Genomic DNA, 56220 nt, shown 5'->3' on the forward strand with positions numbered 1-56220 from the left:
GGGACGCCTGCGCTGCCTTGCCATCGCCCTTGTTGCCGCCTGTCCTGCCCGCCTGCCCGGCCTGGCCGCGGGGCGATGCCGCCGCTGCACCCTTGCTCATTGCCTGGCCCTTCATGGTGCTACCGCCCGCACCGTGGTCACGGCATCATCGCCACTGGGGCCCACGCCCAACTCCGTCCACCCTTGCGGGCCCAGCGCTTCCAGCACCTCCATGTTTTTCTCGAAGATGCTTTCCGCGTCGGGAAAGGCTTCGACGGCACGGTCGATGCTTTCCTCGCGCAGCAGGTGCAGCGTGGGATAGGGAGAGCGGTTCGTGCAATTGGTCACGTCGTCAGCATCGGTGCCGGCAAACTGGAATTGCGGGTGAAAGCTGGCGATCTGCAGTGTGCCGTCCAGCTCCATATCCTCGAGCAATGCTTCCGCGTGGCCGAGGAAGTCATTGAAATCGAGAAAATCCTGCAGGCAGTGCGGCAGGATGATCAAAGTGGTGTCGCGCTTTTGCGCAGGGGTCTCCACCAGTGCAGTGAGCTCATCGCGCAGCAGCTCCAGCACCTCCCCGAGATCGGCGGACAACGCCAAGGCATAGTGGATCTGGCCCTTGACATGGACGCCTTTGGCGAACGGGCAGAGGTTCAAGCCGATGACAGCCTGCTCAAGCCAGCGCACGGTGTCGCTGATGAACGCAGTGGCGGCAGCAGAATCCAGGGATCGCGCCGAACCGGCGGAAGAGGGAAGCGTCATGAAGAGAAAAGGCGCGCGGCACAAGGAGGGACGCTGATTTTACCGGGGTGCACTTTTCAGGCGCTTCGCCAGGCTGGCGAACACCCGTGGCGTGCTCCGAGAGCACCTTCACCGATGGCGCCGGACGGCGCGGGGCAAACGCGTCATCCGCGTGGCGCAGGGGCGTGGTGCCAGCGGCCAAGCGATTTGGCCAGCAGTCCCGGCCTAGCCCAGCAGCCTTTTCGATGGCGCGCTGTCTTGCCACGCCAGCGTTGCGCCCCTAGCCGGCCAACAGGCGCAGGCCCGTCAGTCGTTCGTGCTCACGCGCAGCAAAACGGTCTGTCATGCCCGCAATGAAGTCGGCTACGGCACGCGCCCGCAGCGGCCCTTCGTCCAGGCCTGCCTGCTCTGCAAAGGCTGCCTTCATTTCACCTGGAGATGCTGTGTACGCCTCGAACAAGTCCCGCACCACCTGCTGTGCGAGGCCGGTGGTTTCCATCACCTGGGGGTGCCGGTAGAGATTCTTGAAAAGAAAGCGCTTGAGCACCTGCGAACTCTCGCGCATGGGCTCGCTGAACATCACAAGGGCCGGCGCACGGCGCACGGCATCCACGCCATCGGGCGCTACCCGCCGAATAGCCGCCTGGGTCGTGTCAATGACATCGTAGACCTGGTCGCTCAGCATGCGGCGTATGGCCTCGTACAGCAGGCGCCGCTGCTGCGAAGGCTGGGCCAGGTCCGGGTGGCTCGACAGCGCCGCCACGCGGTATCTGTCGAACAATGGCACCTCTTGCAACTGCGCCAGCGTTATCAGCCCGGACCGCACTCCATCGTCAATGTCATGGGCGTTGTAGGCGATTTCGTCTGCGAGATTGCACAACTGCGCCTCCAGGCCGGGCTGCTCGCGGCGCAGGAAACGCGCGCCGACTCCACCGGGTTCCAGAGCTTCCAGTTGCTCGGCGTGGGTGCGAGAACAATGCTTGAGCACCCCTTCCCGGGTTTCGAACGTGAGATTCAGACCGTCGTACTGCGGGTAGCGCTCCTCGAGCTTGTCGACCACACGCAGACTCTGCAGGTTGTGCTCGAAGCCTCCGTGGTCCGCCATGCAGGCATGCAGCGCATCCTGCCCGGCATGGCCGAAGGGCGTATGGCCCAGGTCGTGGGCCAGAGAGATCGCTTCCACCAGATCTTCGTTGATGCGCAGTGACCGTGCAATCGACCGGCCCAGTTGCGCCACCTCCAGCGAATGTGTGAGCCTTGTGCGGAACAGGTCGCCTTCGTGGTTCAGGAACACCTGGGTCTTGTACACCAGGCGCCGGAAGGCGGTGGAGTGCACGATGCGATCCCTGTCGCGCTGGTAATCGGTGCGCGTGGGGGCCGGAGCTTCAGCGTAGCGCCGCCCCCGGGACCGCGCTGGATCGGATGCGTAGGGTGCGAGGGACAACATCGGAAGTAAAAGACTGATCCGCGCCTTGTTTATGAAAGTGAGCGAGGGGCTGTACTCGCCCGCTCCACGACAACCATCTTCACCATCGTCGTCATGAAGCGCAGCAATCGTCAATCACGGCCCGCACCAGCGCATCAGGCGCGCAGCGCACCGCTGCACGGCCAGGGCCATCGATCACCACGAACCGGATCTCGCCACCCTCTGCCTTCTTGTCGACACGCATGAGCTCAAGGTACCGGCCGGCATTGTCTTTGGCATCCAGCAAAGCCCCCCGCACGGGAAGTCCGGCGCGGGCAATCAATGCCCTGAGCCGCCGCACAAAGGCCGCATCCACGAGGCCCAGGCGGCAAGACAGTTCCGCCGCCATCACCATGCCGGCGCCAACGCCTTCGCCATGCAGCCAGGCACCGTAGCCCATGCCCGCTTCGATCGCATGGCCGAAAGTGTGGCCAAAATTCAGGATCGCCCTCAGTCCGGACTCCCGCTCGTCCTGACCGACCACCCAGGCTTTGATCTCGCAGCTGCGGCGCACCGCGTGGGCCAAGGCTGCACGGTCTCGCGCCATCAGCGCATCGATATGGGACTCCAGCCAGTCCAGAAATGCCATGTCGGCAATCGGGCCGTACTTGATCACCTCTGCCAGCCCCGCGCTGAGCTCGCGCGGCGGCAGTGTGTCGAGTACATCAAGATCACAAACAACCAGCTGCGGCTGATAGAACGCGCCGATCATGTTCTTCCCGAGGGGATGGTTGATCGCGGTCTTTCCGCCTACGGAAGAGTCCACCTGCGCGAGCAGCGTAGTCGGGACCTGCACAAATGGCACGCCGCGCATATAGCTTGCCGCGGCGAAACCGGTCATGTCTCCCACCACACCGCCGCCCAGAGCGAACAGGACCGTCTTGCGGTCACAGCCTTGCTCCAGCAGCGTGTCGAAGATTTTTTGCAGCGTTTGCCAGTTCTTGTGCTCCTCACCATCGGGGAGCTGCACTTCATGAACCTGCGCATAGCGGGCTGCCAAAGCCGTGCGCAAGGCTGATGCATAGAGAGGCGCAACTGTTGTATTGCTGACCACTAGCGCGGTGCTGGCTTTGGGGAGACCTGCGTACGTGCTGGCGTCGCCCAAAAGCCCGCCGCCGATGACGATCTGATAGCTGCGCTCGTCCAAATCTATTGCGACTTGCTGGGGTGTGGAGGGCATGAGCTTGTATTAGTGGGTGAATGACAACAAGGATAGCAATGCTGCCTAGGGTTCATGCACCGTTCGCATGAATCTGGGGATATTTCACACAGCGGTTTCCAGAACGATCGACCACCGTTGCAACAGAAAGCATAAAGCAACACCGAATGAACATGGGACCGCAGGCCATCAGCTGGTGAGGCAAAAAAAATCCCCGGCGAGCCGGGGATTGAATTGTGAGGCGCAGCTAGCAATGTGCTAACGCGGCCACAAGCTCTTAAGGGCAATTTTGCGTGAGTGGGTCCGCGCCATCCACGACGGTGATGCCGAATCGACGAGTGACAGATGTGACACCCTTCGTTGCAGTGACCAAGAAGCTGACAGGGCCGCAATTCGTAACTGCAGGCGTGCCATTGATAACCCCTCCGGACCCCGCGGAAGAGCCGGTCAACCATGCAGGCAGTCCTGCGAACTTCCATTCCACACCGGTCGTGGACGAAACGAAGGAGTACGTAAAGTTGACTCCGACGGGTGCAGACCCGAGCAGGCACAAATCGTTGGTGTTGCAATCGCCGATGGCGAAGTCTTCTGGAATTCCACCCACGACCTTGATCTTGACAGTCGCCGTGTCGCTCAGCTTGTTCTTGTCAACCACCGTCACCTTGACCTGGTATTCACGTTCGGCCGCATCAGTTGCGACCTTGCCGCTGATGACGCCCGTGCTGGGATCAATGAACAAACCAGGTGGCAGGCCCGTTGCCGACCAGGAATAGGGCGGCAGGCCGCCAGTCACGTCCAGGTATGCCGTATACGCGACACCCTTGGTTGCATCCGCCAGCGTCACATCAGCAAGCGAAATGGGAGCGGTGACTGCTTCGAGTACGGTGATCGGCAAAATCGATGTGATCGGGTCCGCAACACCGTTGCTGACATTGTTATCGGCCCGGTCAGCTGTCAACTCGAGAAACACCGTTCCTGTTTCCGTCCCGCTCAACAGAGAGAACGTGGCAATGCCGCCGATCGCCGGCAACTGGAGCACGCTACCGCTTTGGCTGCCAGAAACCAGCCTTGCGCCCAGCCCTGCGTCGGTTCCCGAAAGAATGCGAACCTGCACATTTCCACCCGTGGAGTTGCTGGTGGGCTGATTCATGTCGTCCAGCACAAAAGCCTGGATTGCCGTCTGGTTGAGGAGGCCATTCGCATTGTTACGAGTCCCCAGGTAGCCGCCTGCTCCAGTGACTTGGGCAACCATGCGAACACTGGCTGGTTTGTCGGTCGTACCGCCAACAGTGATATTGACGCTGGCAGTTTTTTGTTGCTTGTCCAGCGGGTCCGTTACCGTGCAGGTGATTCGCGCAGTTCCCGCCTGGTCGCCCGCGTGGAAATGGAACGAATTCCCACCCGCATTCGAGTGCAAAGTGATATTGCGATAGGCATTAGGGACCTTGATTTTGCCACCGTTGCCGTCATCAACTTCGGTCTCATGCTCTTCATCACCATCCAGGTAATAGAGGGCGCCAGAGCTCAACCCGCCAGCCACATTGCAGGAAAAAATATCTTCCCCGCCAGGAATCGGGAGACTCCCCTTGCGCGCCTCGACATAAAGAGTGGTTGTGTATGGGCGATAAACACCAATTCCAACCTCCACATTCGCAATATTTACCGGCAACTGGTTTTTGTCTGCCCGAACGGTAATTGTGTAGTGCTCCTGGGTTTCACCGGAACTTCCACCTCCGCCCCCGCAGCCGGCTACGGCGGCCGCAATGGCGAGGATCATATATTTGAATTTGCTGTACATATGCATTTTCCTATCCCTAGCTAAATACTATCGAATCGCGGTGCGCTCAGAAATCACCTTGGGGGTGATAAAAATCAGCATTTCCTTTTTGTTGGAAGTTCTTGTCTTGTTTTTGAACAAATTCCCTACCGCGGGCAAATCTCCAAGCAATGGGACTTTTGCTTCCTTTTCACTTTCATCCAGTTCAAAGATGCCCCCAATCACCACGGTGCCTCCATTTTCCACAAGCACCTGCGTCTTGACATGCTTGGTATCGATCGCACGGGCACTCAGGAAGGTCTCTCCTGGGCTGTCCTTGTTCACGTCCAGATCAAGAATGATATTTCCTTCGGGCGTGATCTGAGGGGTCACCTCCAGCTTGAGAACCGCTTTCTTGAAAGCGATCACCGTCCCGCCGTTGGGAGCCGTGACCGGATACGGGATTTCCGTGCCCTGCTCGATCGTCGCCTTGGTCTGGTCCGCTGTCACGACGCGTGGGCTTGCAACGACCTTGCCCTTGCTGTCGGCCTCCATCGCAGATATCTCCAAGTTCAGAAACCTATTGGCTGCAGGACTGAAAATCGAGAATGCAAAACTTGCCGGATCAAAGCCCCCCGTTGTTGCGGCTGGCAAATTGACAAACTGGCCCAAAGTGTTGGTGGTACCACCTGCGCCGGACGATGCCACTGCGTTGTTGTAGGACGTACCGAAGGCGATAGCGCTATTGCCGGCGGTGTAACCGCCCGTCCCGCCGCGATTGGCACGCAAGTCCGTACCGCCCAAGCGCACTCCCAAAGAACGCCCGAAAGTATCGGACGCCTCGACAATTCGAGCTTCAATCATCACCTGACGGACCGCGACATCCAGGGTGGCCAGCAATTGGCGCACTTCCTCGAGTTTGCTGGGAGTATCGGTGACGAACAATTGGTTGGTTCGAGGTTCGGCAATGGCACTGCCGCGTTCCGTAAGGAATCGGTTGGAAGTTCCAGCAGCGCCGGTTGAAGCTGTAGTCAACTGAGTCACCATGTCAACTGCTTTTGCGTAGTTCATCTGGTACGCCTGAGTCTTCAGGGGCTCCAGTTTCTGAATCGCCACCGCCGCTTCATAGTCCTTGCGCGTGCGATCGTCGATTTCGTCCTTCGGAGCAATCCACAGCACCGAGCCTGACTTGCGCATCCCAAGGCCCTTGGCGTCCATGATGATCTGCAATGCCTGGTCCCAGGGAACATCCTTCAATCGCAGCGTCAAAGCACCAGTCACCGTGTCAGACGTCACGATGTTGAAGTTGGTGAAATCGGCAATCACCTGCAAAAGTGAACGGACTTCGATGTTCTGGAAGTTCAGCGACAGCTTTTCGCCGGTGTAACCTGGACCTTGGGTCAGCTTGTTCAAATCCACCTTTTTCTGACGGACTTCAACCACGAACTGGCTATCACTTTGATAAGCACTGTGCTCCCAGTCACCCACAGGTTCAATGGTCATTCGCACGCGCTCGCCATCCTGAACGGTCGTGACTGCCTGAACCGGTGTCCCAAAATCCGCCACATCCAGGCGGCGGCGCAAGCCTTCGGGCAGAGAAGATTTCAGAAAGTCGACAACCAAGCCCTTACCCTGCGCACGAATATCAACACCTACCTGGGTCGAGGGCAAAGCCACAATCACGCGCCCAGAACCGTCAGCGCCGCGCCTGAAGTCCACATCCTTCAACACTTGCGTATCGGAACTTTGCGAATCCGCAAAAGCGGGTGTTCGCGCCGCTTGGACGGCAACGCCTGTGGATGCCGTCGTTCCCAGCGAAATGATCAGCGATTTACCTTGGATATCAGCGGAATAGGAAGTCGATTGCTTCAGATTCAGAACGACCCGAGAACGATCCCCCGTCTGCACCACATTCACCGATTTCACATTACCTTGATTCACATCAAAGGAGGTTTTCCCTGTCGCGTTGGAGGCGCCAGCAAAATCCAGGGCAATTCGCGGAGGTGACTGAATGGCAAAGCCAGTGGGCAATGCTTGCAGAGGTTCCGCAAAATCGACTCGCACCATATCGATGCCGTTTTGCGTGCTTCCAACCACGGACTGAATGACCGCTTGCGCCCATGCGTCAAGCGGCACCAAAATCGCGAAGGACACCCCTACCGCAAGTCGGCAGATCTTAGCATTGTAGATTTTCGAATATTTCATTTCTTGCCCTCTTGCAATTCCAACGAAGTGACCCGCTCGATCCAGTCGCCCGTCGCGTCCTGAACAATTTCACGCAACTGAATGGAACTCTCCGTGATTCGAGTAATCTTTCCGTAATTCTGTCCAATGTAATTTCCCACCTTGACCTGGTACAGCAGCTTGTCGACCCTCAAAAGAGCCGTCGGCGTGCCCACCTTGTCTAGGCTACCCACCATGGCCATGACGTCCAGGGGATAGGCCTCCAGCGGTTCTTTCCGCCGTGCCATTTCCGGCGCAATCAGGGCTGCATTGGATGCGGATTGGTTGGACTCCCTCTTCAAAGCCTGCGTTAGCTTGACGGAATTGAACGGCTCAATACCAGCATCCATCGCATATGCCTGCGGAGTAAACTGCTTGGGCTCTGTCAAAGGTGTAACACGGGGCTTTGTAGTTGCGCGCAATTCAGTCATCCATTGGCGAAGTTCCTCGTCACCCGACGAGCCGCACCCCGACAACAAGGCAGCAGCGCTCAGGACAGCGGCAACTGAAATCGATTTTTTCGACATCATTTTTTCGCCCCTTTCACCGCCTGCTTCTGTGCCTGTATTTCTTCTGGATCCAGGTACCTGAAGGTCCGGGCTGTCGCCTCCATGGTCAGCGTGCCACTGTCCTTTTCCTTCGGTGCAATAGAAATGTTGTTCAACGTGACAATTCTGGAGAGATGCGCCACATCAGACGCAAATGCGCCCATGTCGTGATATCGACCAGTCACTCGCACCTGGATTGGCAACTCGGCATAATAATCCCGAACAACGACCTGACCAGGCCTGAACAGGTCGAACTGCAGACTACGTCCCAGCCCCGCCTGGTTGATATCAGACAGCAATGCTGCCATCTCCGCTTTGCTCGGCAGTTGCTTTTCCAATTGAATAACGTACTGCTGAATTTGCTCCCGCTGACGCTTCAACGCCTCCAAGCTCACCGCTTTAATCAATTTGGTTTGGTAATCCTGGCGCAGGCTTTGCTCTTTGAGCACCTCAGAGTTGAGTTCTTCTTCGTAGTCCTTGATTTTGGCAAACCAAAGCAGCGCGGCTACAGCACCTGCGATGAAAACGCACAAGAGCACCTTAGGCGCAATAGGCCAAAGCGATGGATCCTTGGGGTCGAGATTTCTGAATTGCCTGGAAAGACTTTCCTGAAAAGCAACGAAATCAACATTATTTTTTGATTTTTTTGCCATTTTTATTTTCCAGTGGCAGCGCTAGCAGCCTCTTTCGCCTTGTCCACTTCACCCGTGCGCATCAGCCTGAAACGCAGGTTGAACGAAGAAACTCTGCGCTGATCGCGGGGCGTGAGTGCGATATTGCTGGCAACAATTTCAACCAGCTCAGGCTTGGAGAGCCAAGGCGTGTTGTCAGTCAGGTTGCGTAACATTTCGGAGACGCGCTCATTGGATTGCGCAAAACCTTGCATCGAAATCACCTGATCCGTTTGCTTGATGCTGGAGACATACGCGCCTTCAGGTATCTGGCGCACAAGTTCATTGAGCAGGTGAACGGGAAGATTGCGATCGGACTGGAGATCTTCCACAGCCTTCTGGCGGGCGCGCAACGCAGCGATTTCATCTTCGATGTTGGCGATTTCCTTGATTTGGCCTTCCAGGACCTTGATTTCACCTTGCAGAAACGTATTTCGCTCTTGCTGATTGGTGATCATCATCTGAAACCACCAATAGATAGCGCCGGCAATGGCCAAGCCGATCAGGAACGAAGCAAACATCGTCGCCTGAAAAGCTTCCTTTCGCCGCTTGCGCGCGGCCTCCCGGTGGGGAAGTAAATTGATCAGAATCACTGCAGGAACCTCCGCATGGCCAGACCGCACGAGGTCAGATAGGACGGCGCCTCACGAACCATCTTCTTTAACCGCACCGAACTACCAATTTCCATACCATCAAAAGGATTGACCGTGCTGCAGGCAAAACCTGTCTGCTGCGTGACCGCTTCTGTAAGACCTGGCAGGGGTGCAGAACCACCGGCCAGCAACACATGGTCCACGCGGTTGTGCGGCGTGCTGGTGAAAAAGAACTGCAGCGCCCGGGAAACTTCTTGGGCCATGCTGTCAACAAAGGGTTTGAGAACAGCCGACTGATAATCTTCCGGGAGGTCTCCGCTGCGTTTCTTGCTCTCCGCCTCTTCCACCGAGAACCCGTATTGCCGAACGATCAATTGAGTCAACTGCGCACCGCCGAATGCTTGGTCGCGGTCGTACAAGACTTCTTCATTCTTGATGACCTGCATGCTCGTGGTCAGCGCACCGACCTCGAAAAGCGCCACCATGGCGTCCACGCCCTTGTTGGGCAGCGCCTCGATCAGACGGCCTGCAGCCAGACGGGACGCGTTGGATTCGATATCGACCACAACGGGCTTGAGCCCCGCAGCTTCGGCCAGCCCTTGCCGGTCCTGGACCTTTTCTCTGCGAGAAGCTGCGATGAGCACCTCCACGTCGCCGGGTGCGTTCTTGCTGGGACCGATGACGCAGAAGTCCAGACTCACTTCATCCAGTGAAAACGGTATGTACTGATTGGCTTCGGACTCGACCTGCACCTCAAGCTCCTGCTCGGTCATGCCGCCAGGCAGGGTGATCTTCTTGGTGATGACTGCAGACGCCGGAAGCGCCAGCGCCACGTTCTTGGTGCGGGTTCCACTTTTTTTGACCAGCCGACGCAAAGCTTCGGCCACCTCATCGAACTTTTCGATGTTTCCGTCTGCGATCCAGCCACGCTCGAGTGGCTCGATCGCGCAGCGCTCCAGAACCAGAGCACCCGCCTTATCGCGCCCGAGCTCCACCAGCTTCACGCTGGATGAGCTGATGTCGATTCCCAGCAGCGGCGCCGACTGGCGGCTGAACAAAGACCCCATTGAGCTCAAGATTGGTCCCCTATAACTTGCCAAAATGAGGCAACAAAACTTAACACTTCACATGAATGCTATCAGTAAGGTACTTCTCCAGCAAAGATTTTTCCCCGTGTAACGTTGTTCGAGCGTTGCCAAAAGCAGACGATTTTTTGGTGATGTGCAACACCGTTTGGCGGTGACTTCCCACCTTTCGGCGGGCAATCGGACGACATGCACGCAGGATTTCCCCGACCCAGGACACGCGTTTTTTATAATAGGCAGTCTTACCCCCTCGGAGCGATATGTCGCCCTCTCCCACGAAGCCTTCCGGCACGCCGGACTCCCCTGCCCCTCGCGCTCGCCCCACTTGGCTTCGCTGGATCTTCCTTGCCTTCGCCTGGACGGCAGGTCTCGCCCTGGCGGGAGCCTTCGGCCTCGCTCTGACCATCGCGGTGGCGCTGGCGGTTGCCTATCCCAACCTGCCAGACATCTCAGATTTGGCGGACTACCGCCCCAAGCTGCCCCTGCGGGTGTATTCCTCCGAAGGAGCACTCCTCGGGGAGTTCGGGGAAGAGCGGCGCAACCTGACGCCGATCAACGAGATCCCCAAGGTCATGAAGGACGCCGTGCTGGCCATCGAGGATGCGCGCTTCTTCCAGCACGGGGGCGTGGACTACAAGGGGGTGGTGCGCGCCGGCTTGGCCAATCTGGGCCGAGTGAAGAGCCAAGGCGCTTCGACTATCACAATGCAGGTGGCGCGAAATGTTTATCTCTCATCGGAGAAAACATTTACACGCAAAATTTACGAAATCTTACTGACTTTCAAGCTTGAGCATTTACTCACGAAGGATCAGATTCTCGAGATTTACATGAACCAGATTTATCTGGGAAATCGTGCATACGGATTTGCCGCTGCTTCCGAGGCGTATTTCGGTAAGCCCCTCAAATCCGTGTCGGTCGCGGAGGCCGCAATGCTGGCAGGCCTGCCGAAGGCTCCTTCGGCCTACAACCCCATCAGCAACCCCAAGCGCGCCCGTTCCCGGCAGCTTTACATCATCGAGCGCATGCAGGAAAACGGCTTCATCACGGCCGATGAAGCCGCGTCCGCCAAGAAGGAAGACCTCAAGATCCGCTCCGGGCCCGACAATACCCGCGTGCATGCCGAATACGTCGCCGAGATGGCGCGCCAGCTCATCTTCACCCAGTACGGAAACGAGGCGTACACGCGCGGTTTGAATGTGTACACCACCCTCAATGCGGGGGAGCAGGAGGCTGCGTACGCTTCGCTGCGCCGCGGCATCATGGACTACGAGCGCCGCCAGCACTACCGTGGACCTGAGAAGTTCGTAGCGCTACCCACAGGCGCTCAAGAAGTGGAAGATGCCATCGACGATGCCTTGGCCAACCATCCCGACAACGGCGATGTGCTGTCGGCCGTGGTCCTGGAGGCATCGGCCCGCAAGATTGTCGCTGCACGCGCCAACGGCGACGTGCTGGAGATCTCCGGAGACGGTCTCAAGCCGGTCCAGTCGGGCTTGAGCGACAAGGCGCCGCCCAACATCAAGATCCGCCGCGGAGCTGTGATCCGAGTGGTGAAGACACCCAAGAACGCCTGGGAGATCACACAGCTGCCCGAGGTGGAAGGCGCCCTGGTGGCACTGGATCCGCGCACCGGAGCGATTCGAGCCCTTGTGGGCGGTTTCGATTTCGACAAGAACAAGTTCAACCATGCTGCGCAGGCCTGGCGCCAGCCTGGGTCGAGCTTCAAACCGTTCATCTACTCGGCGGCACTGGAGAAAGGCTTCACGCCCGCTACAGTGATCAACGACGCGCCCCTGTTCTTCGATGCCGGCACCACCGGCGGCCAGCCGTGGGAGCCCAAGAACTACGACGGCAAGTACGACGGACCGATGAGCATGCGCACCGGCCTCGCGAAGTCCAAGAACATGATCTCGATCCGGATCCTGCAGGCCGTCGGCCCCAAGACGGCGCAGGAATGGGTATCACGCTTCGGATTCGATGCGGAAAAGCACCCCGCCTACCTCACGATGGCCCTGGGCGCCGGCTCGGTCACCCCCTTGCAGATGGCCACCGCCTATTCGGTGTTCGCCAATGGGGGCTACCGCGTGAACCCATGGCTGATCGCCAAGGTGACGGACCACAAGGGTCGCGTGATCTCGGAGACGACACCCCCCGTTACCAGCGAGCAGCCGCGTGCCATTGAAGCGCGCAATGCATTCGTGATGAATAGCCTGCTGCAGGAAGTCACGCGCTCCGGCACAGCCGCTCGCGCGCAGGCCACTCTCAAGCGCCCCGACCTCTACGGCAAGACCGGCACCACCAACGACTCCGTAGACGCCTGGTTCGCGGGCTATCAACCCACCGTGGCAGCCGTCACCTGGATCGGCTACGACACACCGCGCAATCTGGGCAGCCGCGAAACTGGCGGTGGCCTGAGCCTGCCGGTGTGGATCAACTTCATGGAAAAGGCCCTCAAGGGGGTGCCGGTGATGGAACCCACCGTGCCGCCAGGCGTCGTGAACGTTGGCGGCGAATGGTTCTATGAGGAATACGCGCGCAATGCAGGCGTGGCAAGCGTCGGACTGGAAGACCGCTCTTCGGCAGCGCCAGGCTCTTCCGCGACCACGCCCCACGCACCCCCACCGGCCGAGGAGCGCAATCGCATCCTCGACCTGTTCCGTAACTAGTCTTCGGGCCTCAAGAGCAGGCCTGTCAGACCACAGACTCCGGCATCTGCGGGGGATGGCCTGCAGGCCGCGTCAGGCGGAAAACCGCAGCGCCAGGCCCGCCTGCTGGGTAGCGTCACGGCTCAGGCAGGTGAAAAATTCACCGGCCCCTTTGGTATCTTGCCAAGCTTGTCCATCAAAGCGGTAGTGGTAGCCGCCCGACCGCGCGGCCATCCACACCTCGTGCAGAGGCCTTTGCAGGTTGATCACGATCTGAGTTCGATTGGGGAACGTCAGCGTCACCATGCCGCCCGACCGCTGGGCATCCACGTCGGCGTCCGTGTCATCGTTGATGCGATCACAACTGCGCTCAACGGCAAGAAGCAGTTTTTCGGCGTGGTCCATGAATTCAAGGTCGGTCATTACAGTATTCGAATGCGTTCAAGTAGGCTGGCCATGGCTGGTTTTTTCTTGGCCTCTTCGGTGGCTTCGATCATGACCAGCTCTTTCTCCAGCTCCATATAGTCCACGCCCTTTACGGTGGCCAGCGCCAGCGCTTGGGGGCGGGTGGGCACTCTAAACCCTGTTCGCCATTCGCTCACGCGAGATGACGGAACGCCTTGTTCTGCCAGGGCTTTCCGATCTTCGGCGGTAAGGTTCTCGATTAATTCAGCATACATAGTGGCGCCCCTCCATAGGGAGAATCAATTACCAATTCCGTAATTTGTGTGTTAAATTACGTTTTACGTAATGCGGATAGTGTTATCCGTTACTCGTAAGACAACTTTACCACCATGGAGCCACCCATGCCAGCCCTTCAACTCGTTCTCCCTGAGATTGCCGCACCCGAAGCGGCGAACGATTGCACTCCCCCCGAAGCTGTCAGCGATGGCAGTAGTTGTGCAGTGGCTTGCATCGCAAACGGTGGGGAGTGCGCCGGGAACGAAAAGCGCAAAGGCCGCAAGCCGACCCACGTCAGTGCAGCAGCACGCAAGGCCGCCTACCGCGCCGATAAGGCCCGCGTCGATTTCACCGACAAGCCAGAAATCATTGCCAAGCTGCGCGAGACGGCGGGCCTGCTCGATTGCAGCGTTAACGAACTGCTGCAGTCCATGGTCCGCTTCGCAGAGTGCAACCGCAATTGGAAGCAGGTTGGTCTGTACGGTGCACGCGCAAACGGGGTTCTGCAATGACCGCTCGATATGTCTGCGCCCGTTGCGGTTTGCGTTGTGGCTTTTGGTTTTTCGGCTGGAAGCATCACTCTGGTGGTGCTTCTCGTCCATCCTGTGGGCTTAAGCCAGTGCCTGTTGAGGTCGCAGCATGAGTCCCGAAACAAAGCGCGATCTGCAATACCGCTGCCGCCGGGCCATTGCGGCCCCGGTCCCGAAAAGCGTTCTCGAAGGCGGTGCCGCAAGGGCTGCTGACTACAAGCATTGCGCTGCCGTGGTCGGCGCCTACCTGCGCACCGGCCACCAAGCCGACCGCGCCCGCTTGCACGTGCTGCGAATGGAAGGCATGCAGGGGTTGCTGCCATGAGTCCCACGCTGCTCGATCTGCTTTGCGGGATGGCCGTTGGCGCTGCCTTTGGGTGCGTCTTCTTTGCTGCGGTCTTCCTCGTGCGCCGCCGCCCCCTGTCTTTGGAGACAACCGGGGGCCCGCGCAGCGCGACTAGCGCGGCCCCGCAGGGGTGCGTGGGGCAGGGTATGGGCAGCATGCCCATGTCGCCCCGCGTGCAGCCCGTGCCGCTTGAAAACGCTTCCACCGCCCGCGCCGCCGCGCAAGGGATCGTTACCCGGATGGGCCAAGACCTGCAAGGGCTTGGTGGCGCAGCCATAGAGCCCGGTCCCGCAGGGATGCGCCCTGCCTGCTCTGGCTTTGACGCTGAGTGCACAGACGCCTGCGCCACGTGCGGCCGTGCACGCTGGCGCAGCGCGGGCGCGGGCGCCGGGGCGGGGCAGGCGCCGACCATCCCCGATGGTAATCACGGGGATAACCAACAAGAGGCCACCGAATGACCCGCCCAGCAAACTCCAAGCTGAACAAGCATTCGCAAACCTGCGCCCTCGTACTCGAAGGCAATCAGGTCAAGGTCCGCCTGATTGCTGAACGCCTTGAAACCAAGGTGCCTGTACACGTCGATTGGCTGCGCTTCACCTGCCAAGTGCGCAACGCGCCGATGCCATCGGCAGACGTGCTTTTTCCGCCTCCAGCGCAAAGCACCCTGGAGCGCCCCATGTCCCCGCATGAAGAGGACCACGGCACCTACGAAGCCCAGCGCTTTGCCCGCTTCATGCGCAAGCTGCAGGAAGTGCCAGACGCCGATTTTGCGCTCAGCACACAAGCCGTAGAACTGGCAATGCGCGTCGTGGATGCGCTCGGCGAAGGCTTCACAGTCGCCCCTGAAATCCGCAAAGGGCACGACTTTTACAAAAGCCGCTGGAGCATCGAGCGCAACGGCGAAGAAGTCGGCTGGATCGGCTTCGGTGCCAGCGGTGAAAGCCCGCGCCAGCAAGCGCAAAAGCGCACGCTGCACGTCAACCTCTACGGCACGGCATGCACCTTTGCAAAGCCCTCCTGGCGCTTCGCCATGGCCGATCTGGTCGAGGACGTTAAGGGCGTACTCACGCGCTGCGACCTCGCCCTTGATTTCTTCGAAGGCATCGCAGGCGGCATGCAGCGCATCCAGACCGACTACGACAGCGGCCTCATGGACTCAGGCGGCAAGCGCTTGAAGTGCAACATGGTCGGCGACTGGATGAACGGCAAGGCCCGTAGCTTTTACGTCGGCTCCAAAGAAGTCGGCAAGCAAACCAACATCTACGAAAAGGGCCACCAGCTCTTCGGCGACAAAGACGCCTCCGGCTGGATGCGTGCAGAGCTGCGCCTGGGCAACAAGGCCCGCGTGCTCGATGTGGACATGCTCCGCCGCCCCGCTGACTTCTTTGCAGAAGCCAGCACGTGGCACGCCGCGCTGCTGCGCGAAGCGGACGAACTGCTTGAGCTCGAGCCAGCAAGCCTTGCCTGCAATGGCCGTCTGGCCGCTGAAACCATCGAAGCAGAAGTCACGCGCAACAAGCGCTGGGTGCGCGACGTCGCAGGCCCCAGCTTGGCCCTCATGTTCACCCTCATGGACGGCGAAGAGTTCGCCGCCATCGTCGAAGGCGCAAGCCTTCCCGGTCGCCTTCGCCGCTTCAAGCGCGAAGAGATCGCCCGCGTCTACGAACGCGCAACCAAACGAGTTTTCAAGGGCGCAGACGCTGGCCACGTCACCGCATAGCCCTCAATCCAAGGCCGCAACCAAAGAGAAACCATCATGAAATTTCAATCCGAAGTCATCGTCCACGGCGTCAAGGAAAGCGAAGGCGTGGTTGAAGGCCGTGCGTTCAGCAGCACCACATTCCATTGCGAAGTGGACCTTGCAGAAAACAGCGCAGGCCGCTCCATCGGTCGCGCCACCCGCCCCTTCAAGCTCGGCGACGCCAAGGAATTCGACAAGTGGGCACACCTGGGCGCATCGCTGCCAGTCAAGGCCATGGCCACGTTTGAGATGGCTGCTGCAGCGCAGGACGGCACCAAGATGGTCTTGGTGGATATCCGCCCGATTGACAAAGCGACCGCCAAGGCTGCGTGATGACCTACGTGATCCAGTCGGCAACCACGGGCGCATTCCTCGCCCCCTCGTATGAGGACGGCCAGCCCGAATGGGTCATGTTGCTGCGCGAAGCCGTGGCGCTCGAAGACCTCGAAACCGTCGCGCAGCTCATCGAAGACCACGCCGAACCCTTCCACCGGGCGCAGGTCGTGGACCTTCGCGAATTGCACCGCTCTGTGCCCCTCTGAGGGCATCAGGCGGCTACCCCTTCAATCGCGAAACATCGCAAAACGTTCCCGGGCCACAAATGGAAATCGACCTCGTACACGTCGCCCATCGTCTCGCCATCGTGGGCATCTGCAGCGGCTTCTTAGGCGCTGCCCTCTGGCAAATGCTGGTGGGCTCGATGCATGTCCTGGCCCTGCGCCTGCATGCCCGAGCTGCCCGTCGCCAGCGCATCGAAGCCGCACGCCGGGGGTGCAATGGCTAGCGCCTGGGAAGTTTGGTTTGTCGCTGCTGCTGGTGGCTTCTCTGGCGCTGGCATTTGCTATCTGTGGCTTTCGTGCGTCTTTGACCCGCGCGTGCATAGATGGCTGCGGCGGATTTGCCCTTGGGCGCGGAGGTACCTCTGATGGCCCTCTGCGTCGTCCTCGATACAGCACCGTCCGGCCTCCGCAATCTGGTGTCCACCACGGGCCGCACTGAGATTGTTTGGTCTGCCGGTGAGGCCACCGTATCAGGCGGTCAATACACCTGCCCAACAGGCTCCTACGTGCTGCTCACGGCCAGCGAAGCCGGCCAGCAAACAAACATCCCCCTCCTGCAGCTATCGCCTGCAGAGGGGTCCGCAATCGCCAGCGCCATCCTGGTGATCTGGGCGGCTGCATGGGGCATCCGTGTCCTTGTGCAGACGGTCAGAAGTTCCGATGGAAATCAACCTAGTGAGGACTGAAAAATGAACCGCTTCAACCTGCAAACCCGTCGCATCGCAGCTACCTCTGCAGCTCTGGCCCTGACCCTGGCTGGCAACGCCCACGCCGTGATCGACGTCGGCCCCGTCGTGACCGAGATCGAGGGGACCATCACTCCCATCGGCCTGATCGGTGCCGCTGTCTTGGTGGTGGTCGTGTCCATCGCGGCCTTCAAGTGGGTCCGCCGCGCCATCAGCTAATCGGCTGAGCATGCGTCCCTGACCGGCCGGCAGGGGCCTTGCAAAAGCTCACGCGGTGGGCTTCTTCAAGGTGCACACATGGGCATTCTCGTCATCGTTACCGTCCTGGGGGCCGCATGGCTGATCTTCACCGCCTAGTGCGCCTCTGGCTCCTGGCCTGCCTCTCGCTTGTGTCCTTAGGCGCTCAGGCGTTCGACCCAGTCGATAAGTGGGTCGGCAGCAAGAACGGCCAAACCTATACCAGTCCAAGCGCCTGCCTGTCGGCGCAAAAATCCAAATGGGATTCCGAGTTTCCGGGCCATGTTGGGTGCCGCACGTGGTCTGATACCGGCATCACTGTCACCGATGGCGTACGCGGTATCGCGTCCGAGCTTGGCGGCTGCGCTGGTGGGGCCGTGTGGTGTACGGCCACCGCTCAAAAAGCATGTCCTGCGAACTCGACTCAGGACAGCAACGGGAATTGCACCTGTGATTCGGGCTATCACGAGAGGACCGTTGACGGTCAAAAGGCTTGCGTCAAGCCCGATGACCGCACGCCAAAACAGCTATGCCAGGATGCAGCATCGCACTGGAACAGCACGCTCAATAGTGACCGTTCGATGCGCGTTGGCGGTCCGCTGTCCCAGTACGCGGACGGTGCGGCAACGTGCGCACAGGTCAATGGCATGCCCGATGGGCAAGGCTGCAAACACTGGTTCACTGGTGACCTTGGCTTTAAGGACGATCAGGGCAAGTCGTGGACCAATGGGTTCTCTATTGCTTTGGATGAGGGGGACCCGCGTGCCAATGGCTCACTCGTCTGCAGCTTGGCTGACGGCAGTCAGCCGCCTAAGGAAAACCCGCAGCCCGAAGACTGCAGGCAGGGCTACAAGACCACGGTTATGGGTGTCGAGCTTTGCATAGAGGATTGGACTGGTGAGACTGAGGGCAACGACCGGGACCAGACCACCGATGGCAACGGCAACAAGTCCACGACGAAGACGAACATCAAATGCGTTGGTGATCAGTGCAAGGTCACGGAAACCACCACCACCACAAAGCCAGACGGCACCACCTCCACCACCACGACCACCACGGAGGGCGTCAACCGTCAAGCCTATTGCGCTCGCAACCCTGAAAGCGCCATCTGCAGGCGGCAGGACGATAAGGACGGCGGCGACAAAGGCCCGGCCACGCGCAACCCTGGTGGCGGTAACGGCGACGGCGAGGGCGACGGCTTCTGTGAAGAAAACCCAGACTCACCCATCTGCAAAAAAAGCACCTGGGGCGGCTCCTGCGCGTGGAATTTCCAGTGTGACGGCGACGCCATTCAGTGCGCCATGGCGAAAGAACAGCACATCAGGGCGTGCAAGCTGTTTGACGATGCATCGCCAGAGTCCGCGCTGTACGAGTCCAACAAAAACAAGGAAGGCGCGCAGACAAAAGACCTGCCGGGGAGTCGCGAAGAAAGCATGGCAAACCGCGTCAGCACGGCCGATGCATTTGGCGGTGGTGGGCAGTGCATCCAAGACCTGAACATTGCTGTCATGGGACAGGCCGTATCGCTCCCCATGAGCAAGGTTTGTCCGATCGTGGGCGTCATCGGAAACATCATGATCGGCGTCGCCCTGCTGCTGGCCGTTCGCATCGTAGGTAGGGGGTAACCATGCCAGTCTTCATTGCTGCTATCGGCGGCATGCTCATCAATCTTGCCGGTGCGCTTGTCGGTCGTGTCCTGATTGCCTTGGGTATGGCGGTCGTCACGTATACCGGCGTCAATGCCAGCCTGGACGCTCTCAAGGCTCAGGCAGTCCAAAGCTTCACAGCGCTGCCCGCTGAGGTCTTCGGCATGCTGTCGATGATGAAAGTCGGTGTTGCCATCAGCATCGTCACCAGTGCCATCGCGGCGCGCATGCTGCTCGATGGCCTTACCTCCGACACCTTCAAGCGTTGGATTTTGAAGTAGGCCACCATGCTCCACATCATCAGCGGCGCCAATGGCGCAGGAAAGACCCTCAACACCCTGAAATGGGTGCGTGAACGTCAGCTCAAGGAAAGCCGCCCTGTGTGCCATAACGGGCGATTCGAGCCTGTTGAGGGCGGTGAGCTGGCGGGCTGGAAAAAGATCGACTTCAAAGACTGGCAGGATGAGCCAGACGGGACCATCTTCCTGATCGATGAGGCCCACAATGACCTGCCAAACCGGCCCGCAGGCTCCACGGTGCCCGATGCCGTCAAGATGCTTGCAGAGCATCGCAGGCGCGGCTTTGATTTCTACTTGGTGACCCAGCACCCGCAGAACCTCGATAGCTTCGTGCGCAGGCTTGTCGGCCCGCCTGGATGGCATCGTCATCTCAAGCGCTCGTTTGGTGTCGATATGGTCAGCGTGTTGGAGTGGCCCGCAGTCAATCCCAATTGCGAGAAAGACGGCAGTGGCAAGACCGGCACGGTGACCATGCAGGCGTTCCCCAAGGAGGTCTACGGCTGGTACAAGTCGGCCAGCTTGCATACCGGTAAAAAGCGCTTGCCGCGTCAGTTGTGGGTGCTGTTGCTGTGCCTCATCGCTCTGCCTCTCCTGCTGTGGGCGGCATCGTCCAAGTTGCTCGCGAAGGGCGATCCCAAGGGCGCGGCGAAGCCAGCCGCAGCGCAGACGCAAACTGTCGCCGCTGCATCTGGTGGCCCGCCGGGTCAAGGGCCTAAGACCGTGGCGGAATACCTGCAAGCGCGGCACGCAAGGCTCCCTGATTTCCCGCACAGCGCGCCTGCATACGATGAGGTCACAAAGCCCACGGTGGCCCCGTATCCAGCCGCGTGCGTGAGCATGGGCGACAAGTGCAATTGCTACACGCAACAGGCCACGGTGATGCAAGTCAGCGCGGCTACGTGCCTCCAGATCGTGAAGCGTGGTTTCTTCGTGGACTGGCAACAGCCGCAGGCCATGCAGCATGCGCTGCCGCCGCCCGCTCCAGTCGCCCGCCCTGAGCCTATGCACGAGGTGCGCACTGCGCCCGCGCCGACACCAGAGTTAAACCTCCCCGGCCACATGACTCAGGCCGACATACCGCAGGCCCTGGGCATCCGCAATCCGGCGTTCAACATGCCGCCCAGTGGTTGGGGCGGTCACTTTGGCGGTTAATCAGCTCTCATGTCTTCCGCGTTCGCTACGTCTTTGGTCAATGTCCAGCGGTAGCCGGGCGGTGCTGTTGGGTGTCCACCGCTCCGCTGCATCGGGTTCGCCTCGCGTATGCCATCGCGTACGCCTGCTTTTATCACCCAGTACGTTGCCCAAAAGAGCAGTATCAAAACGATGAGGCTAATGGACAGTTGAAAGACTGCGGCGCGGACCATTTCCGCTTCTAGTTGCTGCAAGTCAATCCCAAATTTGTGCATGTGGTTCCCTCGCGTTTTATGCGGTTTATCGGTGGATTGAAGCCCTTGTATTGCCGCTAACTTTTCTCGATTCGTTCCCGGTCCAAAACAATTCTAGGAGGTGTGATGCTTGTCGGCTATGCGCGGGTTTCAACGGCGGATCAAGATACGGCTCTGCAGCGCGATGCTCTCGCACGTGCGGGCGTTCTCAAGGTCTTTGTTGAGTCGGGGTCTGGTGTGGGGCCTCGGCCGCAGTTGCAAAGGGCGTTGGCGGCTTTGCAGCGGGGTAGTGTCCTGGTCGTCTGGAAGCTGGATCGTGTTGCTCGCAGTCTTGCCGATCTGCTTTCGATTTTGTCGAGGTTGAAGCGCGTGGGCGCGTCAATTAAGAGCCTGACAGAGCCTCTCGATACTTCGAACCCTTTTGGTGAGTTCACCTTCCAGATACTCGGGGCGGTCGCGCAGTTGGAGCGCTCGATGATTCGTGAGCGCGTGATGGCAGGGCAGGCTGCTGCGCGTGCTAGGGGCAAGCGCTGGGGGCGACGCAGGGCTTTGTGCGCTGAGGATGAGGCGCAAGTGGTATCGATGTACGTTGCAGGGGCTGCAACGATGGATGAGCTTGCTGTCTTGTGGGGCGTCGGTCTTGGCACTATCAAGTGCGCGATTTATCGTGTGATACGGCCTGACGCTCCATATCTCACGCGGGTTAGGGCTTCGGGGTCAAGGGGTGGAACCCCTTGAATTTCGCTAGCCGCGCGACTGTCGATAAGTACAATTTGCGCATGTTGAAAGCTCCCCAAATTCTAGTCAGGACGCTTGTCCTTGCTGCCAGTGCGGCGGCCATTGCCGGGTGTGGTCAGCGGGGTCCGCTGTACCTGCCGACCGACGCTACCGCCGCGCAGCGCGCCACACTTCCGGAGACTCTCGCCCCCAGGAGCGGAGCCGGGCGCGACAGCGGTGCTTCCCGCATGCCTGCAGGCCCTGCGCCAGCAGCCGCTGACGCGGCATCCGCTCCGCGCTGACAGACCACAGGGCGGCTTTGGTGGCGAAGGCGCCGGTGCCAATGGCGTCATTCTTGATTTCCATCAAGGACGCTTTGCAGTGGCAATCGTAGAGTGGGTGCTTTATTGCACTGCAGGATGGCCATGGCCCTGGAACTCTACCGCGACAAGAACCATGCTTGTCTGATGTTCACCGACCTGATCGAGGAAGACGGCCAGGCCGTGCAGGCCAATCAATTCCTGATCGTGGACGACGACACGGGCGCCATCATCGACCCGGGCGGCAACCTGGCCTTCAACGAGCTGTTCATGGGGATGACCAAGCACTTCCCCCCGCACAAGCTGTCCTACCTGATTGCATCCCACGCGGACCCGGACATCATCGCTTCGCTGGACCGCTGGATGACGAGCACCAAGGCGGACCTGGTGATATCGCGCGTGTGGGAGCGGTTTGCCCCCCACTTCACCAAGGTCGGCAAGACCGAGAACCGCGTGATCGGCGTGCCCGACAGCGGCGGCCACCTGCCGCTGGGGCGCCATGAGCTGGTGCTCTTGCCGGCGCACTTCATGCATTCCGAAGGCAATTTCCACTTCTACGACCCGGTCAGCCGCATCCTGTTCACGGGCGACCTGGGGGTGTCGATGATGTCGGGGGCCGAAGCGCGCGTGCCGGTTACCGACCTCAAGCCCCATATCCCGCGCATGGAGGGGTTCCACCGCCGCTATATGGTCTCCAACAAGATTCTGCGTCTGTGGACGCAGATGGCGCGGAAGCTGGAGATCTCCATGCTGGTGCCCCAGCACGGTGCTCCCATCATGGGCAAGAAGGCCATCAGCGACTTCTTCGACTGGATCGAGAACCTGATGTGCGGCATCGATCTCTTTGACGACCGTGCCTACCAGATCCCCACGGCCCACATCGATCCGGTGAGCCGGCAAATGCGTGCCCAGCCATTGCGTTAGCACGCAGCTGGCCTTCAAGGGTTAAAAGTCACTCTACCGCCTGATAGTCAAGCGCCGAAAGCTATTATTTCAATAGCAAATCAAACCGTTGCGCTTCTTCAGGATTTGGCGCGTGCGGCCGGCGATGCAGGCCGGCTGGCGGCCCCGCCACGGTGAGCAGCAACGCGGTCCTTGCGCAGCCGATGCCACAGCCGCCAGCCCAGCAAGGCGGCCAGGATGGCGGCGTACACCGCGACCTCGCCAAAGTTGTTCTTGCCGGCGCGCATCCAGAAGAAATGCAGGATGCCGAGCCCCGCCACGGCATAGACCGTGCGGTGCAGGGCCTGCCAGCGTTTCGCCCCCATGGCCTTGATGGCGCGGTTGAACGACGTGGCCGCCAACAAGGTGAGCAGCAGCAAGGCCAGCGAGCCCACCAGGATGAAGGGCCGCTTGGCGATGTCGCGCAGGATGTCCGGCAGATCGAACCCCATGTCGAACCAGGCGTAGCTCAACAGGTGCAGCACGGCGTAGAAGAACACGAACAAGCCCAGCATGCGCCGAAACCGCGCCAACTGCGGCGTGGCGCTGATGACGCGCACGGGCGTCACCGCCAGCACCAGACACAGCGCACGCAGCGCCCAGTCGCCGGTGGCGCGGATCAGCGCCTCGGCAGGGTTGGCGCCCAGCTGATTGGCGACCGTGGCATACACCAACCAGGCCAGCGGCAGCAGGCACAGCACGAACACCACGGGCTTGGCGGCCGGATGAAGCAAGAGTTTTCGCATGGGTCTGCCGGGCCTTGATGTCGTCGGAGTGCAGCGCGGTGGCGGGCCTTGTCAGCAGCGACGGCTCAGTAGAACTTCTTGAGGTCCATGCCGGCGTACAGTTGGCCGACCTGGGCTTCATAGCCGTTGAACATCAGCGTCTTGCGCTTTTTGGCAAACAGGCCGTCCTCGCCGATGCGACGCTCCGTGGCCTGGCTCCAGCGCGGGTGGTCGACCTCGGGGTTCACGTTGGAGTAAAAGCCGTATTCCTGCCTGGCCGCCTTGTTCCAGGCGGTGCCGGGCTCCTTCTCGACGAAGCGGATCTTCACCAGGCTCTTGGCGCTCTTGAAACCATACTTCCACGGCACCACCAGCCGCACCGGCGCGCCGTTCTGATTGGGCAGCACCTCGCCGTACATACCGAAAGCCAGAAGGGTCAGCGGGTGCATGGCCTCGTCCATGCGCAGGCCTTCCACGTAGGGCCAATCCAGCACGCGCGAGCCCACGTAGGGCATCGTGGCCTTGTCCGCCAGCGTCACGAACTCCACGTATTTGGCGCTGCCCTGGGGTTCGACCCGCTTGATCAGCTCCGCCAGCGAATAGCCGACCCAGGGCACGACCATGGACCAGCCCTCCACGCACCGCAGCCGGTAGATGCGCTCTTCCTGCGCGCTGAGCTTGAGCAGGTCTTCGATACCGTACTTGCCGGGCTTCTTGACCAGTCCCTCGACTTCCACAGTCCAGGGGGTGGTCTTCAAGGTGTGGGCGTTGCGTGCCGGGTCCGCCTTGTCGGTGCCGAATTCGTAGAAGTTGTTGTAGGTGCTCGCGTCCTTGTAGTCGGTGAGCTTTTCCATGGTGACCGCGCCAGCCACCGCCGACCGGGTGCTGGCCAGCGCCGCCAGCTTGCCGGGCTTTGGCACGGCCGCCGCCTGCGCCATGGCCTCGCGCCCCGCCCAGGCAGCCAGCGCGGCCCCTGCTGCGCCACCAGCCATGAGCCGAAGCATCTGGCGGCGGTCTTCGTACACCGCGCGCGGCGTGATCTCGCAGGAGTGCGGGTGGTTGAAGCCTGTGTTGCGGGGCGGGATCAGCATGGCGGTCTCCAGTTTTCTCGGGGGGTATCGGTTAGGACGATAGAGCAGGACTACTGCTAGTTCGTTCCCTGTACCGCCCAGGTTACACCGAAGACCCAATAGTTGCTGCCAGCCGCAGCCCCGTGCCGAGCCCCTCTTTCCCCGCGCTCAGCCTTTAACCGCTGCGGCGGCCAGCGCCCAGCAAGCCTACAAGGTGCCGTAGCTGTGCAGCCCCGACAGGAACATGTTCACGCCCAGGAAGGCGAAGGTCGTCACTGCCAGGCCCACCAGGGCCCACCACGCCGACACCGTGCCGCGCAGCCCCTTCATCAGGCGCATGTGCAACCAGGCCGCGTAGTTCAGCCAGACGATCAGCGCCCAGGTCTCCTTCGGGTCCCAGCTCCAGTAGCCACCCCAGGCCTCGGCCGCCCAAAGGGCGCCCAGCACAGTGGCGATGGTGAAGAACGCGAAGCCTACGGCAATGGACTTGTACATCACGTCGTCCAGGATCTCGAACGAGGGCAGGCGCGCTGCAATGCGCTTGCGGCCCAGCAGGATGCCCGCGACGATGAGCGCGGAGATGCCGAAATACACCATCCAGTAGCTACCACCGTTCTCCGTGGCACCTTGGCGGAACACGATGGGCTCGAAGCACAGCACCACACCCAGCAGCCACAGCGGGGCCAGCTTGTACCAGCGGGTTTCGGTGGCCTGCTGCTTGATCAAGTAGGCAAAAGCCACCATGGCGGCCAGCGCGAAGGTGCCGTAGCCGATGAAGTTGGCGGGCACGTGCAGCTTCATCCACCAGCTCTTCAAGGCCGGCACCAGGGGCTGGATCTCATGCGCCTCGCGCACCACTGTGTACCAGAGCAGGAAGCCCACGGCTGCGCTCACCACCAGCATCACGAAGCCGCCCAGGGCGCGCGTGTCGTACTGCTCTTCGTAGTACAGGTAGAACGCCGCCGTCATCCAGCAGAACAGCACGAACACTTCGTACAGGTTGCTCACGGGGATGTGGCCGATGTCAGGCCCGATGAGATAGCTTTCGTACCAGCGCACCAGCGTGCCGATGAGCGCCATGGCCACCGCCGCCCAGGCGATGCGCGAGCCCAGCATGCTCATGGTGCGGCCCTCGCCGCGAGAGAACATGCCCACCCAGTAGAAGATGGTGCTCATGAAGAACAGCATGCTCATCCACAAAATGGCGGACTGGCTGGACAGGAAGTACTTGAGGCCGAACACCGCATCGGCACGCGCCAGGCTGCCGGCGCCGTCCTGCTGGTACAGGCCGATGGCCATCAGAGCCACCGCCGCCACCACCAGCAGCAGTACGCGCAGCGGGCGCCAGAACCAGCACAGCCAGATGGTGCTCGGGATGGCGCCCAGCAGGATGCCCTTCTCGTACACATCCATGAAGCTGCCGTAGCGCTGCAGCGCATACAGCCCGCCTGCCACGACGATGGCGGCGAAAAGCCAGTCGAACCAATTGCGACGGGCAAAGAACCCTTCGTTCAAGGTGACCGTGGTATTGGTCGTGGAAGATGAAGATGTAGTGGCGGTGTTCATGCGGTGCCTTCCGGGGCCGTGGTGCCGGCTCCGATCAATTTCTGTGCGAGCTGTACGAACTCCTGGTCGCCGTCCATCGTCTTGCGGTTGGCCGACAACGCCATGACGGCGTGGGCGCGGCCGCCGTCACCGTCGCGCGGGGCCAACCAGACCCAGACGCGGCGCTCGCGCACGTACAGCATCGCAAAAACGCCCAGGATGAGCAAGGCGCAGCCGAGATAGACAACGTTCTTGCCAGGGGCGCGGGCCACCTGGAACACGCTGGCCTGTACCTGCGTGAAGTCGGTGAGCTCAAACACCAGCGGCGCGGGGTAGATCTGCGCATCGGACAGCGACAGCACCGCCTGTGTCATGAAGCCCTGCGTCTTGTCATCCTGCGGCAGCGGAGACAGGCCGGCCCGCTGGCGCGACAACTGCGCCACCTCGAACAGCGTGCCGTTCAGGATGCGCACCAGCACCTCGCCCGCACGGGAGCGCTCGGCCTCGGGCACGTTGGCCTCCATGAAGTCCGACACCGCCTGCAGGCCGCCTGTGGGCTTGCCGTCCACTGTGCCGCGGCCCGCAAACAGCGCCAGCGCGCGGGATGCGGACTGCCGCAGCTGCTCGGCCAGGTCGGGGCGCGATGCATCGATGGCCTGGGCGACGTAGCGGCGCACCGCCACTTCACGCAGTTCGGGGTCGGCCAGGGTGGCCTTCATGCGCATGAAGCCGTCCATGCTGCCCTTGTCGTCGGCCGGCACCCGCAGGTAGCGGAAGGGCTCGGAGGGCGTCTCGCGCACGCCCAGCAGAAACACGGGTGCACCATCGCCCGTGTCCACCGGCAGCATGTAGTTGTGGAACTCGCGCGCCTGGCCGGCTGCGTCGCGCAGCTTGTAGCTCACGCTCGGGCCCACGTTGCGAAGCTCCTTCTTGGTGACCGTCTTGTTGGCGGCCCCAAGGCGCGACTCCACGGACTCGCGCAGGTCGACCTTGCGGACGTCCACGCCCGCGGCGCCGGGGCCAGCGCCACCGAAGTTCTCCACGTTGATGGTGCGCAGCGCGGTGAATTCGAGCGTCAGCGTCTCGCTGCCCGGGCCGCCGCCCTTGTTGGTGAGCTGTGTCGAATTGCCCACCACGCCCTCGATGTCGAACGGCTTGGCGCCCTCCGCCATGGGCACGGCGCGCAGCTTCAGATGCGAGCCGCCGTCGTCGAAGCTCGACTGGTAGATCTCGATGCCCTTGTAACTGGCCGGGTGGTTCACTTCCACGCGCGCCGGCGTCTTCTCGCCCGTGGCCTTGTCGTGGATGACGATCTCGCTGGCAAACAGCTTGGGCATGCCGGTGGAGTAGTGCTCCACGATGAACTTCTTGAGTTCGATGGCGAACGGCAGGTCCTGCAGCACCACGCCGTCGGACTGGTTCAGGATCGCGGTGCTCGACTGCGTCCCCTCGGCAACGAGCAGGTTTCCGCGGAACGTGGGGTTGCGCTCGGACAACCGGTGTTCGGGCTTCACGTCGGCAATCAGGCCGCCGCCCTGGTACGGCGACTTGCCCAGCAGCAGCATCTGGCCGCGCACGATGAGGTCTCCATCGAGCAGGCCGCCCACGCACACCAACACGATGGCGCTGTGCGCCGCGATATACCCCAGCTTGTTCGCAGCCCCGGCCTTGGCCGCCACCATCCAGCCCGTGCCCGGGCCCGCCGCCGTGTCGCGCTGCTGCAGGCGCACCTTCCAGCCACCGCCCGCCAGCATGGTGCCGATGCGGCGTGCCTCGGCTTCGGCCGGCTCGTTCAGGTCGGCCTCGGCCTTGTGGTGGAAGGCCTTGAGGCTCTGCTCCCGGATGTTTTCCTTGTAGACCTTGAGGTCCGTCAGGATCTTGGGCGTATTGCGGGCAATGCACAGGGACGTGCTCGTCACCAGGAAAGCCAGGATCAGCAGGAACCACCAGGCGCTGTACACCGCGTTGAGCTGCAGGGCGCCGAACAGCTCGGCCCAGAACGGCCCGAACTGGTTGACGTAGTTGACCGCCGGCTCATGCTGCTTGAGCACCGTGCCGATCACCGAGGCGATGCAGATCACCGTCAAGAGCGAGATCGCGAACCGCATGGAGGACAGCAGCTCGACCCCGGCGCGCAGGGCTGCTGAGCCGGTCTTCAGGCCAAGGCCCTGGGTGTTGTCGGACATGGAATGGAAGAGGAAAAGCGGGTGCCCGAAAGCGCGAGAACAAAAAAAGAAAGAAAACAAAAAGGGCGGGGCCATCAGTGTGATGGACCCGCCCTTTTTGGGGTTGTTATTGGCGGTAGGTTCCGTGCGGCCCGCTCAAAAGCGCCGCCGTTTGTTGACCAGGGTCAATCAGCGCAGGCCGGCGATGTAATCCGAGACTGCCTTGATTTCCTTGTCGTTGAGCTTGGCGGCCACTTGCGTCATCTGGATGCTGTTGCCACGCTTGCCGTCGCGGAACTCCACCAGTTGCTTGGTGGTGTAGTCGGCGTGCTGGCCCGACAGGCGGGGGTACTGGGCAGGAATGCCGGAACCATTGGGGCTGTGGCAGCCGGCGCAGGCGGCGATGTTGCGGTCTGCAATGCCGCCGCGGTAGATGCGCTCGCCCAGAGAGACCAGTTCCTTGTCCTTCGCGAAGCCGGGCTTGGCGGTCTTGGACGTCACCCAGTAGGCGATGTTCTTCATGTCGTCATCGGACAGCGCCGAGGCGAAGCCCTTCATGACGGGATCATTGCGCTTGCCGGACTTGAATTCCTGCAGCTGCTTGATCAGGTATTCGGGGTGTTGCTGCGACAGCTTGGGGTTGGCCGCAATGGCCGAGTTGCCGTCAGCGCCGTGGCAGGCTGCGCACACAGCCGTGAAGCTGGCTTCGCCCTTGACCAGATCGGGCTTGGCCGCCTTGGGGGGCGCTGCGGGTGTCTCGCCCGCAGAAAAGGCCGGAAGAGCAGGTGCTGCCAGCGCGGCAGCTATCAGCATGGAGGCGAGCAACTTCATATCGAGGGTCTGTATGTTTATGTGCGCAAAACCCCGCGATTCTACAATGAGGCCCTACTTGCATCACAGGAACACATGCAGTGCCTCTTTCGAGATCCGTAAAAGGCATTGAACAGGTTCCCACTTTCTCTCATGACGACCACCCCTTCCGCGCCAGTTGCTGGCTCTCTTCCGCCCGCACCCGACGCCAAGATCGCCATGGGCTGGATGCACACGGCACGGTTCTTGACCACCGCCGCGCAGTTGCACCATCTGCCACCCATCCACGTGCCTGAAATCGCTTTCGTGGGCCGCTCCAACGCAGGCAAATCCACCTGTATCAACACGCTCACGCAGCAAAAGCAGCTCGCTTTCGCGTCCAAAAGGCCTGGGCGCACGCAGCACATCAACCTTTTTTCACTGGGCAAGCACGGCGTGACGGATGCGGTGCTGGCCGACCTGCCGGGCTACGGTTACGCCAAGGTATCGCGGTCGGACAAGCAGCGCTGGCAGCAGGTGATGGTCAATTACCTGGTCAGCCGCCCCGGCCTCACCGGCATCGTCTTGCTGTGCGACCCGCGCCTGGGTTTGACCGAGCTGGACGAGGCGTTGCTCGAAGTGCTGCGCCCACGGGTCGAAGAGGGGCTCAAATTCCTCATCGTGCTGACCAAGGCCGACAAGCTCACCCGCGCCGAACAGGCCAAGGTGCTGTCCATTACGCGACTGAACGCGGGCGGCGGAGAGGTGAAGATGTTCTCGGCCCTCAAGAAGCAGGGCGTGGACGAGGTGGCCCAGTTGCTGTGGCAGTGGGCGCACCCCGTGCAACCCGAACGCGCGGCCGCAGCAATGCTCCCCGCCGAAGGGCCCGCACCGGACGCCGCCACGCCGACCGCGCCTGAGGATTCTCAGCAAAACTAGGCCGTAGCGCTTACCCAGCGGGCGCTATCTGCTATTCAATCAGTAGCGCCATGATCCAGACCCGCACCGTCGCCCTGCCCCACGGCACCACCCTGCACTGCCGCGTGAGCGGCGTGGCCGGCCGGCCTGTGCTGTTGTTCCTGCATGGATTCCCCGAGGGGGCCTTCATCTGGGACGAGCAGCTCGCCCACTTCGCCCGCCCCGAGAACGGCGGCTACCGCTGCATCGCGCCCTACCTGCGGGGCTTCGGGCCATCCAGCAGCCCGACCGAGGTCGAGGCGTACCGCGCCAAGCATCTGGTGCAGGACCTGGCGGCGCTGATCGCGGCCGAATCGCCCCAGGCACCGCTCGAGTGCCTGGTGGCGCACGACTGGGGCGGCGCCGTGGCCTGGAACCTGGCCAACCAGCAGCCGCAGCTGATGAAGCGCCTGGCCATCATCAACTCGCCGCACCCGGGTGCCTTCGTGCGCGAACTGTCGCACAGCCCCGCACAGCAGGCCGCCAGCCAGTACATGCACTTCCTGTGCAGGCCGGATGCCGAAGCGCTGCTGGCCGAAAACGACTTCCGCCGGCTGTTCGGCTTCTTCGACGACCCGCAAGGCCGCGCCCCGGCCTGGCTCACCGACAGCGTGCGCGCCCAGTACCGCGCACTGTGGCAGCAAGGCCTGACGGGGGCCTGCAACTACTACCGCGCCAGCCCCATCCGCCCGCCGCGCGACGGAGAACCCGGCGCGCAGGCCATCACGCTGCCCGACGCCATGCTCACCGTGGGCGTGCCCACGCTGGTGCTCTGGGCCATGGACGACCCGGCCCTGCTTGCGGGCCTGCTGGACGGCCTGCCGGACTGGATCCCGCGGCTGCAGATCCGACAGGTCGAGCAGGCCTCGCACTGGGTCGTGCACGAACACCCGGAACGCGTGGCCATGGAGCTGCGCCGGTTCTTGCAATCAAATTGATAGCTACCAGCGCCCACCGCATAAGCTCTGCAAGCACTTTTTTACCAGAAAAGTGGATTTGACACGCGCCCCGCAGTGCCCCGACACCGTTCAGGCTGAGCTTGTCGAAGCCCCGCGCAGCGCTTCGACAAGCTCAGCGTGACCGGTGCGGGTCTGGCACTGTGCCTTCAAGAGCAAGAACCTGGCTTCAATACAAGCCTGGCTCGCCCTCGGGCCGTGTCTTGAAGCGCTTGTGCACCCAGTAGTACTGCTCGGGCATGGTGTCGATCACGGCCTGCAGCTCGCGATTCATGCGCTCGGTGTCGGCATCGACGTCGTCCGTGGGGAAGTCCGGCCACGCGCGCGAGACCTCGGCCACATAACCGGTGGGCGTCATGCGCGAATACACCCCCACCACCTTGGCACGGCCCAGCCGCGCAAAACGCGACAGCGACGGAATGGTGGCCGCCGTCACGCCGTAGAACGGCACGAACAGTGAGTCGTTGCGGCCGTAGTCCATATCGGGCAGCAGGTACAGCAGGCCGCCCTTGCGCAGGTTGGCGATGATGGGTTTCACGCCATCCGACCGGTTGAGCATGCGCACATCGCCAAAGCGCTGGCGCCCGGCCATGAACCAGGCGTCCACGGCCGGGTCGGGGTGCGTGGCGAAGATGGAGGTGAATGCGCGCTGGTAATGCAGCGGCAACGCCAGGCCACCCGCATCCATGCCGTAGAAATGCGGCGCGAACAGGATGGTGGGGGTATCGCCTTCCAGCTCATCGATGGCACCCGCGAGAACGACACGCCGCTGCACCACCTCGCGTGGCGCGGCCCACAGCCAGCTGCGGTCCAGCCAGGTCTGGCAGAACGCCACGAAACTCGCCCGCGCGACGGCCCGGCGGCGCGCTTCGGTCCAGTGGGGAAAACACAGCGCCAGGTTGCGCAGCGCCACCTTGCGCCGGGGCGCCACCAGCACGAAGGCCGCCTGCCCCAACAGCCAGCCCAGTCCGCGCAGCACCGGCAGCGGCAGCAGCGCCAGCACCCGCATGAACCAAACGCCCAGGCGGCCGGTCATGCGGTGGTCTCCGGGCCCGGTGCGGCCGGCACGGCCTCCGCACGGGGCTGCTTGTAGCGGGCGTAGCCCCACAGGTACTGCTCGGGGCACTGGCGGATGAGGTGTTCCATGGCCTGGTTGATCTGCCGCAGGGCCTGATCCATATCGGCGGACAGCGGCGCCGGCAGCGGTTCGAAGTGGGTGACATAGCCGCGACCCCAGGACAGCCGCTCGCAGCGCGCCAGCACCACCGCCGCGCCCGTCTGCTGCGCCAGCCGAGCGGCCAGGGTCATGGTGTACGCGTCGCGGCCGAAAAAGGGCGACCACTGGCCCTGGCCCTCGGGCGGCACCTGGTCGGGCAGAAGGCCCACGGCCTCGCCCCGGCGCAGCGCCTTGATCATCTGGCGCACGCCCGCCAGCGTGGTGGGCACGGCCAGCATGCCGGGGCGGTTGCGCGCCGTCTCCATCACCTTGGCCAGCCAGGCCTGGCGCGCGGGGCGGTACAGCACGGTGATCGGCCCGCGTTCGGCGCTCCACCTGCGCGCAGCCGCCTGGGCAGACAGCTCGAAGCAGCCCTGGTGGGGCGTGAGATACACAATGCCCTTGCCAGCCGCGTAGGCGGCCTCGACACAGGCCTCGCCCACCAGCCTGCACGGCATGGGAGAGCCCAGCCACAGGCGCGGCAGCTCTGCCACCATGCGGCCCGCATGCCCCACCGCCGCGCGCACTGAGCCGAACGAATACCCAGCCGACGACACATTGGCCAGGAAGCGGCGCCGGTACGTTGCAGAAGCGGCAAATGCCACCCAGCCCATGGCCGCGCCCATGGCATGCAGCAACCACAGCGGAAATACGGAGAAAAAACGGAAGACGACTGGCATTAAAATAAAGGGGTCGCTGAGTTAAATGAGCAACTTGCAGGGCGACGTAAAAAAAATCTGCTAAAGCGTTCGCCAAGCTCCTACGGGGTGAGGGCAACGCCCCAAATGCCGGAACACAGGAGTTTATTCAAATGGCGAACGACTTTCTCTTTACCTCGGAATCCGTCTCCGAAGGCCACCCCGACAAGGTGGCCGACCAGATCTCCGACGCGATCCTCGACGCGATCTTCCAGCAGGACCCCCGCTCCCGCGTCGCCGCCGAAACGCTGACCAACACCGGACTCGTGGTGCTGGCGGGCGAGATCACCACCAACGCGCATGTGGATTACATCCAGGTGGCGCGCGACACCATCAAGCGCATCGGCTACGACAACACCGACTATGGCATCGACTACAAGGGCTGCGCCGTGCTGGTGGCCTATGACAAGCAGTCCAACGACATCGCCCAGGGCGTGGACCACGCTTCCGACGACCACCTGAACACCGGCGCCGGCGACCAGGGCCTGATGTTCGGCTACGCCTGCGACGAGACGCCCGAGCTGATGCCCGCGCCGATCTACTACGCCCACCGCCTCGTGGAGCGCCAGGCCCAGTTGCGCAAGGACGGCCGCCTGCCCTTCCTGCGCCCCGACGCCAAGTCGCAGGTCACGATGCGCTACGTGGACGGCAAGCCCCACAGCATCGACACCGTGGTGCTCTCCACCCAGCACCACCCCGACCAGAGCGAAACCCAGACCAAGATGAAGGCCTCGTTCACCGAAGCCGTCATCGAAGAGATCATCAAGCCCGTGCTGCCCAAGGAATGGCTCAAGGACACGCGCTACCTGATCAACCCCACCGGCCGCTTCGTCATTGGCGGCCCCCAGGGCGACTGTGGCCTGACCGGTCGCAAGATCATCGTGGACACCTACGGCGGCGCCTGCCCCCATGGCGGCGGTGCGTTCAGCGGCAAGGACCCCACAAAGGTGGACCGCTCGGCCGCCTACGCCGCCCGCTACGTGGCCAAGAACATCGTGGCCGCCGGCCTGGCGCGCCAGTGCCAGATCCAGGTGGCCTACGCCATCGGCGTGGCCGAGCCGATGAACATCACGGTCTACACCGAAGGCACGGGCGTGATCCCTGACGACCAGATCGCCAAGCTGGTGCGCGCGCACTTCGATCTGCGCCCCAAGGGCATCATCCAGATGCTGGACCTGCTGCGCCCGATCTACGAGAAGACCGCAGCCTACGGCCACTTCGGCCGCGAAGAGCCCGAATTCAGCTGGGAACGTGCAGACAAGGCCGCTGCACTTCGTGCGGCAGCAGGGCTGTAAGACCTCCGCGCCAACCCAGCCCCCGCACCAAAGCCGCAACGCCCCGCGTTGCGGCTTTTCTTTTGCCTGCTCCCGGGCCACGATCCGCAGCGGCTCTCTCCTACACCGGCATCCCGCCCGTGCTGACGGCTGCGCCAAAGCCTCGCCGGTATCGTTCCTTCACACCCTGACGCAGCCCACGGCTGCTCTTCAACCCCCGCAAGGAGCGACCATCATGCTGAAGTACGCCATCATTTTTGCCCTCATCTCCCTCGTTGCAGGTGCGCTGGGCTTCACCGGCGTGGCCGCGGGCGCCGCTGGCATCGCCAAGGTGCTGTTCGTGATCTTCCTGATCATTGCCGTGGTGTTCGTGGTGCTCGCCGCGATCGGTGTAGGCGCCGCCCGCAAGGCGCTGAAATAACCGGGCGGGACCTGAATTTCCGCCCAACCAACGACCACAAGAACAGGACGCCCCATGACCCTTAACATCTTCGAAGCCCTGCGCGAAAGCCACGAGCGGCAGCGCGAGCTGTACCGCCAGCTCGTCGAAACCAGTGGCGACACGCCCGAGCGCCACGAACTCTTCGAGCAGCTCAAGACCGAACTCCTGGCGCATGAGCTGGCCGAAGAACGGCACTTCTACATTCCGCTGATGGAACACGACGCCGGCGTGGATCTGTCGCGGCATGCGATTTCCGAGCACCACCAGCTCGATGAACTGGTGGAGTCACTCGAAGATGCGGATCCGGCCACGCCCGCCTGGCTGCCGCTCGCCAAAAAACTGGCGGAGAAGGTGGAACACCATCTGAAAGAAGAGGAACACAAGTTCTTCCAGATGGCCGGCAAGCTTCTGACCGAGAAGCAGAAAACGCAGCTGGCCAAGGACTACATCGCGACCTACGAAGAGGCCAAGACCACGACGGCGTGAAAGGCTTTTGGGACATGAATCCGTTCACGCAGAGCCCGAACGGATCCTGATGGGCTGAAAGCCATGCGCCTCAGGCCACGGCTTCCTCGGCCCGCACCACGCAGTTGCGGCCCTTGGACTTGGCCACATACAACGCCGTGTCTGCGCGCTTGATGAGCGCGTGGGCGTCTTCATGGTGGTCCCAGGTGGCCACGCCAAAACTGGCGCTCACATGCCCTACAGAGTCGAACGGCGCGCCGGCAATGCGGGCGCGCACCGCCTCCGCCATCGCCATGGCGGCGTCCACCGGGGTTTCCTTGAGCAAAATGATGAATTCCTCGCCGCCGAAACGGGCCGCGCAGTCGGACGAGCGCAGCAGCTCGCGCACCCGCAGCGCCGTGCTCTTGAGCACCACATCACCCGAATCGTGGCCGAAGGTGTCGTTGATGCGCTTGAAGAAGTCGATGTCGAACATCACCACCGACAGGCTGCTCTTCTTGATGCGCGTATCGGCCATCTCGGTCTCCAGCCGCTCGAAGAACCGGCGCCGGTTGACCAGGTCGGTCAGGAAGTCCTTGGTCGCAAGGTCTTCCAGCTTGGTATTCAGACGCGCCATGGGTTCGATCACCAGCGAGGACAGCGACAGGTTGAGCGCCACGAACAACAGCACGAAGCTCGCCACCAATGCCCCCATCACGGTGTAGAAGGTCTGGCGCGCCTTCTCCAGCGGGAAGTACATCGGCACCTTCACCACCTGGATGCCCACCGTCTCGTTCATGCCCCAGCCAAAGCCGTTCTTGTCACCGTAGATCTTGAGCATGGTCGGCGGCGCTGCGGCGGGCGTGCTGTGGCAGGCCATGCACTGCGCCTGCTTGATGGTGATGGGCCGGGCCACGTACATCGCGCGGTGCATGCCCTCGCCCACCTCGCCCGTCACTTCCTTCTTGACATCCACGCGGCCTTCGCGGAAGTCATTGATGATGCGCTCTTCCCATTCGTTGGCACGGTCGCGCAGATTGGTGGGGTTGAGCACAGCCTCCTTGTACTCGTAGCCGGCAAAACGGCCCTGCAGGCGGCGCAGCGTTTCTGTGGCTGCGTACGCGGGCACGGTCTGCGGCAGGAATTTCTCGGCCAGCGTCACATCCAGGTGCGGCTTGACCAGCTCGGTGGTGTAGTCGCGGATGGCCATGGCGGCGTGCATCATGATCTGCGAGTTGTGCTGCACCTCCTCGATGGCCGACTGCTGCAGGAACCTGTGCACGTAGGCCCCGGCGCCGACCACGGCCAGCAGCAGCACAGCCGCCAGCACCAGGTTGAATTTCAGTCGCAAAGACATGGATCTCCCTCAAGCGCCAGCGTGGACTGGCTTGTTGTCAGACTGGTATCGCCCACCCTACGGGCGTGGGCCACGCGCCCATGCGCCGGCGGCCCAAAAGCCTGCGTTTGTGCCAGATTATGCGGGGGTGGTCCAACTTTTTCTGCCGGCGTGCAGCACGCGCAACACTTGCGCCAGCCGACACCACCGCGCCCCCTGGCGGCGCCAGCGCCGCGCCCGCTACAGCCCGCGCGCACTCAGCGACAGGCTGCGCCGGTAGGCCGCCCGAACGCGGTACAGTTGCGCGGGCCGGTGGGCGCCTCCCGTCTGCAGGGCGCCGTGCACAGGCTCCAGCATGGCCAGCTCATCCATCTTGCGGCGAAAGCTCACCTTGTTGATCGCCTCGCCCAGCACCGCTTCGTACACAGCCTGCAGCTGCGGCAGAGTGAACGGCTCGGCGCACAGGTGCACCGGCAGCGACGAATACTGGCTCTTGCTGCGCACGCGCTGCACGGCGGTGTCGATGATCTGGCGGTGGTCGAACGGCAGGGGCGGCAACGCATCCACCGCCACCAGTGGCACGCGGCCCTCAGCCTGGGCCAGCGTCTCGGGCGGCACCAGCGCGCAATACGCCACCGCCACGGACCATCCCCGCGGGTCGCGAACCGCACCGGAGAACGTGGCCAGTTGCTCCAGGTAGGGACTGTCGAGCCCCGCCTTGTCGCGCAGCACGCGGGCGGCGCTGGCCTGCGTGTCCACATCGTCCTGCGCATGGATGTAGCCGCCGGGCAAGGCCAGCGCCTGGGCAAACGGTGCCCGCTCACGGCGCACCAGGGCCACCTTCAGCTGGCCCTGCTCCAGGGTCAGCAGCACTACGTCCACGGTGCAGATCACGGCAGGGGCACGGTCGTTGTTCATGGCTCCATCACACAGTTCATTGCAGCAATATACGAACAAGGCTACCACCGCAGATGCGAAAAACCAAGCGCCCACACAATACGCAAGCTCTGCAACGACACACCATGTTGCATCTTAGTTAGTTGCATTTTTAATTTAACAACCCTACACTGTCTTCAACACCCGAAGGAGAAGACCATGGCCCGCCACATCCAGCTGCTGGTGATCGACCCGCAAAACGACTTCTGCGACCTGCCTGCCGACTGGCTGCCTGCCCAGCCCCGCGGCAGCCGCACAGCGCCCAGCCTTCCGGTGGTTGGCGCCCATGCCGACATGCAGCGCCTGGCCGCGTTCATCCGCACGCAGGGCGCACGGTTTGACGCCATCACCGTCACGCTCGACTCGCACCAGCGCCTGGACATCGCCCATCCCGGGTACTGGCAACAGGCAGGCGGCGCAGCCGTCGCGCCCTTCACCCCCATCACGGCGGCCCAGGTGCGCAGCGGCGCCTTCAGCCCGCGCAGCGCCACCGCACTGCCTCGCACGCTGGCCTACCTGGATGCGCTCGAAGCCCAGGGCCGCTACACGCTCATGGTCTGGCCCGTGCACTGCGAGATCGGCAGTTGGGGCCACGGCGTGCATGCCGACGTGCTGGCCGCCTGCGGCGACTGGCAGCTGCAGCAACAGCGCGCGGTGCACAACGTGTTCAAGGGCACCAACCCCTGGACCGAGCACTACAGCGCGATCCAGGCCGAGGTGGTGGACGCCGCCGACCCGGACACCGCCCTCAACACCCGCCTGCTCGCGGCGCTCGACACCGCCGACCTGCTGCTCATCGCCGGCGAGGCCAGCAGCCACTGCGTGCGCTCCACCACCGAGCACATCGTGCAGCACCTGCCCCGCCTGCAGGCGGCCGGCGCCCGGCCGAGCCACATCGTGCTGCTGACCGACTGCATGAGCCCGGTTGGCGGCTTCGAGACCCAGCACCAGACCTTCCTCGACGCCATGCGCGCCCAGGGCGTGCAACTGGCCACCAGCACGGAAATCAGCCTCTAGGGACCCTCTGCACGAATCATCGCGCCGTGTGCATCTGCGGTCTCGGGCGGCCTGCGGCTTTGCAAATACTCGCAATAGCTACGGCTATTGCTGCGTTTTGCGCCTTGCACTCCTTCCCGATCCGCAGTGCACACTTGGCAGCTCGATCCGTGCAGAGGATCCCTAGCGCTTGCTGAACAAGCGTAACCAGCTATAGAAACAGGAGCACCATCATGACCCGCATCATCACCAGCCTGCTCGACACCGATCTGTACAAGTTCACGATGTGGCAGGCCCTGCTGCACCGGCACCCGCAGACGCAAAGCGAATACCGCTTCGTGTGCCGCAACCAGCCCCTGTACCCGCTGACCGAACTGCTGCCGGACGTGAACGCCGAACTGGACCACCTGTGTTCGCTGCGCTTCACAAAGGGCGAGCTGGACTACCTGGGCGGCCTGCGCTTCATCAAGACCGACTTCATCGACTTCTTGCGCATCTTCCAGTTCCAGCGCAGCTTCATCGAGGCGCGGGCCGAGGGCGACACGCTCACCATCGTCGCGCGCGGCCCCCAGGTGCATGTGATGGGCTTCGAGATCTTCGTGCTGGCGATCGTGAACGAGCTGTACTTTCGCCGCTTCGACGCCGCCGCAGCGCTGGCCAGCGGCCGCGAGCGCCTGGCCGCCAAGGTGCAGCAGCTGCAGGACCTGGCCCGGCAGGCCACGCTGCGCCACCCCTTCGAGCTGTTCGACTTCGGCCTGCGCCGCCGCTACAGCGGCGACTGGCAGCGCGAGGTGGTCAAGACATTCGCAGAGCAGACGCCGCAGTGGTTCAAGGGCACCAGCAATGTGCTGCTGGCGCGCGATCTGAACCTGGTGCCCATCGGCACCATGGCGCACGAGTACCTGCAAAGCTACCAGGCGCTGGGCGTGCGGCTGCGTGACTTTCAAAAGGCCGCGCTGGAAGACTGGGTGCAGGAGTACCGCGGCGACCTCGGCATTGCGCTGACCGACACCGTGGGCATGGACGCATTCCTGGCCGACTTCGATCTGTACTTCGCCAAGCTGTTCGACGGCCTGCGCCACGACTCGGGCGACCCGGTGGCCTGGGGCGAAAAGGCGCTGGCGCACTATGCCAGGCTGCGCATCGACGCGAACACCAAGCGGCTGGTGTTTTCCGACGGCCTCACGCTCACCAAGGCGCTGGCGCTGTACCGGCACTTCGGCGACCGGACACAGCTGGGCTTTGGCATCGGCACCCATCTCACCAACGACATGGGAGACACACCCGAAATGAAGCCGCTGAACATCGTGATGAAGCTCACCCGCGCCAACGGCCAGGCGGTGGCCAAGCTGTCGGACACGCCCGGCAAGACGCTGTGCGACGATGAAACCTACTTAGCTTACCTCCGCCAAGTCTTCAACGTTGTGAATTGAGCGGCTGAGAAAACTCTCCTGGCGTCGTTGTTCCGTCTTGCCGTACCTGCGGTACTGTCAGCGACGGAACGCCTGGGGATCCTCTTCACGAATCGCCGCGCCGTGGGCATCTGCGGGCTCGGGCGGTCTGCGGCGTTGCAAATACTCGCAATAGCTACAGCTATTGCTGCGTTTTGCGCCTTGCAGCCCTCCCGATCCGCAGCGCCCACTTACCGCTTGATTCATGAAGAGAATCCCAGAACCGCTTCGCTGAGTTTTTCAGCCACTCCGACGGGCTCTGCAGCACTCAAGGAAAAAGACACATGCTTCGCATCACCATCGCCCAATTGAATTTCACCGTCGGCGACATCGAAGGCAATGTCGACCGCATGGTCGCCGCCGCGCGGCAGGCCGCGGCCGACCGGTCCGACCTCGTCGTCTTCAGCGAACTCTCGCTGTGCGGCTACTACCCCGGCGACATGCTGGACGAGCCCGAGTTCATGCAGCGCGTGGAGGCCGGGGTGGCCGCGCTGCAGGCCGCATCGGCCGAGCTGCCCGACCTGCACTGGGTGGTGGGCACGCCCACACGCGCCAGCGGGCCCGGCAAGCGGCTGCACAACAGCCTGCTGGTGCTGCACGGCGGCCAGGTGCGCCTGTCGTACGCCAAGCAGTTGCTGCCCACCTACAACATCTTCGACGAGCGCCGCCACTTCGAGCCCGGCCCCGACGTGGCCAAGGTGCTGCGCGTCGGCAGCTTCCAGGTGGGCCTGCTGGTCTGCGAAGACGGCTGGAACGACCACGGCGCCGACTACGTGACCAACCCCTTCGTGCGCCTGCGCGACGCCTCGCCAGACCTCGTGATCAGCATCAACGCCAGCCCCAGCCACGTGGGCAAGCGCGAACAGCGCCACCAGATTTTCGGCGGCTCGTCGCGCCGCCACGGCCTGCCCATCCTGTACGTCAACCAGGTGGGCGGGCACGACCAGCTGGTGTATGACGGCGCGTCGTTTGCGGCCGAGCCCGATGCCGGCATCGTCTTCGAGGCGCCCCGCTTCGTCGAGGACGTGCGCACCCTGCAGTTCGACAACGGCCACTTCTCCATGGGCGACGGCCAGGCCCCGGCCCCCGTGCCAGCCGAGGGCATTCCCACCATGGAGTTCTACCGCCAGCAAATCATGCTGGGCCTCAGGGACTACGCGCGCCGCTGCGGTTTCAGGCAAGTCGTGGTGGGCAGCTCGGGCGGAATCGACAGCGCGCTCACCCTGGCCCTGGCCGCACAGGCGCTGGGCCCGGAGAACGTGGTGGGCATCACCATGCCCTCGCGCTACTCCAGCAGCGGCTCGGTCGACGACTCGGTGGCGCTGTGCCGCAACCTGGGCGTGCAGCTGTTCACCCACCCCATCGCAGACCTGGTGGCGGGCTACGCGCAGCTGTTCGGGCAATCGTTCGACCAGCCGCTGGCGGGCCTGCCACTGGAAAACCTGCAGGCGCGCATCCGCGGCACGGTGCTGATGGAATACTCCAACGCCTTCGGCCACCTGCTGCTCACCACCGGCAACAAGTCCGAGATCTCGGTGGGCTACTGCACGCTGTACGGCGACACCAACGGCGGCCTGGGCCTCATCGGCGACCTGTACAAGACCGAAGTGTTCGCGCTCTCGCGCCACCTCAATGCGCAAGCCGGGCGCGAACTGATTCCGCAGGCCATCATCGACAAGGAGCCGTCCGCCGAATTGGCACCCGGCCAGCGCGACGTGGACAGCCTGCCGCCCTACCCGGTGCTCGACGAGGTGCTCAAGCTGCTGATCGAGGGCGAGCGCCTGTCCACGGCCGAGCTGACGGCCGCGCAGGCCTTCGTGTCCAACCTGCAGGAGGGCGACGCCGGCCGCGCACTCGTGCAGCGCGTGCGCATGATGGTGGCGCGCAACGAATACAAGCGCCGCCAGGCCCCGCCCATCCTGCGCGTGCGGCCCCGGGCCTTCGGCAGCGGGCGGCAGATGCCGATCGCTGCAAAGTATGTGTGACGGGATTGCCTGACAGTGACCCTCTTTCGGGCCGAGATGTTCACGGGCCGGGTCCGTGCGCTGCAGACACCCCGTCTAAAATTACTATCAAAACAGTAGCTGGCAGCGCTCACGCATCAAGCGCCAGAGGCCAAAAATACTTCAAGATCCTGGAGACGCATGCACGATACCGCCATCTACATCGGCCGCTTTGAGCCCGTCCACACCGGCCACCTGGCCCTGCTGCAACGCGCACTCGACAGCGCGCAGAACGTGATCGTGGTGGTCGGCTCCGCCTGGCAGGCCCGCTCGCCCAAGAACCCCTTCACCTGGCAAGAGCGCGAGGCCATGCTGCACGCAGCCCTGCCCGCTGCCGACCGAGCGCGCGTCCGGGTGCTGCCCGTGAGGGACTACTACAACGAGGCCGTGTGGGTGCAGGCCGTGCGCCGGGGCGTGGCAGAGATCGCCGGTGCCGGTGCGAACATTGGCCTCGTGGGCCATTTCAAGGACGCCACCAGCAGCTACCTGAGCGCCTTCCCCGGCTGGCAGCTCATCCACGTGGAACGCCAGGGCCGCATCGACGCCACCTCCATCCGCGACGCGTATTTCGGCGCCACGCCCGCCACGGTGCAGGCAGCGCTGGCCCCGCTGGCGGCCGAGATTCCGGCGAGCACACTGACCGCGCTGGAGCGCTTTTCCCATACCCCGCACTACCCGGCCCTGCAGGAAGAATGGCGCATGCTGCGCCGCTACCGCGAAGCCTGGTCCGCAGCCCCCTACCCACCGGTCTTCGTGACCGTGGACGCCGTGCTGCGCTGCCAGGACCACGTGCTGCTCATCCGCCGCGCCCACGCGCCCGGCAAAGGCCAGCTGGCTGTGCCCGGCGGCTTCATCGAACAACGCGAAACGGTCTGGCAGTCCTGCCTGCGCGAGCTGGTGGAAGAAACCCACTGCGACCTGCCCGAGGCCACCATGCGTGCCGCGCTGCAGTCCGTGGCGGTGTTCGACCACCCCGACCGCAGCCAGCGCGGCCGCACGCTCACGCACGCACACTACTTCGACCTGGGCGGCGCGGCATTCCCCACGGTGCAGGCAGATGACGATGCGCTGCAGGTGCAGTGGACTCCGCTCGCGCGGTTGGCTGGCTTGGAAGAGGAATTCTTCGAGGACCACTTCCACATGCTGGACCATTTCCTTGGCATCACCGACGCGCCCGAACTGGCGGCGTCAGCCTGACCGAATCAGTGTGAGCAGGCATCGCGACGACGCCTGATAGCCAGGTTCAGCCCGGCGGGTGCACACGCAGCCAGTCAGTGAAGTCCCGCACCGGCATTGGCCGCGCGTACAGATAACCCTGGTACTGCGCGATCCCGCGCCCCGACACCCAATCGAGCTGCTCCTGCGTCTCCACCCCCTCGGCCACCGCCGTGAGCTTCATCAGCGTGGACAGCGACACGATCAGATCGGCCAGCGACCGGTTGGCATCCGTGTCCTGGATGAAGGTCTTGTCGATCTTGAGCGTATGGACCGGGAACCGCTGGAGGTAGGCCAGGTTGGAGTACCCCGTGCCGAAGTCATCGAGCGCAATGGTCAGGCCCAGCGCCGACAGCTCGCGCAGCACGTTGAGAACGTGCTGGTCTTCGCCCAGCAGGATGGACTCGGTGATCTCCAGCTCCATGCGCGCCGGGTTCACCCCGGCCTCGCGCAGCACGCCGGTGATGTCGTGCAGAAGGCTGGGCGAGGCGAACTGGCGGGGCGACAGGTTGACCGACACCACCAGGTCCCAACCCTGCGCGGCCCAGGCCACCTGCTCGCGCGCCGCCTGCGCCAGCACCCACAGCCCCAGAGCGCCGATGAGCCCCGTGGTCTCGCAGGTCGGGATGAAATGGGCCGGCGACACCAGGCCCAGGCGCGGGTGGTTCCAGCGCACCAGCGCCTCCACTGCGCGGATGGAGTTGGTGGCCACGTCCACGCGCGGCTGGAAGTACACCTCGAACTCCTCGCGCTCCAGGGCCTGGTGCAACTCCTTTTCCAGCTCGGTACGGGTGCGCACCGTCTCGGCCATGTGCCGGTCGAAGTAAGCCAGCGCGTTGCGCCCGCGCTCCTTGGCCGCATACATCGCCAGGTCCGCGTTGCGCAGCAGGATCTCGATGGACTCGCCATCCTGCGGGTACAGCGCCACGCCGATGCTGGACGTCACCCGCAGCTGCGCACCGGCAATGGCCAGCGGCGCGGCCATTGCCACGGAGATGCGTTCGTGCAATGCATCCAGGTCTTCGCGGATGCGCGCAGACGTCAGCAGTATCAGGAATTCGTCGCCACCCCAGCGTGCCAGCACCTCGGTGCCATGCCGCGTATGGCGCAGGCGCTGGGACATGGCCACCAGCAACTCGTCGCCCGCCGCATGGCCCAGTGTGTCGTTCACATCCTTGAAATGGTCCAGGCCGATGAGCAGCAGCGCAGCCTCCAGCGACTGGGCGCGCGCCTCCTCCACGGCCCGCGCGAAGCGCTGCGTGAAGTGGGCGCGGTTGGGCAGCCCGGTGAGCACGTCGTGCAGCGACTGGAAGTTGGCCCGCTCTTCCGTGTGCTTGATGGCGCTGATATCGGCCTCGCTCACCAGCACGGCGTCCTGGCCCGTGACGGCATCGCTGCAGCGGCGGGCCGATAGCTCGTGCCAGCGGTCGCCCTGCGGGGTGCGCACCACCAGGGTGAGCGTTGCCACGCCGTGCTGCTCCAGGCTGCGCGATAGCGTGGCGAACGCCGCGGCGCTGCCGATGCGGTCCTGCAGCCGCTCGCGGGGGCTGAGCACCGCCGCGCGCGCTGCAGGGTTACGGTAGAGCGCCTCTCCGTTGCCGTCGTACAGGGTGATCATCACCGCCGTGTGCAGCAGTGCCTCCACCGAGCGCAGGGATTCCGGCGCGGCCACGCCCATGGGTTCGGCCTCGCAGAGCATGCTCATGCGCCCGTCCGGCAGGCGGTGCCCACAAAACCGCACGTTGAGCGAGACCGGGACACCACCGGGGTAGATGGTCCACTGCTCGCTGAAGCTCGCATCGCGGCGCAGCAAGAAGTCGGTCTGGTACTGTGCCAGGCGCCGCGCCACGGTCTCGGACATGTCGTGCCCCATGTCCCGCCCGCACAGCTCGGCCAGTGTCGAGGCATTCCAGACCGCCAGTGCCGCCGTGTTGGCCCAGTGCACGCATCTGCCATCGATGTCAAACACCCAGACAGGACGCGGCAGCCATTCCAGTGCCGCACAGCGGATGCCACGCCCGGCCAGATCGACGTCCGTGGGCATGCGCTCCTGCGGCAATCGTGCCGCTGGAACAGGTGCCGACACAGTCATGCCTGCCCGCAGCCCGGCATCAAGCCCGCAGCCTGCACACACAAGGAAGTCGGCAAAAGTCGAACAAACATGGACGGCACCTATGGGTATGCAAGACAAGGCTGCGGGCCCCTGCGGACGCAGCGGGGCGCGTCAGCATGCGCAAAAAGCCCGTGCAGCGGGCTGACCAGCCCTGAAGCAATCGCTTGCATCTTCGCACACTGAAACCGCTTGTCCAGCCAACATTTGCCATCACCTGGAGGCTGCCGTCACGCTCACCGGCAGACCGCATCCGCGCGGCCCGCGCTCACGCGACGCGGAACTGCCCCACCGTCTGCGAAAGCGCCAGGGCCTGATGGCTGAGCGACTGCGCGGCGGCCAGGGCTTCCTCCACCAGCGCCGCGTTCTGCTGCGTGCTCTGGTCCATCTGCGACACCGCCTGATTGACCTGGGCGATGCCGGCGCTCTGCTCCGAGCTGGCCGAGCTGATCTCGGCCACCATCGTGGTGACGCTCTTCACACCATCGACCACTTCGCGCATGGTCGCGCCCGCCTGCTCCACCAGTTGCGTCCCCGCACCCACCTTGGCCACGGAGTCGTCGATCAAACCCTTGATTTCCTTGGCCGCCGCAGCGCTGCGCTGGGCCAGGCTGCGCACCTCGCTCGCCACCACCGCAAAGCCCCGGCCCTGCTCCCCCGCACGCGCGGCTTCCACCGCCGCGTTCAGCGCGAGGATGTTGGTCTGGAAGGCGATGCCGTCGATGACACTGATGATGTCCACGATCTTGCGCGAGGACTGCTCGATGGAGCTCATGGTGCCCACGACCTGCTGGACCACGTCGCCACCGCGCACGGCGGTGTCCGAGGCAGCACGGGCCAGCTCGTCGGCACGCCGCGCGTTGGCGGCGTTCTGCTGCACGGTGGAAGTGAGCTGCTCCATCGACGCCGCGGTTTCCTGCAGCGCGCTGGCCTGCGATTCGGTGCGCGCCGACAGGTCGCCATTGCCTGCGGCGATCTCCGCCGATGCCGTGTTGATCGAATCGGTACTGTCGCGCACCTGCGTGACCAGATGGGCCAGGTTGTCACGCATGGCGCGGATCGCATGCAGGATGCTCGACGAATCGCCCGGCAGCGTCTGCACATCCACTGCCAGGTTGCCCTCGGCGATCTGCGTGACCACTTGCGCCGCGTACTGCGGCTCGCCGCCGAGCTGGTGCACCAGCGTGCGCAGCATCTGCCAGGCCATCACCGCCACGATGAGCATCAGCACCGCGCCGATGGACAGCAGGATGGCCGTGTTGCGCCAGAAGGCGTCCTGGATGTCGTCCACGTAGTCGCCAAAGCCGATGATCCAGTCCCAGGGTTCGAACTTGACGATGGCGTAAAGCTTGTCCACCGGCTCTTTCGCGCCGGGGCGCGTGCCCGGAGCCGTCACCGTGCCGATGGTCTTGCCCTGCAGCGCGGCGCGGTAGCGCACACCGGCTTCCTTGCCGCCCTTTTCATCGACGATGCCGATGCGCTTGGGGTTGGGGTGCACGTAGTTCACATCGTTGGTGAAGCCGCGCACGAAGAAGTACTTGTCCTTGTCGACAAAGCTGCCGATGGTGCGCTCGGCCTCCTTGATCGCGTCCTCGCGGGACAGCGCGCCACTCTTTTCCTTGTCGTGCGCCTTCTGCGCAGCGGCGTGGGCGAGGATGACCAGATTGGACAACTGCGCCGTGCGCTCGTTCATCATCGACCGGTACAGCGTGGTCAGCGCCACAGCGGACAGGACGACCAGGCCCAGCAAGGTGGCAGCACACAGCCAGAGGATTCGGGTACGCAATTTCATGAGGCGTGTCTTCGGGTACGAAAAGGTAACCAGAAGATACACGCGCGCACCCAGACATACCCTCAAGACCGCCAAAAAGACACGGTCTTTTCATGATCTTGTGGTATTGACAGATCGACCCGCAGCCCGCATGCATGCACGACTTGGCTCCCTCGGGAACCAAGGTGTAACAACGGCGGACATGTGGTGCACCCACAACGGGCCGACACGGCCCCGTTGCGATCCACCGCGAGGGGCCCTGCGCCCCCCCCCGGCGCAGCAAGCGTCAGGTGCCCGCTCGCTCCAGCATCGCGTGCAGCAGCACGTTGCACCCCGCCTCGATGTGCTCGGGCTTGGCGTCCTCGATCTCGTTGTGGCTGATGCCGTCCTTGCAGGGGATGAAGATCATGCCGCTGGGCGCGAGCTTGGCCATGTAGACGGCATCGTGCCCCGCACCCGACACGGCGGGCATGTGGCTGTAGCCCAGCTTGGCGGCGGCGCGGCCCACGGCCTCCACGCACTCGGGCTGGAAGAGCTGCGCGGGGTAGCTGGACACCATCTCGATGTGCACCTGCACGCCGTGCTCCTGCGCCACCTGCTCGGCGCGGGCCTTCACTTCGGCGGCCATCCGGTCCACGAGTTCGTCTGTGCTGTTGCGCAGGTCGATGCTGAACTTGACCCGGCCGGGAATCACGTTGCGGCTGTTGGGGAACACCTGCACCATGCCCACGGTGCCCCGACCATGCGGCGGGTGGCGGTGGGCTGCCGCCACCACGTCTTGCATGATGTGCGTGGCGGCCAGCATCGCGTCCTTGCGCAGGGCCATGGGTGTGGGGCCGGCGTGGGCCTCCATGCCGGTGACGGTGCAGTCGAACCAGCGGATGCCCAGCACGCCGCTGACCACGCCGATGGTCTTGTCGTTGTCCTCCAGCACCGGGCCTTGCTCGATGTGGGTCTCGAAGTACGCGCCGATGGGGTGGTCGCCCGGCTCCTGTTCGCCGATGTAGCCGATGCGCTCGAGCTCGCCCTTCACCGTCTTGCCCTCGGTGTCGGTGGCGGCGTAGGCGTGTTCCAGCGTGAAGGCTTTGGCGAACACGCCCGATCCCATCATCACGGGCACGAAGCGGCTGCCTTCCTCGTTGGTCCAGAAAGCCACTTCGATGGGCGCCTCGGTCTCGATGCCGTGGTCATTCAGCGTGCGCACCACCTCGATGCCCGCCAGTACGCCGTAGTTTCCGTCGAACTTGCCACCCGTGGGCTGCGTGTCGATGTGGCTGCCGGTCATGATGGGTGGCAGATTGCTGTTGCGCCCGGGACGGCGCATGAAGCCGTTGCCGATCTTGTCGATGATCACCGTCATGCCCGCTTCGCGTGCCCAGCGGGTGACCATGTCGCGGCCCTGCTTGTCCAGGTCGGTGAGGGTCAAGCGGCACACGCCGCCCTTGGGTGTGGCGCCGATCTGCGCTAGCTCCATCAGCGAATCCCACAGCCGCTGGCCGTTGATGCGCAGGTTTTCGATGTTGGGTTTGACTTTGGTGTCCATGGTGTTGTTCTCCGTCGGTTCAGCGGTTGACCGCTGTGGGGGCGAGATCCTGCGCGCGCTTTTGCACCGCCTGGAAGTTGGCGCCAAACGCCGGGCGCTTGATGTAGCGGCCCTTGCCCTGTTCAGCACGCAGGTCGCCGTTGGCAAACACCACACGGCCCTGGCTCACGGTGTGGGTCGGGATGCCGCGCACGGTGCGCCCCTCGAAGATGTTGAAGTCGCCCTTGCTGAACTGCGTCTTGGCCGAGAAGGTCTTCGTGCCCTCGGGGTCCCACAGCACCAGGTCGGCGTCGGCTCCCTCGCCGATGAAACCCTTCCTTGGGTAGATGTTGAACAGCTTGGCCGTGTTGGCCGAGGTGATGGCCACGAACTCGCTGGGCGTGAGGCGACCGGTGTTGACGCCGCCGTCCCAGATGGCGGCCATGCGCTCCTCGACACCGCCCGTGCCATTGGGGATCTTGGCGAAGTTCTCTTTGCCCATGGCCTTTTGCGCTGCGCAGAAGGTGCAGTGGTCCGTCGCGGTGGTGTGCAGCTGGCCCGACTGCAGGCCGCGCCACAGCGCCTCCTGGTGCACCTTTGGGCGAAACGGCGGGCTCATCACGTAGGCGGCCGCCTTGGCGAAGTCGGGGTCGCGGTAGACGCTGTCGTCGACCAGCAAGTGCCCGGCCAGCACCTCGCCGTACACGCGCTGGCCGCGCGCGCGGGCGCGGGCAATCGCGTCGGCCGACTCCATGCAGCTCACGTGCACCACGTAGATGGGCACGCCCAGCACATCGGCAATCGCGATGGCGCGGTTGGCGGCCTCGGCCTCGACCATGGGCGGGCGCGACAGCGGGTGGCCCTCGGGGCCGGTGATGCCCATCTTGGCGACCTCCTGCTGCAGCAGGTACACCAGCTCGCCGTTCTCGGCATGCACCGTGGGCATGGCGCCCAGCTCCAGCGCGCGCTTGAAGCTGTTCACCAGAGTTTCGTCGTCGCACATGATGGCGTTCTTGTAGGCCATGAAGTGCTTGAAGCTGTTCACGCCCTCCTCGTGCACCAGCGTGCCCATGTCGGCGCGCACCTGCTCGCTCCACCAGGTGATGGCGACGTGGAAGGAATAGTCGGCCGCCGATTTCTCGGCCCAGCCGCGCCACTTGCGGTAGGCGTCCAGGATGGGCTCCTGCGGGTCGGGAATCACGAAGTCGATGATGCTCGTGGTGCCGCCCGCCAGCGCTGCCGCCGTGCCGGTGAAGAAGTCGTCCATGGTGACCGTGCCCATGAAGGGCAGCTGCATGTGCGTGTGCGGGTCGATCCCGCCGGGCAGCACGTACTGGCCGCTGGCATCCAGCGTCTGCGCGCCGGCCGGGGTCTGCGCCGCCGCACCTTCGCCCACGGCCACGATGCGGCCATCGACGCAGAGGACATCGGCCTGTTGTTCACGGTCGGCGTTGACCACGGTTCCACCGCGGACCAGGAGGGCTTGGGTCATGGAGATCTCCTTCAGGGATGCAGATCAAAAAAAGGCAGGCCCGGCACCGGCACCACGGCCGGGCGAGGCCTCAGGTCACTTCTTCTTGGCGGTCAGGTAGTAGTAGGTGCCGGCCACGGCCAGGCTGAAGAACCAGCCCGAGTCGAACAGCGTGAGCCAGATGGCAGGCATGCCCGCCTTGTCCACCACGCCGGACACCGCCAGGTAGCCCGGCAGGCAGGGCAGCACGCCCAGGGCGAAGGCGATGAGCGCGTGCAGGTTCCAGCCATTGCTGTACTCGTAGTCGCCGCCGCGCCGGTACAGGTCGTCCACTTTCAGCACGCTCTTGCGCACCAGGTAGTAGTCCACCAGCAGGATGCCGGCAATGGCGCCCAGCAGCGTGCCGTAGCCGCCCAGCCACGTGAAGAGGTAGCCGCCCGATGTGGCCAGGATCTTCCAGGGCATGAACACCAGCCCGATCAGCGCAGCAATGACGCCGCCCATGCGAAAGCTGATCTTGGACGGCGCGATCTGGCTGAAGTCGTATGACGGCGACACCAGGTTGGCGGCCACATTGGTCGTCAGGTTGGCCAGCAGGATCACCAGCAGGCCCAGGCCCGCCGCCACGCTGCCCATCTGGGTCAGCAGGCCATCGGGGAACAACTGCGCCTTGCCATACAGGATGGCCGATGCCGAAAAGCCGATGACGCCCACCATGGAGAACAGCGCCATGGGCAGCGGCAGGCCGATGGCCTGGCCCATGACCTGGTCCTTCTGCGACTTGGCAAAGCGCGTGAAGTCCGGGATGTTGAGCGCCAGCGTGGCCCAGAAGCCCACCAGCCCCGTGAGGGCCGCCCAGGTCTTGGGCCCGCCTTCCACCACTTTGGCGGGCAGGTTGAAGAGCTGGCCCGACGGCACCTTCATCACCAGCACCACCACGAACAGGATCGAGGCGCCGATCATCAGCGGCGCGGCGATGACCTCCAGAAGGCGGATGGACTCCGGACCCTTCCAGATGAAGTAGATGTGCACGGCCCAGAACGCGAGGAAGCACATGAACTGCGAGGTGCTGATGGTCTCGCCCTGGGCGGGCCCCGCGAGGTTCATGCCCGCGATGTTCAGGAAACCGTGGAGCGCCAGCGCACCGAAGTAGCAGTTGATGGAGAACCAGCCACACGCCACCAGGCCGCGCAGCACCGCCGGCAGATTGGCCCCCTTCACGCCGAACGACGCACGCGCAAGCACCGGGAACGGCACGCCGTACTTGGGACCCACCCGGCCGATGAGCACCATCGGTACCAGCACGATGCAGTTGGCCAGGAACACGAGCCACACGGCCATCTGCCAGGTGAAGCCCTGGTCGAGCATGGAGCTGGCCATGGTGTACGTGGGCACACACACCACCATGCCCACCCAGAGCGCTGCAAAGTCTTTCCAGGTCCAGTGCCGCTGCGCTGCGGTGGTAGGGAGCAGATCTTCATTGGCGAGCGCATTGGTCGCTCCGCCGGGCAGGTGCCCTGCCACATGCGCAGCGCTGCCGGTACTGTTGGTCATGCCTGTACTCCTGTCAAAGACGTCGTGGGGGTGGAACACAACCCGCTGCCTGGCCCGGCGTTCTCACGCCGGCAGATGGCGGGCCAAAGGATGCAAGCGATGTTGAGGGCTACGCAAAAAATGCACCAGATGCAGTGCAGCATGCGAGGCCCTCAGAAACTTGCCAACGCACAGGGCCTGCCTGGCAGGCCCTGTGGCGGATGCACACGAAAAGCGGTCCATCACGCTGCCGCCGCCACCCGTTGCGGGTTGTTCGGGTGCGTGGTCCAGTTGGCGTATTCGCCGGTCACCGGCTTGCCGGTGCGCGCATCGACCTCGCCGGGCTCCAGGGCGCGCATGGTGATGCACTCGGGCACGGGACAGATCGACACGCACAGGTTGCAGCCCACGCACTCGGCCTCGTTGATCTCGAACTTGCGCACGCCGCCGTCCTTGGTGAAGGTGATGGCCTGGTGCGAGGTGTCTTCGCACACCACATGGCAACGACCGCACTGGATGCAGGCATCCTGGTTGATCACGGCCTTTTCGATGTGGTTGAGGTTCAGGTTCTTCCAGTCCCGCACCGTGGGCACGGCATGGCCCTTGAAGTCGTCGAGCGTGGCGTAGCCGTGATCGTCCATGAAGTTGGACAGCCCGTCGCACATGTCCTGCACGATCTTGAAGCCGTACACCATGGCTGCCGTGCATACCTGCACCGTGCCGCAGCCCAGCGCGATGTATTCGGCCGCGTCGCGCCAGGTGGTGATGCCGCCAATGCCGCTGATGGGCAGACCGGCGGTCTGCGCATCGCGCGCAATCTCGGCCACCATGTTGAGCGCGATGGGCTTGACGGCCGGGCCGCAGTAGCCGCCGTGCGATCCCCAACCGTCGGTGCTGGGGCTCATGACCATGCGGTCCAGGTCCACGCCCATGACGGAATTGATCGTGTTGATGAGCGAAACTGCATCCGCCCCGCCCGCCTTGGCCGCCCGCGCGGGGTGCCGCACGTCGGTGATGTTCGGCGTGAGCTTCACGATCACGGGCAGGCGGCTGTAGTGCTTGCACCAGGCCGTGACCATCTGGATGTACTCGGGCACCTGGCCCACGGCCGCGCCCATGCCGCGCTCGCTCATGCCGTGGGGGCAGCCGAAGTTGAGCTCGATGCCGTCGGCGCCGGTGTCTTCCACCAGGGGCAAAATGCTCTTCCAGCTCTGCTCTTCGCAGGGCACCATGAGCGAGACGATCATGGCCCGGTCGGGCCAGTTGCGCTTGACGCGCTTGATCTCTTCGAGGTTGGTGTGCAGCGGCCGGTCGGTGATCAGCTCGATGTTGTTCAGCCCGATCACGCGGCGGTCCTGCGACAGGAGCGTGGAGTAGCGTGGCCCGTTCACGTTGACGACCGCCGGGTCCTCGCCCAGCGTCTTCCAGACCACGCCGCCCCAGCCCGCCTCGAAGGCGCGGGTGACGTTGATCTCCTTGTCGGTCGGGGGGGCGGAGGCCAGCCAGAAGGGGTTGGGGCTCTGGATGCCCAGGAAATTGCTGCGGATGTCTGCCATGGATGTGCTCCCGTGAAATGCAGTCAGGGTGTGCGACGAGGAAGTGCCGATGATGAAAGTCAGGCCACGAGGGCCACCGGCACGCTCATCGATTCATGGATGGAGATGGCCGCCAGCTTGCCGTGCTCCACGGCCTCGACCGTCAGGTCGCGCCCGCCAGCCCGGCAGTCGCCGCCCGCCCAGACCCTCGCCAGGCTGGTGCGGCCTGCGGCGTCGGTGGCAATGCGTCCGCCCTCCAGCGCAATCGCCTTGCCAGCGGGCTCCGCCACGTAGGTCTGGCCGATCGCCTTGAGCACCATGTCCGCTGCGAGCGTGAAGGTCTCGCCGGTGTTCACCAGCTTGCCCGCCGCATCGAGGGCCGTGGCCGCAAAGCGCACGCCCGTCACGGCGCCGCCTTCGCAGAGCACCTCCTGCGGCGCCGCCCAGTGGCGGATGGTCACGCCGTTCGTCTGCGCCCATTGCTGCTCTACCTTCGACGCGGACATGGCGTCGGCTCCCCGGCGGTAGACGATGGTCACCTCTTCGGCGCCCAGCTTGCGCGACTGCACGGCGGCGTCCACCGCGGTCATGCCGCCGCCGATCACCACCACGCGCCGGCCCACGGGCAGGGTGGACAGGTCGCTGCTCTGGCGCAGCTCGGCGATAAAGTCCACGGCGCTACTCAAGCCCTGCACTCCGGCCGCCGCAGGCTCCGCCACGCCCAGCGCATTCACGCCCTGCAGGCCCAGGCCCAGGAAGACCGCATCGTGGCTGGCCAGCAGGCCGTCGAGCGTGATGTCGCGGCCCAGCTGCTGGCTGGTGCGCACCTCGATGCCGCCCACCGACAGCAGCCACTCCACCTCCTTCTGCGCGAAGTTGTCGGTGGTCTTGTAGCTCGCCAGGCCGTATTCATTGAGCCCGCCCAGCTTGGGGCGCGCGTCGAACAGCACCACGTCGTGCCCGCGCAGCGCCAGCCCGTGGGCGCAGGCCAGGCCGGCAGGCCCCGCACCAACCACGGCCACGCGGCGGCCGGTGGGTGCGGCGCGCTGGAACATGGGCGCGCCGGGGTTGGCGAAGAAGGCATCGGTGGCGTAGCGCTGCAGCGAGCCGATCTCCACCGGCTTGTCCTCGTTGGTGTTGCGCACGCAGGCTTGCTCGCACAGCACCTCGGTGGGGCAGACCCGGGCGCACATGCCGCCGAGCGGGTTGGCCTCGAGGATGGCGCGCGCCGCGCCCCGGTTGTTGTCCTGCGCGATGCGGTGGATGAAGGACGGGATGTCGATGCCCGTGGGGCAGGCCGTGGCGCAGGGCGCGTCGTGGCAGTAGTAGCAGCGCTCGGCCTCGATGAGGGCCTGCGGCCGGGTCAACGGCGGGTGGGCGTCGCTGAAATTGACGGCGTAGTCGGCCAGGTTCAGGCGTGCGGCATGAATACCGCAGGCACGGCTTGCGGGTGTGTCCATCAGATGTCCTCCGAAAGGTGCGGGGTGGGAGTGCAGGCCTGGCGCTTGTCAGCCGGTTCGGCCATGGTGGGCGCGGGCGCCCGGTGCAGGTGGCACGCGCCGCCGCCAAGGCGGCGGCAGGCGGCCAATGCGGCGCAAGCGTGGATGCTTGCGCCCGCAGACTTCGGAGGTTTCATCGTGGTCCTCGCTGTGGGGGTGCAGGTGCCCACGGCTTGGTGCGCCGCGGTGCCCTGCGTTGTGGGCCAATTTACCAACCCGTAAAAATTTACCAATTGGTAAAATCCCTAGAGCAAGCCTCATGCCAGGCAATTGCCAGTTCTCAGGCCCCGGCTTGTTCCACAATGGTGCAATGACCGAAGCCCGCCAGTCCCAGGCTGCCCCCCGCCCTGCCAAACGCCCCCGCGCACCCGCCGCCACAGCGGCCGCCACCACCGACGACACCGGCGCCCGCGCCCCCAAGGCCTCGCGCCTGCGCAAGGAGCAGGGCATCCTGGCCGAGGCGGAGAACCACTTCGCGCAGTTCGGCTTCGAAGGCGCGTCGCTCGAGAGCATTGCCGCCGCCATCGGCATCAGCCGCCACAACCTGCTGTATTACTTTCCGAGCAAGGAGGCGCTGTACCAGCGCGTGCTCGACGATGTGCTCACCCAGTGGCTCGAAGGCATGGAGGCCCTGTCGCACAGCGATGACCCCCAGCAGGCCCTGCGCCGCTACATCCGCGCCAAGCTGCAGTACTCGCGCATGCGCCCCCAGGGTGCGAAGGTGTTCACCAAAGAGGTGATTGCGGGCGCACCACGCTATGGCGCCGCCATCGCCGAGCGGGTAGGCCCGTTGCTCAAGACCGAGGTGCGCACCTTCGAGCGCTGGGCGCGCGAGGGCCGTATCGCCAAGGTCAACTTCACGCACCTGATGTTCATCATCTGGTCGGTGACGCAGGCCTATGCGGAGCAGGAGGCGCAGTTCGCCCTGCTGCTGGGCAAGCCCGCCCTGACCGAGCGCGACTACATCAACGCCGAGGAGCTGATCGTGCGCATGGTGCTCAGCGCGCTGGGCCCCGGCGCCACCGCCTGATGCACCGCAGGCGGTGCGGCCGGGCAGTCCCACAGCCAAGCACCGCAATCACTATTGATTTGATAGCTGCTTGCGCTTTCCAGATAAGCGACAGCGACCAATTTGACTGAAGAATCCGCACTGATCACGCCTGGCGCTGCTGCCACAGCACGTCCAGCACATGCTGCGTGGCCCGCTCCAACGGCCCCGCGCGGTGGGCGATGCCCAGCGGCCGCCACAGCGCGGGACGCAGCGGCAGCATGCGGATGCGGGGGTCGAGCGGCGTGGAGGATGTGGCCTCGTGCGGCAGCAGCGTCGCGCCGTAGCCTGCGGCCACCAGGCTCTTGATGGCATCGTTGTAGTTGAGCTGGATGCGCGCCTTGGGGTGCGCGCCCGCCAGCGCAAACCATTCGGCTGTCAGCCGCGACAGGCTGGTGCCCACATCGTTGAGGATGAGCGGCTGCGCCGCCAGCCACTTCGGCGTTGCGCGCTGCGGCGCGGGCCAGGCCGACGGCACGAACGCCATCACCGGATCGCGCCGCCAAGGCTGCACCTTCACCCCCTGCACGGTGGCCTGCGGCAATGCCACCAGGCCCA

General features: G+C 63.6%; 55 protein-coding genes (2 of these 55 running past the window's edge). 24 read left to right on the top strand and 31 right to left on the bottom strand.

The genetic code is table 11. The annotated features are described in order from the left end of the window. From KW835_RS02655 to KW835_RS02700, 10 genes are all read right to left on the bottom strand, one after another. On the bottom strand, nt 1-100 hold the 5' portion of the coding sequence (locus KW835_RS02655; RefSeq protein ID WP_255593200.1) for an SAM-dependent methyltransferase. The gene continues 881 nt to the left of window position 1, outside the view; the window shows 100 of its 981 coding nt (coding positions 1-100); the start codon lies at nt 98-100; its stop codon lies beyond the left edge, outside the window. 11 nt (nt 101-111) lie between these two features. After that, nucleotides 112-741 carry a DUF1415 domain-containing protein gene (locus KW835_RS02660; protein ID WP_218381044.1) on the bottom strand — a complete coding sequence of 210 codons (630 nt, stop codon included), beginning with the start codon at nt 739-741 and terminating at the stop codon, nt 112-114. A 259-nt stretch (nt 742-1000) separates the two neighbouring features. Next, nucleotides 1001-2167 (bottom strand): deoxyguanosinetriphosphate triphosphohydrolase, encoded by a 1167-nt coding sequence (locus KW835_RS02665; protein WP_218380714.1) that lies wholly within the window; start codon nt 2165-2167, stop codon nt 1001-1003. Between the two features lie 91 nt (nt 2168-2258). Beyond that, on the bottom strand, nt 2259-3365 hold the full coding sequence (gene aroB, locus KW835_RS02670) for a 3-dehydroquinate synthase (RefSeq protein ID WP_218380715.1): 1107 nt from the start codon (nt 3363-3365) through the stop codon (nt 2259-2261). A 256-nt stretch (nt 3366-3621) separates the two neighbouring features. Then, the gene (locus KW835_RS02675) at nt 3622-5142 is read right to left on the bottom strand and encodes an Ig domain-containing protein (RefSeq protein ID WP_218380716.1); all 1521 of its coding nucleotides are present in this window, start codon (nt 5140-5142) and stop codon (nt 3622-3624) included. Between the two features lie 27 nt (nt 5143-5169). After that, complete coding sequence (gene pilQ / locus KW835_RS02680; protein ID WP_218380717.1) at nt 5170-7305, bottom strand: type IV pilus secretin PilQ; 2136 nt, start codon at nt 7303-7305, stop codon at nt 5170-5172. Next, a complete protein-coding gene (locus KW835_RS02685) occupies nt 7302-7850 on the bottom strand; it encodes a pilus assembly protein PilP (protein WP_370633574.1) in 549 nt (182 codons plus the stop codon). The genes pilQ and KW835_RS02685 overlap by 4 nt, the downstream gene beginning before the upstream one ends. Then, nucleotides 7850-8524: a type 4a pilus biogenesis protein PilO gene (locus KW835_RS02690; RefSeq protein WP_218380719.1), complete on the bottom strand. Its 675-nt coding sequence runs from the start codon at nt 8522-8524 to the stop codon at nt 7850-7852. Before KW835_RS02690 ends, KW835_RS02685 begins: the two co-directional genes overlap by 1 nt. Nucleotides 8525-8526: 2 nt before the next feature. Beyond that, entirely contained in the window at nt 8527-9135 is a 609-nt protein-coding gene (locus tag KW835_RS02695) for a PilN domain-containing protein (RefSeq protein WP_218380720.1), read from the bottom strand. Then, on the bottom strand, nt 9132-10211 hold the full coding sequence (locus tag KW835_RS02700) for a pilus assembly protein PilM (protein ID WP_218380721.1): 1080 nt from the start codon (nt 10209-10211) through the stop codon (nt 9132-9134). Before KW835_RS02700 ends, KW835_RS02695 begins: the two co-directional genes overlap by 4 nt. A 269-nt stretch (nt 10212-10480) precedes the next feature. Between KW835_RS02700 and KW835_RS02705 the strand changes: the two genes are divergently transcribed. Continuing rightward, complete coding sequence (locus tag KW835_RS02705; protein WP_255593201.1) at nt 10481-12886, top strand: penicillin-binding protein 1A; 2406 nt, start codon at nt 10481-10483, stop codon at nt 12884-12886. A 72-nt stretch (nt 12887-12958) separates the two neighbouring features. On the opposite strand, the gene cyaY is transcribed toward KW835_RS02705, so the two are convergent. Both cyaY and KW835_RS02715 read right to left on the bottom strand, forming a co-directional pair. Then, a complete protein-coding gene (gene cyaY / locus KW835_RS02710; RefSeq protein WP_218380722.1) occupies nt 12959-13288 on the bottom strand; it encodes an iron donor protein CyaY in 330 nt (109 codons plus the stop codon). Continuing rightward, complete coding sequence (locus tag KW835_RS02715; RefSeq protein WP_218380723.1) at nt 13288-13545, bottom strand: hypothetical protein; 258 nt, start codon at nt 13543-13545, stop codon at nt 13288-13290. Before KW835_RS02715 ends, cyaY begins: the two co-directional genes overlap by 1 nt. A gap of 126 nt (nt 13546-13671) precedes the next feature. Here KW835_RS02715 and KW835_RS02720 point away from each other — a divergent pair, with 126 nt between their 5' ends. From KW835_RS02720 to KW835_RS02765, 10 genes are all read left to right on the top strand, one after another. Continuing rightward, nucleotides 13672-14058 (top strand): hypothetical protein, encoded by a 387-nt coding sequence (locus KW835_RS02720; protein WP_218380724.1) that lies wholly within the window; start codon nt 13672-13674, stop codon nt 14056-14058. A 127-nt stretch (nt 14059-14185) separates the two neighbouring features. Further along, entirely contained in the window at nt 14186-14401 is a 216-nt protein-coding gene (locus KW835_RS02725; protein ID WP_218380725.1) for a hypothetical protein, read from the top strand. A 475-nt stretch (nt 14402-14876) separates the two neighbouring features. Further along, complete coding sequence (locus KW835_RS02730; protein ID WP_218380726.1) at nt 14877-16142, top strand: replication initiation factor domain-containing protein; 1266 nt, start codon at nt 14877-14879, stop codon at nt 16140-16142. A gap of 36 nt (nt 16143-16178) precedes the next feature. Beyond that, nucleotides 16179-16496, top strand: coding sequence for a hypothetical protein (locus KW835_RS02735; RefSeq protein ID WP_218380727.1), 318 nt, complete (start codon nt 16179-16181; stop codon nt 16494-16496). Further along, nucleotides 16496-16705: a hypothetical protein gene (locus KW835_RS02740; protein ID WP_218380728.1), complete on the top strand. Its 210-nt coding sequence runs from the start codon at nt 16496-16498 to the stop codon at nt 16703-16705. The genes KW835_RS02735 and KW835_RS02740 overlap by 1 nt, the downstream gene beginning before the upstream one ends. A 383-nt stretch (nt 16706-17088) precedes the next feature. Next, nucleotides 17089-17409 carry a hypothetical protein gene (locus tag KW835_RS02745; RefSeq protein ID WP_218380729.1) on the top strand — a complete coding sequence of 107 codons (321 nt, stop codon included), beginning with the start codon at nt 17089-17091 and terminating at the stop codon, nt 17407-17409. 3 nt (nt 17410-17412) lie between these two features. Beyond that, the gene (locus tag KW835_RS02750; protein WP_218380730.1) at nt 17413-17628 is read left to right on the top strand and encodes a major capsid protein; all 216 of its coding nucleotides are present in this window, start codon (nt 17413-17415) and stop codon (nt 17626-17628) included. Between the two features lie 116 nt (nt 17629-17744). After that, nucleotides 17745-19271, top strand: coding sequence for a virulence factor TspB C-terminal domain-related protein (locus KW835_RS02755; protein WP_218380731.1), 1527 nt, complete (start codon nt 17745-17747; stop codon nt 19269-19271). Between the two features lie 2 nt (nt 19272-19273). Continuing rightward, a complete protein-coding gene (locus KW835_RS02760; protein WP_218380732.1) occupies nt 19274-19573 on the top strand; it encodes a DUF2523 domain-containing protein in 300 nt (99 codons plus the stop codon). A gap of 6 nt (nt 19574-19579) precedes the next feature. Then, nucleotides 19580-20743 carry a zonular occludens toxin domain-containing protein gene (locus KW835_RS02765; RefSeq protein ID WP_218380733.1) on the top strand — a complete coding sequence of 388 codons (1164 nt, stop codon included), beginning with the start codon at nt 19580-19582 and terminating at the stop codon, nt 20741-20743. Here the strand turns inward: KW835_RS02765 and KW835_RS02770 are convergent. Next, on the bottom strand, nt 20740-20997 hold the full coding sequence (locus KW835_RS02770; RefSeq protein WP_218380734.1) for a hypothetical protein: 258 nt from the start codon (nt 20995-20997) through the stop codon (nt 20740-20742). The genes KW835_RS02765 and KW835_RS02770 overlap by 4 nt on opposite strands. A 105-nt stretch (nt 20998-21102) precedes the next feature. Between KW835_RS02770 and KW835_RS02775 the strand changes: the two genes are divergently transcribed. The 3 genes from KW835_RS02775 to KW835_RS02785 all read left to right on the top strand — a co-directional run bounded on the left by KW835_RS02775 (nt 21103) and on the right by KW835_RS02785 (nt 22937). Beyond that, nucleotides 21103-21714 carry a recombinase family protein gene (locus KW835_RS02775; RefSeq protein ID WP_218380735.1) on the top strand — a complete coding sequence of 204 codons (612 nt, stop codon included), beginning with the start codon at nt 21103-21105 and terminating at the stop codon, nt 21712-21714. 41 nt (nt 21715-21755) lie between these two features. Continuing rightward, a complete protein-coding gene (locus KW835_RS02780) occupies nt 21756-21995 on the top strand; it encodes a lipoprotein (RefSeq protein WP_218380736.1) in 240 nt (79 codons plus the stop codon). A gap of 123 nt (nt 21996-22118) precedes the next feature. Beyond that, nucleotides 22119-22937 carry an MBL fold metallo-hydrolase gene (locus KW835_RS02785; protein WP_218380737.1) on the top strand — a complete coding sequence of 273 codons (819 nt, stop codon included), beginning with the start codon at nt 22119-22121 and terminating at the stop codon, nt 22935-22937. 98 nt (nt 22938-23035) lie between these two features. Here KW835_RS02785 and KW835_RS02790 read toward each other — a convergent pair whose 3' ends face one another. From KW835_RS02790 to KW835_RS02810, 5 genes are all read right to left on the bottom strand, one after another. Then, a complete protein-coding gene (locus tag KW835_RS02790; protein ID WP_218380738.1) occupies nt 23036-23701 on the bottom strand; it encodes a sulfite oxidase heme-binding subunit YedZ in 666 nt (221 codons plus the stop codon). Between the two features lie 65 nt (nt 23702-23766). After that, the gene (gene msrP, locus KW835_RS02795) at nt 23767-24771 is read right to left on the bottom strand and encodes a protein-methionine-sulfoxide reductase catalytic subunit MsrP (RefSeq protein ID WP_218380739.1); all 1005 of its coding nucleotides are present in this window, start codon (nt 24769-24771) and stop codon (nt 23767-23769) included. A 186-nt stretch (nt 24772-24957) separates the two neighbouring features. Beyond that, on the bottom strand, nt 24958-26316 hold the full coding sequence (gene ccsB / locus KW835_RS02800) for a c-type cytochrome biogenesis protein CcsB (protein ID WP_218380740.1): 1359 nt from the start codon (nt 26314-26316) through the stop codon (nt 24958-24960). Next, nucleotides 26313-28481, bottom strand: coding sequence for a cytochrome c biogenesis protein ResB (locus KW835_RS02805; RefSeq protein ID WP_218380741.1), 2169 nt, complete (start codon nt 28479-28481; stop codon nt 26313-26315). Before KW835_RS02805 ends, ccsB begins: the two co-directional genes overlap by 4 nt. A 168-nt stretch (nt 28482-28649) precedes the next feature. Further along, entirely contained in the window at nt 28650-29291 is a 642-nt protein-coding gene (locus tag KW835_RS02810; RefSeq protein ID WP_218380742.1) for a cytochrome c, read from the bottom strand. A 132-nt stretch (nt 29292-29423) separates the two neighbouring features. On the opposite strand from KW835_RS02810, the gene yihA reads away from it, so the two are divergent. Together yihA and KW835_RS02820 are read left to right on the top strand one after the other, a co-directional pair. Beyond that, nucleotides 29424-30188 (top strand): ribosome biogenesis GTP-binding protein YihA/YsxC, encoded by a 765-nt coding sequence (gene yihA, locus KW835_RS02815; protein WP_218380743.1) that lies wholly within the window; start codon nt 29424-29426, stop codon nt 30186-30188. A gap of 50 nt (nt 30189-30238) precedes the next feature. Continuing rightward, the gene (locus KW835_RS02820) at nt 30239-31144 is read left to right on the top strand and encodes an alpha/beta fold hydrolase (RefSeq protein ID WP_218380744.1); all 906 of its coding nucleotides are present in this window, start codon (nt 30239-30241) and stop codon (nt 31142-31144) included. Nucleotides 31145-31331: 187 nt separating this feature from the next. Here the strand turns inward: KW835_RS02820 and KW835_RS02825 are convergent, their stop codons facing one another. After that, nucleotides 31332-32198 carry a lipid A biosynthesis acyltransferase gene (locus KW835_RS02825; protein ID WP_218380745.1) on the bottom strand — a complete coding sequence of 289 codons (867 nt, stop codon included), beginning with the start codon at nt 32196-32198 and terminating at the stop codon, nt 31332-31334. Beyond that, the gene (locus KW835_RS02830; protein WP_218380746.1) at nt 32195-33058 is read right to left on the bottom strand and encodes a lysophospholipid acyltransferase family protein; all 864 of its coding nucleotides are present in this window, start codon (nt 33056-33058) and stop codon (nt 32195-32197) included. Before KW835_RS02830 ends, KW835_RS02825 begins: the two co-directional genes overlap by 4 nt. Nucleotides 33059-33189: 131 nt before the next feature. On the opposite strand from KW835_RS02830, the gene metK reads away from it, so the two are divergent. The 3 genes from metK (at nt 33190) to KW835_RS02845 (ending at nt 35278) form a co-directional block, all read left to right on the top strand. Next, nucleotides 33190-34371 (top strand): methionine adenosyltransferase, encoded by a 1182-nt coding sequence (gene metK / locus KW835_RS02835; RefSeq protein ID WP_218380747.1) that lies wholly within the window; start codon nt 33190-33192, stop codon nt 34369-34371. A 214-nt stretch (nt 34372-34585) separates the two neighbouring features. Further along, a complete protein-coding gene (locus KW835_RS02840; RefSeq protein ID WP_218380748.1) occupies nt 34586-34771 on the top strand; it encodes a DUF1328 domain-containing protein in 186 nt (61 codons plus the stop codon). A 54-nt stretch (nt 34772-34825) separates the two neighbouring features. Further along, nucleotides 34826-35278: a hemerythrin domain-containing protein gene (locus tag KW835_RS02845; RefSeq protein WP_218380749.1), complete on the top strand. Its 453-nt coding sequence runs from the start codon at nt 34826-34828 to the stop codon at nt 35276-35278. Nucleotides 35279-35348: 70 nt separating this feature from the next. Here the strand turns inward: KW835_RS02845 and KW835_RS02850 are convergent, their stop codons facing one another. After that, nucleotides 35349-36593 (bottom strand): diguanylate cyclase, encoded by a 1245-nt coding sequence (locus KW835_RS02850; protein WP_218380750.1) that lies wholly within the window; start codon nt 36591-36593, stop codon nt 35349-35351. Nucleotides 36594-36812: 219 nt separating this feature from the next. Further along, entirely contained in the window at nt 36813-37490 is a 678-nt protein-coding gene (locus tag KW835_RS02855; RefSeq protein ID WP_218380751.1) for an NUDIX hydrolase, read from the bottom strand. Between the two features lie 177 nt (nt 37491-37667). Here KW835_RS02855 and KW835_RS02860 point away from each other — a divergent pair, with 177 nt between their 5' ends. From KW835_RS02860 to KW835_RS02875, 4 genes are all read left to right on the top strand, one after another. Further along, nucleotides 37668-38525 carry a cysteine hydrolase gene (locus KW835_RS02860; protein ID WP_218380752.1) on the top strand — a complete coding sequence of 286 codons (858 nt, stop codon included), beginning with the start codon at nt 37668-37670 and terminating at the stop codon, nt 38523-38525. A 212-nt stretch (nt 38526-38737) separates the two neighbouring features. Beyond that, entirely contained in the window at nt 38738-39937 is a 1200-nt protein-coding gene (gene pncB, locus KW835_RS02865; RefSeq protein WP_218380753.1) for a nicotinate phosphoribosyltransferase, read from the top strand. A gap of 302 nt (nt 39938-40239) precedes the next feature. After that, nucleotides 40240-41940 carry an NAD+ synthase gene (locus tag KW835_RS02870; protein WP_218380754.1) on the top strand — a complete coding sequence of 567 codons (1701 nt, stop codon included), beginning with the start codon at nt 40240-40242 and terminating at the stop codon, nt 41938-41940. A gap of 159 nt (nt 41941-42099) precedes the next feature. Then, nucleotides 42100-43155 (top strand): bifunctional nicotinamide-nucleotide adenylyltransferase/Nudix hydroxylase, encoded by a 1056-nt coding sequence (locus tag KW835_RS02875; RefSeq protein ID WP_218380755.1) that lies wholly within the window; start codon nt 42100-42102, stop codon nt 43153-43155. Nucleotides 43156-43201: 46 nt separating this feature from the next. Here KW835_RS02875 and KW835_RS02880 read toward each other — a convergent pair whose 3' ends face one another. From KW835_RS02880 to KW835_RS02915, 8 genes are all read right to left on the bottom strand, one after another. Then, a complete protein-coding gene (locus tag KW835_RS02880) occupies nt 43202-45217 on the bottom strand; it encodes a bifunctional diguanylate cyclase/phosphodiesterase (RefSeq protein WP_255593203.1) in 2016 nt (671 codons plus the stop codon). 334 nt (nt 45218-45551) lie between these two features. Beyond that, entirely contained in the window at nt 45552-47075 is a 1524-nt protein-coding gene (locus KW835_RS02885) for a methyl-accepting chemotaxis protein (protein ID WP_218380757.1), read from the bottom strand. Nucleotides 47076-47340: 265 nt separating this feature from the next. Beyond that, entirely contained in the window at nt 47341-48597 is a 1257-nt protein-coding gene (locus KW835_RS02890; RefSeq protein WP_218380758.1) for a Zn-dependent hydrolase, read from the bottom strand. Nucleotides 48598-48616: 19 nt separating this feature from the next. Beyond that, nucleotides 48617-50068 carry a dihydropyrimidinase gene (gene hydA, locus KW835_RS02895; RefSeq protein WP_218380759.1) on the bottom strand — a complete coding sequence of 484 codons (1452 nt, stop codon included), beginning with the start codon at nt 50066-50068 and terminating at the stop codon, nt 48617-48619. Nucleotides 50069-50143: 75 nt separating this feature from the next. Further along, nucleotides 50144-51601 carry an NCS1 family nucleobase:cation symporter-1 gene (locus KW835_RS02900; RefSeq protein ID WP_218380760.1) on the bottom strand — a complete coding sequence of 486 codons (1458 nt, stop codon included), beginning with the start codon at nt 51599-51601 and terminating at the stop codon, nt 50144-50146. A 221-nt stretch (nt 51602-51822) separates the two neighbouring features. After that, entirely contained in the window at nt 51823-53136 is a 1314-nt protein-coding gene (gene preA / locus KW835_RS02905) for an NAD-dependent dihydropyrimidine dehydrogenase subunit PreA (RefSeq protein ID WP_218380761.1), read from the bottom strand. 59 nt (nt 53137-53195) lie between these two features. Next, nucleotides 53196-54575 (bottom strand): NAD(P)-dependent oxidoreductase, encoded by a 1380-nt coding sequence (locus KW835_RS02910; RefSeq protein WP_218380762.1) that lies wholly within the window; start codon nt 54573-54575, stop codon nt 53196-53198. Then, complete coding sequence (locus KW835_RS02915; RefSeq protein ID WP_218380763.1) at nt 54575-54751, bottom strand: hypothetical protein; 177 nt, start codon at nt 54749-54751, stop codon at nt 54575-54577. The genes KW835_RS02910 and KW835_RS02915 overlap by 1 nt, the downstream gene beginning before the upstream one ends. Before the next feature lie 173 nt (nt 54752-54924). On the opposite strand from KW835_RS02915, the gene KW835_RS02920 reads away from it, so the two are divergent. Beyond that, complete coding sequence (locus tag KW835_RS02920; RefSeq protein ID WP_218380764.1) at nt 54925-55644, top strand: TetR/AcrR family transcriptional regulator; 720 nt, start codon at nt 54925-54927, stop codon at nt 55642-55644. 124 nt (nt 55645-55768) lie between these two features. Here KW835_RS02920 and KW835_RS02925 read toward each other — a convergent pair whose 3' ends face one another. Continuing rightward, nucleotides 55769-56220, bottom strand: partial view of a LysR family transcriptional regulator gene (locus KW835_RS02925; RefSeq protein ID WP_218380765.1) — the 3' portion only. The gene runs 436 nt beyond the window's last position; only the last 452 of its 888 coding nucleotides appear in the window; its start codon lies off the right edge, out of view — the gene reads right to left on this strand; its stop codon occupies nt 55769-55771.

Origin of the sequence: Acidovorax sp. sic0104 (assembly GCF_019219095.1) — a bacterium.
In the GTDB taxonomy this organism is placed as follows: domain Bacteria; phylum Pseudomonadota; class Gammaproteobacteria; order Burkholderiales; family Burkholderiaceae_C; genus Acidovorax.

Excerpts from the sequence above, each read along its gene's own strand:
- KW835_RS02660 (WP_218381044.1), bottom strand. The coding sequence starts at position 741 with ATGACGCTTCCCTCTTCCGCCGGTTCGGCGCGATCCCTGGATTCTGCT.
- KW835_RS02665 (WP_218380714.1), bottom strand. The coding sequence starts at position 2,167 with ATGTTGTCCCTCGCACCCTACGCATCCGATCCAGCGCGGTCCCGGGGG.
- aroB (WP_218380715.1), bottom strand. The coding sequence starts at position 3,365 with ATGCCCTCCACACCCCAGCAAGTCGCAATAGATTTGGACGAGCGCAGC.
- KW835_RS02675 (WP_218380716.1), bottom strand. The coding sequence starts at position 5,142 with ATGTACAGCAAATTCAAATATATGATCCTCGCCATTGCGGCCGCCGTA.
- pilQ (WP_218380717.1), bottom strand. The coding sequence starts at position 7,305 with ATGAAATATTCGAAAATCTACAATGCTAAGATCTGCCGACTTGCGGTA.
- KW835_RS02685 (WP_370633574.1), bottom strand. The coding sequence starts at position 7,850 with ATGTCGAAAAAATCGATTTCAGTTGCCGCTGTCCTGAGCGCTGCTGCC.
- KW835_RS02690 (WP_218380719.1), bottom strand. The coding sequence starts at position 8,524 with ATGGCAAAAAAATCAAAAAATAATGTTGATTTCGTTGCTTTTCAGGAA.
- KW835_RS02705 (WP_255593201.1), top strand. The coding sequence starts at position 10,481 with ATGTCGCCCTCTCCCACGAAGCCTTCCGGCACGCCGGACTCCCCTGCC.
- cyaY (WP_218380722.1), bottom strand. The coding sequence starts at position 13,288 with ATGACCGACCTTGAATTCATGGACCACGCCGAAAAACTGCTTCTTGCC.
- KW835_RS02715 (WP_218380723.1), bottom strand. The coding sequence starts at position 13,545 with ATGTATGCTGAATTAATCGAGAACCTTACCGCCGAAGATCGGAAAGCC.
- KW835_RS02720 (WP_218380724.1), top strand. The coding sequence starts at position 13,672 with ATGCCAGCCCTTCAACTCGTTCTCCCTGAGATTGCCGCACCCGAAGCG.
- KW835_RS02725 (WP_218380725.1), top strand. The coding sequence starts at position 14,186 with ATGAGTCCCGAAACAAAGCGCGATCTGCAATACCGCTGCCGCCGGGCC.
- KW835_RS02730 (WP_218380726.1), top strand. The coding sequence starts at position 14,877 with ATGACCCGCCCAGCAAACTCCAAGCTGAACAAGCATTCGCAAACCTGC.
- KW835_RS02735 (WP_218380727.1), top strand. The coding sequence starts at position 16,179 with ATGAAATTTCAATCCGAAGTCATCGTCCACGGCGTCAAGGAAAGCGAA.
- KW835_RS02740 (WP_218380728.1), top strand. The coding sequence starts at position 16,496 with ATGACCTACGTGATCCAGTCGGCAACCACGGGCGCATTCCTCGCCCCC.
- KW835_RS02745 (WP_218380729.1), top strand. The coding sequence starts at position 17,089 with ATGGCCCTCTGCGTCGTCCTCGATACAGCACCGTCCGGCCTCCGCAAT.
- KW835_RS02750 (WP_218380730.1), top strand. The coding sequence starts at position 17,413 with ATGAACCGCTTCAACCTGCAAACCCGTCGCATCGCAGCTACCTCTGCA.
- KW835_RS02755 (WP_218380731.1), top strand. The coding sequence starts at position 17,745 with ATGGCTGATCTTCACCGCCTAGTGCGCCTCTGGCTCCTGGCCTGCCTC.
- KW835_RS02760 (WP_218380732.1), top strand. The coding sequence starts at position 19,274 with ATGCCAGTCTTCATTGCTGCTATCGGCGGCATGCTCATCAATCTTGCC.
- KW835_RS02765 (WP_218380733.1), top strand. The coding sequence starts at position 19,580 with ATGCTCCACATCATCAGCGGCGCCAATGGCGCAGGAAAGACCCTCAAC.
- KW835_RS02770 (WP_218380734.1), bottom strand. The coding sequence starts at position 20,997 with ATGCACAAATTTGGGATTGACTTGCAGCAACTAGAAGCGGAAATGGTC.
- KW835_RS02775 (WP_218380735.1), top strand. The coding sequence starts at position 21,103 with ATGCTTGTCGGCTATGCGCGGGTTTCAACGGCGGATCAAGATACGGCT.
- KW835_RS02780 (WP_218380736.1), top strand. The coding sequence starts at position 21,756 with ATGTTGAAAGCTCCCCAAATTCTAGTCAGGACGCTTGTCCTTGCTGCC.
- KW835_RS02785 (WP_218380737.1), top strand. The coding sequence starts at position 22,119 with ATGGCCCTGGAACTCTACCGCGACAAGAACCATGCTTGTCTGATGTTC.
- KW835_RS02790 (WP_218380738.1), bottom strand. The coding sequence starts at position 23,701 with ATGCGAAAACTCTTGCTTCATCCGGCCGCCAAGCCCGTGGTGTTCGTG.
- msrP (WP_218380739.1), bottom strand. The coding sequence starts at position 24,771 with ATGCTGATCCCGCCCCGCAACACAGGCTTCAACCACCCGCACTCCTGC.
- ccsB (WP_218380740.1), bottom strand. The coding sequence starts at position 26,316 with ATGAACACCGCCACTACATCTTCATCTTCCACGACCAATACCACGGTC.
- KW835_RS02805 (WP_218380741.1), bottom strand. The coding sequence starts at position 28,481 with ATGTCCGACAACACCCAGGGCCTTGGCCTGAAGACCGGCTCAGCAGCC.
- KW835_RS02810 (WP_218380742.1), bottom strand. The coding sequence starts at position 29,291 with ATGAAGTTGCTCGCCTCCATGCTGATAGCTGCCGCGCTGGCAGCACCT.
- yihA (WP_218380743.1), top strand. The coding sequence starts at position 29,424 with ATGACGACCACCCCTTCCGCGCCAGTTGCTGGCTCTCTTCCGCCCGCA.
- KW835_RS02820 (WP_218380744.1), top strand. The coding sequence starts at position 30,239 with ATGATCCAGACCCGCACCGTCGCCCTGCCCCACGGCACCACCCTGCAC.
- KW835_RS02825 (WP_218380745.1), bottom strand. The coding sequence starts at position 32,198 with ATGACCGGCCGCCTGGGCGTTTGGTTCATGCGGGTGCTGGCGCTGCTG.
- KW835_RS02830 (WP_218380746.1), bottom strand. The coding sequence starts at position 33,058 with ATGCCAGTCGTCTTCCGTTTTTTCTCCGTATTTCCGCTGTGGTTGCTG.
- metK (WP_218380747.1), top strand. The coding sequence starts at position 33,190 with ATGGCGAACGACTTTCTCTTTACCTCGGAATCCGTCTCCGAAGGCCAC.
- KW835_RS02840 (WP_218380748.1), top strand. The coding sequence starts at position 34,586 with ATGCTGAAGTACGCCATCATTTTTGCCCTCATCTCCCTCGTTGCAGGT.
- KW835_RS02845 (WP_218380749.1), top strand. The coding sequence starts at position 34,826 with ATGACCCTTAACATCTTCGAAGCCCTGCGCGAAAGCCACGAGCGGCAG.
- KW835_RS02850 (WP_218380750.1), bottom strand. The coding sequence starts at position 36,593 with ATGTCTTTGCGACTGAAATTCAACCTGGTGCTGGCGGCTGTGCTGCTG.
- KW835_RS02855 (WP_218380751.1), bottom strand. The coding sequence starts at position 37,490 with ATGAACAACGACCGTGCCCCTGCCGTGATCTGCACCGTGGACGTAGTG.
- KW835_RS02860 (WP_218380752.1), top strand. The coding sequence starts at position 37,668 with ATGGCCCGCCACATCCAGCTGCTGGTGATCGACCCGCAAAACGACTTC.
- pncB (WP_218380753.1), top strand. The coding sequence starts at position 38,738 with ATGACCCGCATCATCACCAGCCTGCTCGACACCGATCTGTACAAGTTC.
- KW835_RS02870 (WP_218380754.1), top strand. The coding sequence starts at position 40,240 with ATGCTTCGCATCACCATCGCCCAATTGAATTTCACCGTCGGCGACATC.
- KW835_RS02875 (WP_218380755.1), top strand. The coding sequence starts at position 42,100 with ATGCACGATACCGCCATCTACATCGGCCGCTTTGAGCCCGTCCACACC.
- KW835_RS02880 (WP_255593203.1), bottom strand. The coding sequence starts at position 45,217 with ATGCCCACGGACGTCGATCTGGCCGGGCGTGGCATCCGCTGTGCGGCA.
- KW835_RS02885 (WP_218380757.1), bottom strand. The coding sequence starts at position 47,075 with ATGAAATTGCGTACCCGAATCCTCTGGCTGTGTGCTGCCACCTTGCTG.
- KW835_RS02890 (WP_218380758.1), bottom strand. The coding sequence starts at position 48,597 with ATGGACACCAAAGTCAAACCCAACATCGAAAACCTGCGCATCAACGGC.
- hydA (WP_218380759.1), bottom strand. The coding sequence starts at position 50,068 with ATGACCCAAGCCCTCCTGGTCCGCGGTGGAACCGTGGTCAACGCCGAC.
- KW835_RS02900 (WP_218380760.1), bottom strand. The coding sequence starts at position 51,601 with ATGACCAACAGTACCGGCAGCGCTGCGCATGTGGCAGGGCACCTGCCC.
- preA (WP_218380761.1), bottom strand. The coding sequence starts at position 53,136 with ATGGCAGACATCCGCAGCAATTTCCTGGGCATCCAGAGCCCCAACCCC.
- KW835_RS02910 (WP_218380762.1), bottom strand. The coding sequence starts at position 54,575 with ATGGACACACCCGCAAGCCGTGCCTGCGGTATTCATGCCGCACGCCTG.
- KW835_RS02915 (WP_218380763.1), bottom strand. The coding sequence starts at position 54,751 with ATGAAACCTCCGAAGTCTGCGGGCGCAAGCATCCACGCTTGCGCCGCA.
- KW835_RS02920 (WP_218380764.1), top strand. The coding sequence starts at position 54,925 with ATGACCGAAGCCCGCCAGTCCCAGGCTGCCCCCCGCCCTGCCAAACGC.